Source organism: Paenibacillus tianmuensis, assembly GCF_900100345.1.
In the GTDB taxonomy this organism is placed as follows: Bacteria; Bacillota; Bacilli; order Paenibacillales; family NBRC-103111; genus Paenibacillus_G; species Paenibacillus_G tianmuensis.
Genome location: NZ_FMTT01000002.1, coordinates 57672 through 115342 on the forward strand (window position 1 = coordinate 57672; position 57671 = coordinate 115342).

At 54.7% G+C, this 57671-nt stretch carries 49 protein-coding genes and 3 riboswitches (2 of these 52 cut by a window edge); of the genes, 16 read left to right on the forward strand and 33 right to left on the reverse strand.

The annotated features are described in order from the left end of the window. Window positions 1-3100: the 3' portion of a GNAT family N-acetyltransferase gene (locus BLO51_RS01935; protein WP_090666277.1), read on the forward strand. Its footprint begins 38 nt before the window's first position; 3100 of the gene's 3138 nt are visible here — the last part of the coding sequence; its start codon lies beyond the left edge, outside the window; the stop codon is at window positions 3098-3100. A 6-nt stretch (window positions 3101-3106) separates the two neighbouring features. Beyond that, window positions 3107-3964: an amidohydrolase family protein gene (locus BLO51_RS01940; RefSeq protein WP_090666279.1), complete on the forward strand. Its 858-nt coding sequence runs from the start codon at window positions 3107-3109 to the stop codon at window positions 3962-3964. A 162-nt stretch (window positions 3965-4126) separates the two neighbouring features. Here the strand turns inward: BLO51_RS01940 and BLO51_RS01945 are convergent, their stop codons facing one another. The 4 genes from BLO51_RS01945 to BLO51_RS01960 all read right to left on the reverse strand — a co-directional run bounded on the left by BLO51_RS01945 (window position 4127) and on the right by BLO51_RS01960 (window position 9501). Next, window positions 4127-5353, reverse strand: a complete 1227-nt coding sequence (locus tag BLO51_RS01945) for an RtcB family protein (protein ID WP_090666281.1) — start codon at window positions 5351-5353, stop codon at window positions 4127-4129. After that, complete coding sequence (locus BLO51_RS01950; protein ID WP_167670078.1) at window positions 5335-6939, reverse strand: limonene hydroxylase; 1605 nt, start codon at window positions 6937-6939, stop codon at window positions 5335-5337. Before BLO51_RS01950 ends, BLO51_RS01945 begins: the two co-directional genes overlap by 19 nt. A 6-nt stretch (window positions 6940-6945) precedes the next feature. Then, complete coding sequence (locus tag BLO51_RS01955) at window positions 6946-7734, reverse strand: nucleotidyltransferase domain-containing protein (protein ID WP_090666285.1); 789 nt, start codon at window positions 7732-7734, stop codon at window positions 6946-6948. 258 nt (window positions 7735-7992) lie between these two features. Continuing rightward, window positions 7993-9501 carry a TROVE domain-containing protein gene (locus BLO51_RS01960; RefSeq protein WP_090666287.1) on the reverse strand — a complete coding sequence of 503 codons (1509 nt, stop codon included), beginning with the start codon at window positions 9499-9501 and terminating at the stop codon, window positions 7993-7995. Between the two features lie 483 nt (window positions 9502-9984). Here BLO51_RS01960 and BLO51_RS01970 point away from each other — a divergent pair, with 483 nt between their 5' ends. From BLO51_RS01970 to BLO51_RS01980, 3 genes are read left to right on the forward strand one after another with little or no spacing between them, the layout of a single operon-like run. Beyond that, window positions 9985-11301, forward strand: a complete 1317-nt coding sequence (locus BLO51_RS01970) for a WYL domain-containing protein (protein WP_090666292.1) — start codon at window positions 9985-9987, stop codon at window positions 11299-11301. Next, complete coding sequence (locus tag BLO51_RS01975; RefSeq protein WP_090666294.1) at window positions 11288-12109, forward strand: WYL domain-containing protein; 822 nt, start codon at window positions 11288-11290, stop codon at window positions 12107-12109. The genes BLO51_RS01970 and BLO51_RS01975 overlap by 14 nt, the downstream gene beginning before the upstream one ends. 51 nt (window positions 12110-12160) lie before the next feature. Further along, the gene (locus BLO51_RS01980) at window positions 12161-12358 is read left to right on the forward strand and encodes a hypothetical protein (protein ID WP_090666296.1); all 198 of its coding nucleotides are present in this window, start codon (window positions 12161-12163) and stop codon (window positions 12356-12358) included. 55 nt (window positions 12359-12413) lie between these two features. Here BLO51_RS01980 and BLO51_RS01985 read toward each other — a convergent pair whose 3' ends face one another. The 4 genes from BLO51_RS01985 to BLO51_RS02000 form a co-directional block, all read right to left on the reverse strand. Then, the gene (locus BLO51_RS01985) at window positions 12414-13673 is read right to left on the reverse strand and encodes a Gfo/Idh/MocA family protein (protein ID WP_090666299.1); all 1260 of its coding nucleotides are present in this window, start codon (window positions 13671-13673) and stop codon (window positions 12414-12416) included. A gap of 51 nt (window positions 13674-13724) precedes the next feature. After that, entirely contained in the window at window positions 13725-15293 is a 1569-nt protein-coding gene (locus BLO51_RS01990) for an extracellular solute-binding protein (RefSeq protein ID WP_090666301.1), read from the reverse strand. A 69-nt stretch (window positions 15294-15362) separates the two neighbouring features. Next, window positions 15363-16247 carry a carbohydrate ABC transporter permease gene (locus BLO51_RS01995; protein ID WP_090666304.1) on the reverse strand — a complete coding sequence of 295 codons (885 nt, stop codon included), beginning with the start codon at window positions 16245-16247 and terminating at the stop codon, window positions 15363-15365. A gap of 48 nt (window positions 16248-16295) precedes the next feature. After that, window positions 16296-17285, reverse strand: a complete 990-nt coding sequence (locus tag BLO51_RS02000; RefSeq protein WP_090666306.1) for an ABC transporter permease — start codon at window positions 17283-17285, stop codon at window positions 16296-16298. Between the two features lie 284 nt (window positions 17286-17569). Between BLO51_RS02000 and BLO51_RS02005 the strand changes: the two genes are divergently transcribed. After that, on the forward strand, window positions 17570-19777 hold the full coding sequence (locus BLO51_RS02005; RefSeq protein WP_217266673.1) for a helix-turn-helix domain-containing protein: 2208 nt from the start codon (window positions 17570-17572) through the stop codon (window positions 19775-19777). 71 nt (window positions 19778-19848) lie between these two features. On the opposite strand, the gene BLO51_RS02010 is transcribed toward BLO51_RS02005, so the two are convergent. The 8 genes from BLO51_RS02010 to BLO51_RS02045 form a co-directional block, all read right to left on the reverse strand. Further along, window positions 19849-20013 carry a hypothetical protein gene (locus BLO51_RS02010; protein ID WP_245719493.1) on the reverse strand — a complete coding sequence of 55 codons (165 nt, stop codon included), beginning with the start codon at window positions 20011-20013 and terminating at the stop codon, window positions 19849-19851. 85 nt (window positions 20014-20098) lie between these two features. Continuing rightward, window positions 20099-20452 carry a hypothetical protein gene (locus BLO51_RS02015; protein WP_090666310.1) on the reverse strand — a complete coding sequence of 118 codons (354 nt, stop codon included), beginning with the start codon at window positions 20450-20452 and terminating at the stop codon, window positions 20099-20101. A gap of 21 nt (window positions 20453-20473) precedes the next feature. After that, a complete protein-coding gene (locus tag BLO51_RS02020; RefSeq protein WP_090666312.1) occupies window positions 20474-21586 on the reverse strand; it encodes an SDR family NAD(P)-dependent oxidoreductase in 1113 nt (370 codons plus the stop codon). A gap of 339 nt (window positions 21587-21925) precedes the next feature. Beyond that, window positions 21926-23005 (reverse strand): suppressor of fused domain protein, encoded by a 1080-nt coding sequence (locus tag BLO51_RS02025; RefSeq protein ID WP_090666314.1) that lies wholly within the window; start codon window positions 23003-23005, stop codon window positions 21926-21928. A 149-nt stretch (window positions 23006-23154) separates the two neighbouring features. Further along, entirely contained in the window at window positions 23155-25467 is a 2313-nt protein-coding gene (locus tag BLO51_RS02030) for a M4 family metallopeptidase (RefSeq protein WP_090666316.1), read from the reverse strand. Window positions 25468-25858: 391 nt separating this feature from the next. Beyond that, a complete protein-coding gene (locus BLO51_RS02035) occupies window positions 25859-27514 on the reverse strand; it encodes an AMP-binding protein (RefSeq protein WP_167670079.1) in 1656 nt (551 codons plus the stop codon). A gap of 17 nt (window positions 27515-27531) precedes the next feature. Next, the gene (locus BLO51_RS02040; protein WP_090666322.1) at window positions 27532-29493 is read right to left on the reverse strand and encodes an NADPH-dependent 2,4-dienoyl-CoA reductase; all 1962 of its coding nucleotides are present in this window, start codon (window positions 29491-29493) and stop codon (window positions 27532-27534) included. Window positions 29494-29537: 44 nt separating this feature from the next. Next, window positions 29538-29759 (reverse strand): hypothetical protein, encoded by a 222-nt coding sequence (locus tag BLO51_RS02045; protein ID WP_090666324.1) that lies wholly within the window; start codon window positions 29757-29759, stop codon window positions 29538-29540. Window positions 29760-29970: 211 nt separating this feature from the next. Between BLO51_RS02045 and BLO51_RS02050 the strand changes: the two genes are divergently transcribed. Then, complete coding sequence (locus tag BLO51_RS02050) at window positions 29971-30789, forward strand: alkaline phosphatase family protein (protein WP_090666326.1); 819 nt, start codon at window positions 29971-29973, stop codon at window positions 30787-30789. 131 nt (window positions 30790-30920) lie between these two features. Here the strand turns inward: BLO51_RS02050 and BLO51_RS02055 are convergent, their stop codons facing one another. Both BLO51_RS02055 and tdh read right to left on the reverse strand, forming a co-directional pair. Beyond that, complete coding sequence (locus tag BLO51_RS02055; RefSeq protein ID WP_090666328.1) at window positions 30921-32099, reverse strand: glycine C-acetyltransferase; 1179 nt, start codon at window positions 32097-32099, stop codon at window positions 30921-30923. After that, entirely contained in the window at window positions 32071-33174 is a 1104-nt protein-coding gene (tdh, locus tag BLO51_RS02060) for an L-threonine 3-dehydrogenase (protein ID WP_090666330.1), read from the reverse strand. Before tdh ends, BLO51_RS02055 begins: the two co-directional genes overlap by 29 nt. Before the next feature lie 216 nt (window positions 33175-33390). Here tdh and BLO51_RS02065 point away from each other — a divergent pair, with 216 nt between their 5' ends. Further along, window positions 33391-33951 carry a helix-turn-helix domain-containing protein gene (locus BLO51_RS02065; RefSeq protein ID WP_090666333.1) on the forward strand — a complete coding sequence of 187 codons (561 nt, stop codon included), beginning with the start codon at window positions 33391-33393 and terminating at the stop codon, window positions 33949-33951. A 131-nt stretch (window positions 33952-34082) separates the two neighbouring features. On the opposite strand, the gene BLO51_RS02070 is transcribed toward BLO51_RS02065, so the two are convergent. The 7 genes from BLO51_RS02070 to gcvH form a co-directional block, all read right to left on the reverse strand. Continuing rightward, window positions 34083-35126, reverse strand: a complete 1044-nt coding sequence (locus tag BLO51_RS02070; protein WP_090666335.1) for an NADH:flavin oxidoreductase — start codon at window positions 35124-35126, stop codon at window positions 34083-34085. 205 nt (window positions 35127-35331) lie between these two features. Further along, window positions 35332-35916, reverse strand: a complete 585-nt coding sequence (locus BLO51_RS02075) for a TetR/AcrR family transcriptional regulator (RefSeq protein WP_090666337.1) — start codon at window positions 35914-35916, stop codon at window positions 35332-35334. 192 nt (window positions 35917-36108) lie between these two features. Continuing rightward, window positions 36109-36930, reverse strand: coding sequence for an ABC transporter substrate-binding protein (locus BLO51_RS02080; protein WP_245719494.1), 822 nt, complete (start codon window positions 36928-36930; stop codon window positions 36109-36111). A 7-nt stretch (window positions 36931-36937) separates the two neighbouring features. Continuing rightward, window positions 36938-37108, reverse strand: coding sequence for a hypothetical protein (locus tag BLO51_RS30035; RefSeq protein WP_245719495.1), 171 nt, complete (start codon window positions 37106-37108; stop codon window positions 36938-36940). Between the two features lie 374 nt (window positions 37109-37482). Continuing rightward, window positions 37483-38394 carry an L-serine ammonia-lyase, iron-sulfur-dependent, subunit alpha gene (gene sdaAA / locus BLO51_RS02085; RefSeq protein WP_090666339.1) on the reverse strand — a complete coding sequence of 304 codons (912 nt, stop codon included), beginning with the start codon at window positions 38392-38394 and terminating at the stop codon, window positions 37483-37485. After that, window positions 38391-39074 (reverse strand): L-serine ammonia-lyase, iron-sulfur-dependent subunit beta, encoded by a 684-nt coding sequence (sdaAB, locus tag BLO51_RS02090; RefSeq protein WP_090666341.1) that lies wholly within the window; start codon window positions 39072-39074, stop codon window positions 38391-38393. Before sdaAB ends, sdaAA begins: the two co-directional genes overlap by 4 nt. A gap of 90 nt (window positions 39075-39164) precedes the next feature. After that, window positions 39165-39563, reverse strand: a complete 399-nt coding sequence (gcvH, locus tag BLO51_RS02095; protein ID WP_090666606.1) for a glycine cleavage system protein GcvH — start codon at window positions 39561-39563, stop codon at window positions 39165-39167. Window positions 39564-39911: 348 nt separating this feature from the next. Then, window positions 39912-40031: riboswitch (glycine riboswitch) on the reverse strand. A gap of 149 nt (window positions 40032-40180) precedes the next feature. After that, window positions 40181-40281: riboswitch (glycine riboswitch) on the forward strand. Beyond that, window positions 40282-40407, forward strand: a riboswitch (glycine riboswitch). It abuts the riboswitch before it with no gap. A gap of 102 nt (window positions 40408-40509) precedes the next feature. Here gcvH and gcvT point away from each other — a divergent pair. From gcvT to gcvPB, 3 genes are read left to right on the forward strand one after another with little or no spacing between them, the layout of a single operon-like run. Further along, a complete protein-coding gene (gene gcvT, locus BLO51_RS02100) occupies window positions 40510-41619 on the forward strand; it encodes a glycine cleavage system aminomethyltransferase GcvT (RefSeq protein ID WP_090666343.1) in 1110 nt (369 codons plus the stop codon). 36 nt (window positions 41620-41655) lie between these two features. Continuing rightward, on the forward strand, window positions 41656-43014 hold the full coding sequence (gene gcvPA, locus BLO51_RS02105) for an aminomethyl-transferring glycine dehydrogenase subunit GcvPA (protein ID WP_090666345.1): 1359 nt from the start codon (window positions 41656-41658) through the stop codon (window positions 43012-43014). After that, complete coding sequence (gcvPB, locus tag BLO51_RS02110; protein ID WP_090666347.1) at window positions 43011-44468, forward strand: aminomethyl-transferring glycine dehydrogenase subunit GcvPB; 1458 nt, start codon at window positions 43011-43013, stop codon at window positions 44466-44468. Before gcvPA ends, gcvPB begins: the two co-directional genes overlap by 4 nt. A 195-nt stretch (window positions 44469-44663) precedes the next feature. Here gcvPB and BLO51_RS02115 read toward each other — a convergent pair whose 3' ends face one another. Next, a complete protein-coding gene (locus tag BLO51_RS02115) occupies window positions 44664-45056 on the reverse strand; it encodes a hypothetical protein (protein WP_090666349.1) in 393 nt (130 codons plus the stop codon). 185 nt (window positions 45057-45241) lie between these two features. Between BLO51_RS02115 and BLO51_RS02120 the strand changes: the two genes are divergently transcribed. The 4 genes from BLO51_RS02120 (at window position 45242) to BLO51_RS02135 (ending at window position 50000) form a co-directional block, all read left to right on the forward strand. Continuing rightward, entirely contained in the window at window positions 45242-46846 is a 1605-nt protein-coding gene (locus BLO51_RS02120) for a LytS/YhcK type 5TM receptor domain-containing protein (RefSeq protein ID WP_090666351.1), read from the forward strand. Between the two features lie 5 nt (window positions 46847-46851). Beyond that, window positions 46852-47595: a LytR/AlgR family response regulator transcription factor gene (locus BLO51_RS02125; protein ID WP_090666353.1), complete on the forward strand. Its 744-nt coding sequence runs from the start codon at window positions 46852-46854 to the stop codon at window positions 47593-47595. A 121-nt stretch (window positions 47596-47716) separates the two neighbouring features. Continuing rightward, window positions 47717-49804, forward strand: coding sequence for a carbon starvation CstA family protein (locus tag BLO51_RS02130; RefSeq protein ID WP_090666355.1), 2088 nt, complete (start codon window positions 47717-47719; stop codon window positions 49802-49804). Then, entirely contained in the window at window positions 49797-50000 is a 204-nt protein-coding gene (locus BLO51_RS02135) for a YbdD/YjiX family protein (protein WP_010493609.1), read from the forward strand. The genes BLO51_RS02130 and BLO51_RS02135 overlap by 8 nt, the downstream gene beginning before the upstream one ends. A 145-nt stretch (window positions 50001-50145) precedes the next feature. On the opposite strand, the gene BLO51_RS02140 is transcribed toward BLO51_RS02135, so the two are convergent. The 3 genes from BLO51_RS02140 to BLO51_RS02150 form a co-directional block, all read right to left on the reverse strand. Continuing rightward, window positions 50146-50742: a hypothetical protein gene (locus BLO51_RS02140; RefSeq protein WP_090666358.1), complete on the reverse strand. Its 597-nt coding sequence runs from the start codon at window positions 50740-50742 to the stop codon at window positions 50146-50148. A 345-nt stretch (window positions 50743-51087) separates the two neighbouring features. Then, on the reverse strand, window positions 51088-52221 hold the full coding sequence (locus BLO51_RS02145; RefSeq protein WP_090666360.1) for a glycoside hydrolase family 88 protein: 1134 nt from the start codon (window positions 52219-52221) through the stop codon (window positions 51088-51090). Window positions 52222-52281: 60 nt separating this feature from the next. Continuing rightward, complete coding sequence (locus BLO51_RS02150) at window positions 52282-53346, reverse strand: LacI family DNA-binding transcriptional regulator (protein WP_090666362.1); 1065 nt, start codon at window positions 53344-53346, stop codon at window positions 52282-52284. 249 nt (window positions 53347-53595) lie between these two features. Here BLO51_RS02150 and BLO51_RS02155 point away from each other — a divergent pair, with 249 nt between their 5' ends. After that, entirely contained in the window at window positions 53596-53997 is a 402-nt protein-coding gene (locus BLO51_RS02155; RefSeq protein ID WP_090666364.1) for a LytTR family transcriptional regulator DNA-binding domain-containing protein, read from the forward strand. 4 nt (window positions 53998-54001) lie between these two features. Here BLO51_RS02155 and BLO51_RS02160 read toward each other — a convergent pair whose 3' ends face one another. From BLO51_RS02160 to sdhA, 4 genes are all read right to left on the reverse strand, one after another. Beyond that, window positions 54002-54343, reverse strand: coding sequence for a LytTR family transcriptional regulator DNA-binding domain-containing protein (locus BLO51_RS02160; RefSeq protein ID WP_090666366.1), 342 nt, complete (start codon window positions 54341-54343; stop codon window positions 54002-54004). A gap of 152 nt (window positions 54344-54495) precedes the next feature. After that, window positions 54496-55017, reverse strand: coding sequence for an accessory gene regulator B family protein (locus BLO51_RS02165; protein ID WP_090666368.1), 522 nt, complete (start codon window positions 55015-55017; stop codon window positions 54496-54498). 827 nt (window positions 55018-55844) lie between these two features. Further along, a complete protein-coding gene (sdhB, locus tag BLO51_RS02175; protein WP_090666373.1) occupies window positions 55845-56612 on the reverse strand; it encodes a succinate dehydrogenase iron-sulfur subunit in 768 nt (255 codons plus the stop codon). Window positions 56613-56614: 2 nt separating this feature from the next. Next, window positions 56615-57671: the 3' portion of a succinate dehydrogenase flavoprotein subunit gene (sdhA, locus tag BLO51_RS02180; protein ID WP_090666375.1), read on the reverse strand. The gene runs 704 nt beyond the window's last position; 1057 of the gene's 1761 nt are visible here — the last part of the coding sequence; the start codon falls outside the window, past its right edge — the gene reads right to left on this strand; it ends in the stop codon at window positions 56615-56617.

Here is a 57671-nt window from a genome sequence, read left to right on the forward strand (position 1 = left end):
TTATGCGTCGAGCGTAGCCGAGATGTGGAACCGGAGCCAAGACGAATGGGGCGGAGGATCGGCCGTCCGGACAGCCGAGCAGATTCGCCAGGACGAGGAAAACTCGGACGCCTTGGCCGTCTTTCTCGCCGTCTGCGACGATCAAGTCGTCGGATACTGCAGCCTGGGCGAATACCGCGAGGATACCGGCGCGCTGTATATCCCGCTGTTGAACGTACGCCCAGACTACCATGGCCACAAAATCGGCAAAATGCTCGTGCTGCGGGCGGTGGAGGAAACGATCCGCCTGGGCTGGCCGCGCGTCGATTTGTATACTTGGGAAGCCAATATGAAGGCGGTGCCGCTGTACAAGAAATGCGGCTTTTTCTGGGAAGACCGCGAGGACTCGACGCATTTCATGAATTTCATCCCCCAAGTGGCGGCTTGCGAAGCGCTTGCCCCCTATCTTAAGGATATCGATTGGTACGCCGACTTGACGCGGACGATCGAAGTGAAGCCGGACGGTCATAAAGTGAACGGCTTCGATATATACACTTACGCATGGTCCAAGAACGGACAAACGCTTCGCGTCGATATCGAGCGCAGAGGCCGCGGCATCTGTCTCATCGAAACGGAGGACTACTTGCTGTCCGCAACCGCGGAGCAGGCCGAGCCGGTGTTCGGCAGCGAGTACGTTATCGAATACCACATCGTGAACAAATCGGGCGCCCCGCTGAAACTTGAGCTTCAGGGCGAACCGGACGGCAATGTCGCATTCGATTGGAAAGGCGAGCTGCAGGTGGAAGGCGAGGAACGAATCCCCGCTCGCTTCTTCGTCGGAGCCATCGAGGAAGAGCAGAGTGAATGGCGCACCTGCCCTGCCGTGCAGACGCGGGTTCGAATTAACGGGCTGGAGGCGCTGCTCAAGGTCGGCATCGTGCCGAAATTTCCGGCCGGCCTGACGATGAGGGTGCCGGATGCAAGGCATGCGCTTGGCGGGGATTACGTCCTGTACCTCGATATGCAAAACCATTTCCCGGTAACGGCCTCGTTCTTCTTCGAGCTGCCGGAACAGGCTTGGCTTGCGCTCGGACAGCGGACTTTCGAAACGCGCTTGGAAGCGAAGGAACGGATATCTTTGGCGGTTCCGTATCGCCTGCTCGACTACGGCTTCTATCAAGCCCCGATTCAAGTCCGGGCGGTTCTTGATAACGGGACGGAGGTAACGTTCACCCGCTTTGTTGGCGGAGGCTTCGCCGGCCCCGGGGCGATGTTTACCGGAGAGACGGAAACCAACCGGGTTGCCGTGAACGGCAGCTATGGAATCGAATACGATAAGGATCACAATGAAACGTTCATTAAGGCATGGAACTGGAAGGACGAACAACTCAAGCTGTTGCCGCCGTCCATAGGCAAGCCGTATTCCGCCGAATTTAACCGCAAGAAACCGGTACATGTCGAGCCCAAGGAAGAGCGGGGAGCGGTCGGCTACCGTCAAACGTATCGCTCGGAAACGTTCCCGCAGCTGCTGGTGCATCTCCATACGCTGCTTTACGCCGACGGAACGGTAAAGCTGTGGCAGGAGCTGGAAAACGACTCGAACGCTCCCGCCATCAGCGAAATGTGGGTATCCCAGCGCTTTAGTTCCGACCTGTACGGGCTCGTTCTGCCTTACGACGGTCAAATCGTCGAAACGACCGACTCGCACGGCTTCTATCATGAGTACTGGGACGGCTCCAAGGTTAGCGAGCCTTGGCTCTTCGCCCGCGGCGCCAGAAGCAAATACGGGATTTGCTGGTCCGGTAACCACCGGATGAATATGAGCGAGTGGTATCTGGAGCTGGAAACTTGCTTCGGACAGCTGGAAGCCGGGGAAACGAAAACGTCGGATACGATCTTCCTGTCTATGGGCGGGTTCGACAATTGGACCTCGTTCCGGGAGTTTGCCCTGAAGCGCATCGGACAAGAAACGACGGCGCCGCCAATCCGTCATGTGGAGCTGACGGCCAACGAAGGAAATCCGTTCGTGCCGCCGGATGCGGAAGAAGTGCCGGTCGCGCTTCGGGATGCGAAGCAGACCGTATGGGAAGGCGAGCTCTCCGCCCGCTATATGGATGCGGCCGAAACGGAGCGAGTGCATTTGTCGCCCGACGACGAGGCGACGGAAGCCCGCTTCATACTGCCTCCACCGGCATCCCGCTGCCGCGTGGTCCAGGTAGAAGCGCGGCTCGGCGCGCATGAAGAGGCTTATCATGCCGCATTGTTCCCCGTTTCCAGCGATGAAATCAGCAGCACGACATCGACCGAAGCCGGTTGTTCGGTGCTTGAGGCCGATAATGGAATCATTCGCATGTCAGCTTCGGCCGACTATTCCCCCGGGCTGCGTTCGCTTTCGGTCGATGGCCGGGAATGGCTCGCTTCCGGGTTTCCCGAATACGGGGCGAAGTCGTGGTGGAATCCTTGGACTGGCGGCTTGTCGGGCCACTTCGACGAGATGGGTCCGTTATCCGTGCGCAAAGAAGAGCATTCCTCCGCCTTTGTCCGCCTCTCCGACGAGAAAGGCAACGTGTGGGCAGGCATCCGGGTCCGCCAATCCGTCCGGAACCACGATACGTTCAAAGGAACGATCATGGACAGCTATTATTTGATGCTCCCCGGAGTGCCGGTACTCGCTTATATGACGGACATTCATCAGAACACCGGGACGTATTTGGACAAATCGATGCTCAGCGAGCTGTTCCTTCGTCCCGACGAGACAGGCGGCTATGGGTGGCTGCAAACCTGCGCTCCGAACGGAAAAACGCTGCGTTACCCGCTCGGAAAAGGGGAGCTCAGCGTACACGAAACGAAGGATTACGTATTCGGCCTGGATAGCCGGACCGGGGTCATGCACATCGTGACGGATGAAGAAGCCAACCGCCCTTCGGTCTACACGAACAAGGAGATCAGCTGCCTGTCGCTCTCGCGGAAGGTTCGCCTGCCTCACGGAAGCGTGAACCGATCGGCTCCGGTGTTCCTCGTATTCCCGGACACCGCGCTACCGGCGGACAGCTTGGAGGCTTTACGAAGACTCACCTTCCCTATTATACTTGAAGCCAATGACACGAAAGAAGGGGAGTAATACGGAATGAAAATCATTGATGCGCACATGCACTTGTCTCATATTGCTTCGTTCAAGGAAACCGCAGAAAGCCGTTCGTTCGTCGATTACTCTGTTGACGGGCTGCTGCGCGAATACGCCGAGAACGGTGTTGTGCTCGGCATCGGCATGGGGGTGACGGAGACCGCCGCCGGAGGCTTCCCCGACCGGGAAGCCCCGACGCCGATGGGACTTGATATGGTGGAGTCGTATCCGGGGCAGATCGTGTACTGCCCCGGCGTTAACCCGTTCAAACTGGGCAACGCCGGACTGGATGCCTTGGAACAGGCGCTGCAGCGGCCGGAGGCGGTCGGGATCAAGATTTACCTCGGCTACTACCCGTACTATGCCTATGATGACGTCTACCAGCCGGTCTACGAGCTGGCGAAGCAGTACAAGGTCCCGGTCGTCTATCATACGGGCGATACGTACTCGGAGCGCGGCCTGCTGAAATATTCCCACCCGCTGACGGTGGACGAGGTTGCCGTCGCCCACCGCGACGTCAACTTCATGATCGCCCACTTCGGAGACCCGTGGGTGCTGGACGGAGCCGAGATCGTCTACAAGAACCGCAACGTATTCGCCGATTTGTCCGGCCTGATGGTTGGCGATGCCGCGGAATGCGCGCGGCTCAAGGATTCCCCGCTCTTCTTCGCCCATCTGCGCCATGCGGTTACGTTTTGCGACCATTATGAGAAAATGCTGTTTGGCACCGACTGGCCGCTTGCCCCGGTACAGCCTTATCTGCAATTCGTGCAGGAGCTGATTCCGGAGGCGTATCACGAGCATGTCTTTTACAAAACCGCCCTGCGCGTGTTTCCGAAAATCGCTCCGTTTGTGGAGTAACGCCCCTACGCATAAACGAACAAAAAAAATCCCCGCCTCGTCGATGGCAGCGACGGCGGGGATTCAAATTATATGTTAAGTAACGGGATCTTCTTTAGTATGCCCCGACAAGCTTAAGCGCACCTTAAAAGAAGCTCAAAATTCGATTAAAAATTAACGCGGCTAGTCCTTATACGGATCGAACTCGTCCGCCCCGGCCATGCATACGCCGATCGGCCTCAGCACATGCAACACCTCGATCGTCTCCGCATGGGCGTCCAGCACCTCCTGAAGCTTCCGGTACACGAACGGGCTTTCGTCCGTTCCGGCTCCGCGAAGCTCGACACCGAAGCTCCGCACGGCTTCCTGCATTTGCACCTCCGAGATGAGTCCGCCCATGCGGACGCGCGTCTTCCAGTTCATTTTGCCGGCCGCTTGCGTACGGCTCATAATTCTTCCCGCGCCGTGCACCGTGCTGTAGAAGGCTGCCCGGTTTTCCTCCGTATCCTTTCCCCGGACAATGACCGAGATATCGCCCATGCTCCCGCCGATGAATCCGAGCTGGCCGGGAGCGGACGGCGTCGCCCCTTTGCGCACGACGACCGTTTCGCGGCCGCCGTGAGTTTCTTTCCACGCATAATTGTGGTGATTATGCACCTCGAATTCCACGTCCGCTCCCAGAATCGCCAGCACCTGACGAATGACAGCGTCTCTTCCGGCATAGGCGTACCGCCCGGCCAGCTTCATGGCGCGGTAATACATATCGCCAAGCTCGCTGTCCAGATCGAGCAGCACCGGCGGCTGGTCCATCTTTTCCCCCGGAGCGTTGGCCATAAACTCCCGTCCCGCTGCAAGGTTAATAAACCCGCTGGCCGTCTTATGCCCGAATCCGCGGCTGCCGAAGTGATTGCCGATCCACAGCCGCCCCGTCTTCGCTTCCTCGAACAAATCGACGAAGTGATTCCCGCTGCCTACGGTCCCCAACTGGTCGCGGGCGAGCGCCTTCAGCTTATCGTGCTCCTGACGCCCGATGGCGGCATACACCGACCAGTCCGGATCGTCGAACAGCTCGTGATCCACCTTCTTGTTGCTTACACGCCCGATGCCGAACGAAACGTTCCTTGCGATCTCATCCATGATACGCCCTAGCCGTGGCCGGATATCCGCTGCGAGCAGGTTCGTTCGCACCGCTTTGTTCCCGCATCCGATATCGTACCCGACGCCTGACGGCGAGATTTGACCCTCGTAGACGATCACCCCGCCGATCGGCTGGCTGTAGCCCTTATGGTGGTCCGCCATCAGCAGTGCCTGCACGACATTTCCGTGCTCCACGCACGTTTTGGCTTGCGCCAAGGCGCCTGCCTCCGGGTTCCCCCAGACGCGGACGCCGTCTATAATTTGATAAGCCATGCCGTCAGCTCCTTTTCCTGCAAAAGCTTCGCAATTCGTTCCTTTATTTGTTCATTCGGCTCGGAGGCAACCAGTTCCTGCAAGGCGCCCGTCACTTCCTCTCCCCACACCGGAAGAGGCCATGCCTCCAAGCATCTCAACGCCATGTTGCGGTTCATGGTCGCCGGGCTTCGCAAGCCGGCGGCGACCAACTTCGTCCCGCGCCCCTCGAAAACATCCAGCGCCCGCAGCAGGCTTTGCAGGCATTGATGCGGCTCGTACTGCTCCCCGTAGCCGATTTCGTCCTGCGGACCGCTGGCGATTTCATCCAATGGAAGATGCGCTTCCGCATAACGGACCAAGCGATCCATTCGCTCTGGCTCATCGGTTTGCGCAAGCTGAACATACAGGAGGCTGTCCAGCGGATGCTTCTGCAGCTGCCCGAACAGCTCCTCCCAGATGTCCATGCGAAGCCGGTAGGCCGCATAGATCGCATGCTGCCGTACCGCGCTGTCCTGCGAGCGGATGGCTTCCTCTATTTTGGACGGCCAACCTTCATCGTGGATGACGTTCTCGCACAGCCGCTTGCAGGCTTCACGCAGGTCGTCGGACCAACCCCTGCCATACCGTCGTTCCCAACGCTGCCCGTCTTCGCTTAGAAAATCATAAATATCCGTCACAACCGACAGCTGTACTGCGGTCACGCACATCGTCTGCGAATGCCTTAGAAAATCGCCTACCGCCGACGCTGCATCCTCATAGTCGTCAATATCCTCCATCGCATCCTCTCCGGCCAGCAGCGCCGAGAGGATGACCCCTGCACCGTCATACAGCTCGCGATCCACAGAGGCTTGCGACAGCGCTTCAGCCAGCCCGCCGTTACGCGCGCAATAACAGGCCGGATGTTCGTGCATGATACGGTTGGAGCATCCGTGGCGAAGCAGCCAGTCCCGGATTTCCTGCGTCTGCGGCTCCAGACGCTCAACCAGTTGGATTTTTCCCCTACCGTCTACAACTTTGGCCAACTCGAACAGCGTCTCGTTCGCGTTATTCAGACTTCCCTGAATCGCAACCGCCGAATAGAGCGTAAATTCGACATGCTTGCCCAGCGTAACGACCAGTTCCCGGTGTTTCTCGGTTTCGAACTGGCCCAGCAGCGCAATCCCCAGCTTGACAACATTGCGGTGCGCCCCATGTCTCGCAAACCACTCCGCTTCCTGGTACAGATTCGGAATTACAACTCCGGGGTGTTCCCGCAGCGACTCCAGCAAGAGAAGGTTAATGACGCTCAGCACATCTTCCTGCATCAGCTTGAGGTACGTGGCGCGTCTTTTTTTGTTGCCCGGTCTCCGGCTTTGTTTGACCAGAAGCTGCATCAGTTCTTGCACCTTCGCCGTGTCCGCCTGCCCTTCGACGGGTTCGCTGAACGTCCCATCCATTCCCCCGGCGACCCAGTGTACGGAATGCCCGGCCCAATACTCGTCGTCATCCGGCAGCGTGTCATCGGCGAGGCGGCCCCGGTCATCCAATGCAGACACGATGTATTCATAGATGGAAGGCTTGCCGTCCCATGGATAAAGTGTATTTTGATCAAACTTGGTTATCATCGTCAATCACCTGTTCTCCCACACTTCGCTAAGCACGGCACGGAACAGCCCGTCAAGCTCGCGGGCCTGTGCGCCTTCGGCGCTGTTCAAATGAACGGCCGTACGCTCGAAATGATTCATTTTTTGTTCCAAAAACTCGTTGATAGGGTTGATCCTTGGCTCGTAGTCCATTTCGTCTCCCGCCATTTTGCGCTCCACCAGCTTGAGAATGACCTGTTTCAGCTCGCTGCCCTCCGGCACCAAACGGTCCACCAGCACGTCGAATTCCATCGGCGGCATCGCGTTAAACCGTTCGATCCATTCGCAGGCCAGAACCGGACGAAGCACGTAAAAATATTTTTTGATCTTCACCTGCTCCCCCTGCAAGTATTCGCGGTAATTTCCCTTCGCCATATTGAGATAGTGATACATGCACGATTTCGGGGAAAAGGTCAGAGGCGACATGCTGCGGATACGCTCCGCCGCACAATATTTCTCGTAGTACGGGATCGGCGATTGCAGCCATTCCAGCAGCGGCGGGTTCGACTTGCGGAATAAATTCAGCGCCTTCTTCAAATCCCAGCCGTTGATATCGAGCTTGTCGCTGATCGGCCGCTCGATCACGTCCCGTTGATCAAATATGGATAAGTACCATTCGACAGGCCGGACGTACAGGAAACGGACATCGTAGTCGCTGTCCTTTGACGGGAACCCCCATGCCCGACTGCCCGATTCGCAAGCGTACAGGATGCGCACCTGCTCCTGCCGCTCGATCTGGTAGAGTTCTTCTAATATAGGTTGACGAAAGTCGGTCATCGCGGTTCTCCTCCTTCAAATCGGGAATGCTGCTGTATGTATAAAAGCCATCGACCTCAGCGGTCCATGGCCCGATGCTCTTATAGATGGTTTTACGGCGTGTGCCGGACATGGCCGACTGGCGTAAAATGTCATCTGAATAGGACCGATGAGATGCGGAAGTCAAATCTGTGTTGTTTGTACCTTGGGATAAACTGTAAATTCGTCGTCGTAATCCCTGCCATCTTCATCGGCCTCCTTTTCGTTGGAAATGGATCGTTACTTTTCGCCGCCACCCAGCTCCATGGCGTCGATCTTCCCGGTCATGTCCGAGTAGCCCTGTACCGCTTGCGCAATATAGGACAGCACGGTATCACTCCAGCCGTAAATATAGAACGTGTTTCGGTCGGCGGGTGGCGCCATCGCATAGCGGTACGGCGCAATGTCGACAATGAACGCTTTGACCTGCGGGTTCACCTTGGCGCGGTATTTTGCCAGTTCGGCGTAGAACGAGCTTCCGCTGTTCTGCTGCTCATCCGTGATCATGATGATCTGATCGACCCGCTTGTTTTCATTAAACAGCTTGCGCACAGGCGCGCCGGTATCGGTTCCGCCGCGGGAACGGATGCGGTCCGCTTGTGTTAAGATGCTGTCGTGACGCGAGGGCTTGGCATCCGTCACAACCGTATCGAACAGCAAGAACAACGAGTTTCCTTGCGTTTTCTTGTACAGCGCCAAGGCGAATACGGACCCGATCTGCAAATATTCCCCCTGCATGGAACCGGAAATATCGAGGAAGATCGCCGTGTTCTCGCCGATCTCCGGCAAGTTCGCAAACGTATGCTCCACCGCCGTCCGAAGCGCGTCGCGCAGCTCCGGACGCTCTACCTCCCGGAATGCCTTGGCGAACCGGAACGGCAAAATTTTCGCTTTGCGCAGCGCCTCCGCATTCGTCAGACGCTCCACCGCAAACGTCAGATTGGCTTTCTTCTCAAACACGCCCGCGCGATCCAGCGCGTTCAAATGACGCAGCAGCGCAAACGTAGGCATCTGGCGCAGCAATGCCTTCCAGACGGCCTTAGACGGCTTGATCGCCCCCGTCACCGTTTCGTACGGCAGCTTTCCGCGTTCGATGCAAGCGAGCCGCTCGGCTTCGCTTCTCGCCCTCTTCAATTGCTCAAGCGCCTCCACCTGCGGAAGCATGGCGAGACTTGTCTCCTGCCCGCGCAGGTAACGGAACAGCGCCTGCTGCTTGAGATCGGCCGGCTTCGGATGCGCCGTCGCGATCGCGTCGCCCAAGCTGAACCCGCGTCCCCGGCCGTTGTACTTCAGCGCCCAATATTCGGACACCCCGGACAGGAAGCGGGCAACCTGCCGTTTCACGGCCCGGCCACCCTGCCCGCGGCCAAGTCCCCGCAGGATCGTCAGGAAGTCGGACAAATCCGAAGGAATCCGGACCACCTGGTCGAACACCTTGGCGAATAAATCCGGCCGGTAAGACGACAGGATGGCCAATCCGAACAACGGCTGCAACCGCATAAATCCCTCGTTGCGGGCGAACACCAGCGCTTTGGCCATAAATTGCGGATTTTGCCGCGCCCTTTCGTGGTGCAGCTCCAGCGCGTCCTGCAGCAGCTCGTTTTGATCGGCGTAAAATGTATTTCCTAGCGTATTGGTTAACAGCGTCTGCACGTACTGCTCTTCGGCTGAACGCGCATAAGCAGGAAATCCGTCTTTGTTATATTTCGTCGGCGGCATGGCGCCGAACATTTTTTTAGCGAAACTCATGGTTGGAACCCTCCCCGGCGCCTTGCCGTAATATGAACTTAGTAAGAACGAAGCGAGGAAAAAACGAAAAGGCGCATGGCATCTCTTCTGACGCCCGGCTTTCGCCGTCAATTCTTTTCCATAAAAGTCGAAGGAGCCCTTTCAAGCGCCTCGCTTCGGTATTCCTATTAATGAAGATCCCCGAGGAAGTGGGCGGAAAGGTACATAACCGCTCTATCCCCTGAGCTATTCCGCCATATAGCGGAAGCCGGACTCGAACCGGCGACCTGTCGCTTAAGAGGCGAAGTAACCCTTCCAAGCGCCTCGGTGATCTTTTGGCGTAAAGCTTTTGCCTTTCGGCGTCGGCCTTACGTGTATTATCATCGCTTATTTTCGGCCCCACGAACATGGCGAAAGTATTACGACATGAGAAAAGTTTTCCTTTTTCTCCAATTCCCTTCCCTGTTACAATAAAAGGAACTGCTACGAAAGCGGAGGTTGTCCATGGCCAGAGAAAGCTTCGATAAAGAAATCCAGTTTTTGCGCATGCTGGTGCTGACCAGCGGCGCCTACAGCCGCCAGCAATTCGCTCAGCGGCTCGGCATCTCCGTACATACCTTCGACAAGACGATCCGGCGGCTGAAGGACATCGTGAACACGGTGTACCAACAGCTCCCGCAGGAGCAGGGCAAAGAATTCGCCGAAACGCTCCGCTTCAGCTACTACGAGTCCGCCGACCCGATGCTGCTGTTCTTATACCGCGCCAAATCGCTCAAGGAATCCGAAAGCCACCGGCTGTCGCTGCTGCTCGCCGCCATGCAGGAGGAGGCCCGGACCGTCATGGAGCTGCTCGATGCGTGCTGCAGCGATCTTCCCGAGGAGCTTCCGCTGCCCGACGAGAAAACGATTCGCTCGGACCTGAAATATTTGGAGGAAGTCGGCGTTATCGTAAAAGAGCCTGGGGGACGGCCTTACCGGTACCGGATTCACGACCGGCTCGTCAAGGACCTGACCTACGAGGAGCTTCTCGATCTCTACGATTATGTCGACATTATGGCGAATACGCAGGTGCCGTCCGTTCAAGGCTATCTGCTGCGGGATAGTGTGAAGAAGGCTTTGCAGCAAGCGGGCAACGCGGATAACGCCACAGGAGAGCCTTTTCTGTACAAGTACCATTATTACTCGCGCATTCTGGATGAAGCGCATTTGTTCACCCTGCTTGGAGCCATCCGTCAGCGCCGGAAGGTGCGGTTTCTCTATTTCTCTCCCAAGACGCGCAAAAGCTACGCCTCAAAAAATACGAACCCGCTGTTTGAACGCGAAACCGAGGGAAAAGAGGTGGTGATGCTGCCGCTCAAGGTGATCTACGATCACCAATACGGCCGATGGTATTTGCTTGGCTCGGAGACCCAGCGGGGGATCGTGAAGTTCCGTTTGGAAGGCTTGACGCAACTGAACGAGGACGAGGCCGTACCGGAAGAAACGTTCAACGAGAAGCTGCGACTGTTGGAGGAAAAGACCCGCTACAGCTGGCTTATCGATACGGGAAGGCCGCTTACGGTGCGGGTGCGGTTTTTCAGCCCGGAGGCCCCGCAGCCCAATTTCGTCAAGGAGCGCGTGCTGCTCCAAGGGCAATGGGGTCACATTACGAAGGAAGAAGAAGCTTCCTTTATCTATGAAATTAAGGTGCACGGGACGGGCGAGATCAAGCCTTGGCTGCGGAGCTTCGGCTCCAGCTGCGAGGTACTTGAGCCGGAGCACCTGCGCCGGGAGCTGATTGAGGAGTGGAAGGAGATCGCAGCGTATTATGAATCCGTTTGAGAAAATTTTTAATTACCAAGTCATGTCACGTCTGCACGAAACGGGCACGCTCGCCGTCACCTCCCATGAGCGGACATGGCTTAAGGCAATGCTGGAGCACCCGGCATCCGGGCAAGCTTTTACTCCCGAGACATTGGAGAAGCTGCAAAGCATGCTCGAAGGCGACCTTGCGTTGGATATGAAGGAAGGCTTCGAGGAAAAGGCCAAAAGCAAGGATCAGCAGGTATACCATCCGCTTCTGCGCCCCTTGCGGCGGATCATGCTGCGGAAGAGCGGCATTCTCATGAACCACCGGATCAGAGACGGACGGATATTCGAGGAGCAACCGGGCTTTCCGTTCAAGCTGGAATATTCGATGGTCAAACGGGAATGGTACTTGATCTGGTATCACCTCCAGTATCGGGCACTGATGAATACGAAGCTGCAGCATATCGTGGAGCTTGCGGAACAGCCGGTTTCCGGGGAGGAAGCTACGGCTGTCGAAGCGGACATCAACCGCATGCTGGAGAGCCGGAAGGAATCGGCGGTCATCGAGGTGGTGCGCCGATATAACAGCGAGCTGTCCCGCATCCTTTACGCCTTCTCGTGTTTCGAGAAGCAGATCGGGTACGACGAAGCGGCAGACAGCTACACGATCCGGCTGACGTTCCTTGGGGACGAGAGCGAATATATTTTGTCCAAGCTGCGCTTTCTCGGCATGCGGGTCCGGGTGGTCGAAGGCGACAAGCTCAAACGGCGCATGCGGGAATCGGCAGCCAAGGCGCTAAGCCGATACGGGGTAACGGAGGAGCAGCAGGTTGTTCTGTGAGCGGCGGAAACCTTCGCAAAACCAATAGAGGATACGAAAAGGAGGTGTCCTATGTACGCGGTTCATTGGCCTAATATGATTTTGTTCGCCCTACTTTTCCTGGCCTTTCCGATCTATGTCGTTTACCGGCTGCAAACGATCTCCCGCAAGCTATCCCGTATCGAACAGCAGCTTCTCGACCAGAAGCGGGCGGAGATCAAGGCGGAGAACGCCCGCATCGCCAAATCGCAAGAGCCCCCCACCGCCTAAAGGTCACAGCCCTTAAGCGATGGGGAGCTCAGCGCATCCCGGCAAGGCCGACGACTTAGGTCGCCGATACAACCTGCTTGTAATAATCATCGATGAGAACGGCCTTGCCGCCGTTCAAGCGGGATTCCTCGGCCGCGAACGCCATCAAGTGGCTCCGCACGGAGGCGCTGGCCGAGGTCAGGCTTTCCCTGCCGGCATTGTTCCGCACCTCGCGCAGGAAGCTGCGCACGATGCCACTGTCTCCGCCGCCGTGGCCGCTCACTTGCGGCGGAATTTCGATCTCCGTCTTCTGGTGCGTCAGAAAATCCATCAACGTAATGGTGCTCTCTTCCCCGCGAAGCTCGCCGCGCGTGCCCATAATCTGGATACGGCGCTCCTGCTCCCGCGTAAAGCCGCACATGCTGAACATCGCCGTAGCTCCGCTCGCGAATTCCATGTTGACCACCTGATGATCGACCACGTTGTTGTCGCACTTGTAGACGCAGCGGCCGTACGGCGACTCGCGCAGGCCCTTCACAATATTTTCCCGCGTCAGCTCCTCCGTGTAATGGCGAGCCCAGGCTTTGCCTTCGCCCAAGTAGAACCGGGGGGCGGAGTAAGGGCATTCCGCCTCCACCGCGCACCCGTCGATACAGTAATCCGTCGATCCGGCTGGCGCATTTCCCGAATGAAAATGCATCAGCGAACCGAACGAGCTGACCTTCTCGCACGGCTGGTCCATCAGCCATGACAACGCATCCATATCATGACAGGATTTCGCCAGAATCATTGGACTGGATTTGTCGGAGTTGTTCCAATTGCCGCGGACGAAGCTGTGCGCGATATGCCAATAGCCGACATTTTCGTTCAGTTGAATCGATACAACCTCGCCGATGCGGCCTTCCTCGATGATCTTTTTCAACGTGGCCCAGAACGGCGTGTAGCGCAGCACATGGCAGATCGTCAGCAGCCGGTTGTTCGCCAAGGCCCTCCGTTCCATCTCCACGCATTCGCGCGGGTCCGGCGACATCGGCTTTTCGAGCAGCACGTGGTATTTAAGATCCAGCGCCTGCAGCGTCGGTTCGTAGTGCATCCGGTCTTGGGTGCAGATCATGGCGATATCGGCCATCTGCGGACGGCTGAGCAGTTCCTCCCACGTCTCGAAGCAGTTTTCCCGGGAAATATCGTGCTCGGCTGCGAACTTATCCCGGCGCTCGGCGTTAGGCTCGGCGACGGCTACGAACTTCAATTCATGCGGACAATCGAGCGCATACCGCGCATAGCCGCCGGCCCCTCTCGCTCCGGCTCCGATCAAGACGGCTGTCATTGGTTTCATGCTCTCGGGCTCCTTTTTCCGAATATCGTACTTGCCTGCCGGCCTTAAGCCTTACTGCCAGCCGACCTTGGCGTTGTTGTCCTTCACCAGCTTGTTCACTTCGTCGACGACTTCCTTGCCGCCCTTTGCCATAAACTCGCCTACCATCTTATCCCAATCCGAAAACGGCCGCTGGCCGACGATCATTTTCGTCTTCTCGTCGTTCAGGAACTGGGACAGCTCGGTCCATTTCGTGTTGTACAGCGGCGATTGAACGCCCATCACAGGGCTGAGATAAATTTTGGACGTCTTGAGATAGGCGACCACCGATTCGTTAAACTGCCTTTCGAGCGGCGACTTCGAGCCCTTGATGAACACTTCCAGGTCTTGGTCGTTCGGCGCCCAGCCTTCGGTGTTGATATATGCGCTCGGTGCGACGTTGGAACGGTTTTCCTTAATTGGAATCGAGACGCCGTCTTCCATTTTGTAGCCTTTGCCTTCTTTTCCGTTCAGCCAATCGTACTTCTCATTCTTCGCATTGCGCTGGTCCGCCGGTGTGAATTCGCGGAAATAGTCCATAATTTCGAAAATGCGCTGCACTTTCTCCGGATCGTTCTTCAACTTGGCGCTCAGCAGATACATTTTGTAGTACCCGGCCAGCGAGCGGATGCCCTGCGTGCCGTCCGGCGCTTTGAAGGCGGGCAGCGGCGCAAGCACCGCATTCGGCGCGTTCTCGGCCAGCGTCTTGTAGTTGATCAGATTGCCGCCCGGCTCCTCGTACCAGATCCCGACTTTTCCGGCGTTAAACGCCTTGAACACGTCGTTGTAATTCGTAACGGCCCAGTCTTTCTTAATCGCGCCTTCCTTGTAAAGATCCGCCAGGAACTTGACAACTTCCTTGCTGCCTTCGCCGAAGTCGGGGATGTACTGCCCGTTCTTGTCCTTTTCATACCAAGCGCCGTAATACGGGCTGAACGTTGGGCTGTAGTAGATGTTTTTGGCCAACCCGAGACCGATCGTGTCGTCCTTGCCGTTGCCGTCCGGGTCCTGCTTGGTGAACGCGATGGCGACTTTTTTCAGCTCTTCGTAATTCGTCGGCATCGCCAGCCCCAGCTTATCGAGCCAATCCTTGCGGATGACCGGCTTTTTGCCGCCCTTGGCGTTGAAGAAATAAGGAACCGCGTATACTTTGCCGTTCACCTTGAGCATATCCCAGACATTGGAAGGCACCGGCTTGAACGAGTTGTATTTGTCGAGATAGTCGTTCAGCGGGAGAAAAGCGCCCTGCTTCGCCCATTTCATATAATTGGCGTCCACCAGCTCCATGCCGATGACGTCCGGAATATCGCCGGAGGCCATCGTAACGCTAAGCTTCTCGTCGTACGTATCCCAAGGCACATACTGCGGCTTGAAGTCCACGTTAAACTTCTCGTTAATCGCTTTGACCGCTTCACTGTCCGGCCCCGGCACCGGATTTTCCCATGTGCCGGAGAACCAGGTGATTGTAATCTTTTTATTTTTGGCGTCCGCACTGCCTTTGCCGGCATCCGCCGCACCCGAGTTCGCTCCTCCGGAGCAAGCTGTCATACTGCCCGCTACGGCGAGCGAAAGCAAAACGGAAACAGACCGTTTCATTGTCATGGCTGCATATCCTCCTTAAGGTGTAATGCTATGGTACATCAGTCAAACCGATTCTCCAACCCCCTGCTTCTAGCCTTTGACCGAGCCCAGCATCACCCCTTTCGCAAAATGCTTTTGCAGAAACGGATACAGCACAAGGATCGGTATCGTCGACACCAGAATCGCCGCCATGCCGATCGTTTCCGCGAGCGGAACCTGCAGCCCCCGGGCCGCCTGCACCCCTTCGGACAAAATATTGCCCGCCTGGCTCAGAATCACAATCTGACGCAGCATGACCTGCACCGTCCATTTGGCCGGATCATTCAAATACAGCAGCGCCGAGAAATACGTGTTCCAATGAGCCACGGCGGAGAACAGTCCGAAGGCGGCCAGTGCCGGCTTGGACAGCGGAAGAATGATGCGGGCATAAATTTGCAGGTCGTTGGCCCCGTCGATCAAGGCCGACTCCGTCAGCTCGTTCGGAATATTGAGAAAAAACTGCCGCATGACGATCAGATTGTACGAGTTGATGGCGACGGGGAGAATTAACGCCCAATACGAGTTGATCAGGCCGGTAGCGCTGACGATCATGTACGTCGGGATAATGCCCGCCCCGAAGACGAACGTGAACAGGACGAGGAACAGAAACACCCGTTTGCCGAGAATGTTGCGCGACAAAGCGTAGGCCATCATCGAGGTCAGCAGCAGATTGACGAACGTGCCCACGACGGTGATGAAGACGGTCACGCCAAGCGAACGCACGAACGAATCCGATTGAAAAATATAGGCGTACGCATCGAGCACAAAGCTTGTCGGAACGAGCAGCAGCTCGGTCTTCACGTACTCCGTGTAGGAAGTAAACGACACGATAGTCATATAGTAGAACGGGAACAGCATCAGCAGCGCGATGATCACGAGGAACACCCCGTTGACGGCCCCGAACGCTTTTTCCTGCCATGTGCGATTTCGAATCATAGCGTTTGCACCTCCGTATCTTGCTTTATGCCGCAGCCGCAGGTAAGATTAGAACACGCCTTCTTCGCCGAAGCGTTTAGCCAGACGGTTCGCCCCGATAATAAGGAGCAGACCTACGAGCGATTTGAACAAACCGACCGCGGTAGCGAAGCTGTAATCGGATTCGGTCAGGCCTTTGACGTATACATACGTGTCAAGTACGTCGCCCACCGATTTGTTGAACGGGTTAAGCATCAGGAAAATCTGTTCAAAGCCCGAATCGAGCACGCTGCCGAGCCGCAATATTAGCAAAATCACAATCGTGCTGCGAATCGCAGGCAGCGTAATATGCCAGATTTGCCGCCAGCGGTTGGCTCCGTCGATCACGGCCGCTTCATACTGGCTCGGGTCGACGGCAGCCAGCGCCGCGAGGAAGAGGATCGTGCCCCAGCCGGATTCCTTCCAGATCACCTCAAGCACGACCAGAGGCATGAACGAGCCCGGTTCCTGCAGGAAGGCAACGGGTCCGATGCCGAACAATACGTGCAGCAGCTTGTTCACCAGGCCTTCGGACTGGAGGAACACCGTCACCATGCCGATCACGACGACCCAAGAGATGAAATGCGGCAGGTAGACGATTGATTGAATGAGGCGCTTGAACCATTCTCGGCGCACCTCATTGAGCATCACAGCGAGCACGATCGGGACCGGAAAGGCGAAGGCGATTTGCAGCAAGGACAAGTACAGTGTATTCCAGAGCACCCGCAAAACTTCCTTGTCCTCGAAGATGCGCTCAAAGTGCTTCAGTCCGACCCACTCGCTGTCCCAGAACCCTTGAAATGCGCTATAATCTTGAAAAGCCATCATATTTCCGGCCATGGGCAAGTACTTGTATACGATAAAGTACACCAGGCCCGGGAACAGCAGCAGATACAAGTAACGCTCTTTCCACATCCGGGACAACAGCAGTTGCCGACGTGAGCTGCCGGACACGGACTCCGCTGCAATACGGGAATGGCTCGGATCGGGCGATGCCTTGGTTGTGAATTCCGTTTCCATTAGAAAACTCCTTTCTCGGTTTCATTGGGACTAGCGGCAGGTTCGCACCCGTTATCTTGGAACCGCTTCCAGTCTATTTGAGACTTAAGGGCCTGCCCCCATCCCGGGGCTGCAATGTTATAATATCGTGAGAAATCGTCGCCGAAAACCGTCGCTATTGCCGTTTTATCACGGTTTTCGGGATTTCCGTAAATCCGTGAAGCATTCGAAAAACAGACATATTTGCATCCGAACCGCCGCACGAAGGGAGTAAACCGCCTTTGCCAAGCATCCTCCGCATCAAAATGAAAGCGCGTTCTGTTTTTTTTAAGCTGCTGCTCAGCTTTCTTGGAGTGATCGTTCTTCTGGTCATCTTCGAGCTCCTGACCTATGGAGTTTTCCGGCAAAGCCTCCGCGACGAAATCATCAAATACAATACGGTCAACCTGACAAATACGACGAACGATTACGAGAAGCATTACGAGCTGCTGGAGAAAACGATGCTGAATTTGTACCTGAACCCGCGGCTGCAGGAGCTGAATAGCAAGCCGTATCTCGATTACGTGGCGGCCAACAAGGTGACGGACTATCTCAGCAATATCGTATCGAATCAGGCGCTGTACTTGAACAACTTGTTCATCTATGACGTCAAGCATTCACTGATGCTGGAGAAATCGCGAGGCGCGAGCCCCGAATCCATGTTCACCGAATATTATGTCAATCCCGTTTATACCTACTCGTTCTGGAAAAAGCAATTCGAGGAGGGCGGCCCAATGACGATCTATCCAGCCGCTTCCTACCTGCGAAACGACTCGCCGGGCGATACAACCGGTCCGGTCTGGCCTATGCTGGTCAAAAGCCGGTTTTATCCGGATTTCATGATGCTGGCTTTTGTCGATGCGGACCGCATGTTTCAAGCGTTCCACCGCTCGGTCAACGACAACTTTTACGTCTTGGACGCAAGCGGCCGTCTGCTGTTCGCTTCAGGCTCCGCAGCCGATAAGCCCCTGCCTGCTCTGCCTCCGGGACAAGATTGGGTAAAGGCGGATAACCAGTACTTCTTCTACACCACCGGACCGAAAACCGGATTTACCTATGTGAATCTTGTGCCGGACGGCCATATTTCGTCCCAATTAATCAAGCTGAATCTGACCTTCGTCGCCGTCCTGCTCGTCGCCATCGCCGCAAGCGTCACGGTGTCCGTCTTGTTCACCGTCCGGTTCAACAACCCGGTTCAACGCATCGTCGACTCGATCAAAAGCTTGAACGAGCAGGACACCGTGCCCCGGCACGACAACGAATTCGAGCTCATTCGCGGCAATATCGGATTTTTGCTCCAGCAGCGGCATTTGCGGCATCAGGATCTGGAGGAGAAGCATGCGCTGCTGCGCTATCACAGCTATATGAACAAGCTGAAAAAAATCCGCGGACTGCCGGTCGCCGGGGCGGAGCAGCTAAGCGAGCAGAAGCCGTTCCGGGTCGTTCTGTTCCATCTCTCGTTCAATCACCCGTTTCACACGGAAATTCAAGCGGAAGAGGAGCGCGCCGCCTCGTACATTCGCGAATACATTAACCATGTCGTCACGAAGGAGCTGGAAGGGTCGCTCACGTTCCAAATTGAGCGAAATCAGATTTTATCGATCATCCATCCGGCGCCGGAAGAGGAAGACCGCCTGCGCACGACGCTGGACGGCATCGTCAGCGTGCTGAGCACGGACAAAGCCTACTGCTTCCTCACCATTGCCGTCAGTCCGCTGCATGCGCATACCGCAAGCCTGACCGACGCCTACGAAGAGGCGCTGGGGCTGATCCGTCACCGGCCGTTCGACGACGAGACGGTCGTGCTCGAAGCGCAGAACGTCCCGCAGGAGCCGTTCGTCGTGCCCGATGCGCTGATGCAGGAGATTAAAGCGAATTTACAGGCGGGGAACGCCGCGAACGTGCTGCAGGCGCTGCGGCGACTCATGGCGCAGATGGAGAAAAGAAAGGCCGACGCGCTCGCCTTCCACGAGTTTGCCCGCGAAATCACGCATAAAACGACCCGGCTGCTGCATGGCATAGGGCTGGACAGCGGAAAATTAACGGACCTGGAGCCGGAGCAGCTTCATACTGTCTCCAAGCTGGACCGTTATTTCGAAGCGATGATTGGCGAAGCCTGCCGGCGCATCAACAATAAAAAAGAAGCGGCCGACCCGATTATTACCGGAGCGACCGCTTATGTGACGGAGCGATATACGGAGGATATTACGCTGGACCTTGTCGCCTCTTGGCTCAACATTACGGGAGGCTACTTATCCACTTATTTTAAAGAAAAAACGGGAATCAACTTCCTTGATTTCGTAAACGACGTGCGCATCGGCAAAGCGAAGGAGCTGCTGCGGCAGACCGATCTGCGCATTCAGGATATCGCCGGGCGGGTAGGCTATCAGAACATGAACTCGTTCAATCGGATGTTCAAGAAGATTACCGGCGTTACGCCGAGCGAGTACCGGCGGTCGGGGACGCAGATGTAAGCGAGCCGGGCATTCCAGTCGCCTTCCGGGCAATGGCGCCTGCGAAAGCGACCGGATTCATGCTTTCTTTGTTATATCCGTTTGTCGCGTTTCCAGACGCGGTAGCGTTCCGAAATGACGGGTTCGATCATCCGGTAATTCTCGATCGTATCCTCCACGTGGTAGATCGTCGGCAAGCCGGCTGCCAATATTTCCGCGAAATCCGTGGCCGTATAAATATCGTTATGGATATTCAAGTATTCGCGCGCAAACGCATCCGCTTCGTCCGACAGTTCCTTCGAAGCCCGCCATCCCAGTTTTCCCGATAGGTCTTTCTCTGCTTTATCTCATACGAAGTTCATCTGCATCTATTACAATACCCTTGGCAGCCTTATCGAAGAAAACAAATGGATTACCCGGTACTAAAACACGATGAGGAGCATGCTCGAAAAGAAACTTAATTTGCGTTACAACTTCGCGGCTAGTACGATTTGCAGGTTCAAGCACTTTCAAAACCAAACTCCAAGATTCATCTTGTCCAAGCATATCGAAGTTCACCGGTAGAGAAAACTCAGTTCCTCTTGGCCATTGAGCCTTATTTTTAAGGTCAGGCGGCAACCATCTTACTTTAGCCAACACGGTCGGATTATCCTTATCGCCATTATACTTCTCCCACGTTAAGAAATTATCGTTCATAAAAATGTCCTCGTTTGTTTATTACCAGTCTACTTGTTGATAGTCCTTTAAAAATACACCGGTCAATGGTCTTTCTACGTCTTTTCCTTCATATACTGGATCGCAGATTCTAGCGGCAGCATCATCAAAATCCAAGGGTAACTGAATCTTCCGATCATTTTTCACCTGATCCGGGAACTGGTTCGAGACCCAACCGGGATCTACACTGGTAATGAAAATTCGATGTTTCTTATACTCTTTAGACATGGTCAGGGTCATCATATTGAGGGAAGCTTTTGCCATGTTGGTGTGGACATGGTAGCCGCCCTTTCTTCTCATATTAAATCTGCCTTCTGATGCGGATACATTTACGATAAAGCGATTCTGATGCGGACTTCTCAACATCGCATCTTTCAACTTTGTATTTATCAAAAACGGAGCAGTAACGTTGATTAGCTGTACTTCGAGCATCTCAACAACAGATATTTGATGAGAATGGGCAGTCCATGAATTATGTAACAGCGGATTGTGATTCATAACTGCTTGCTCATGATTCATCTGTTGTAGCTGCTGAAACCCCTTTGTTTCATTCTCTGATTTAACAAAGTGCGAAACAGGTATCTTGTCCGCCATAAGCTGCAGTTGTTGGTTACCGGCGATTTGTCTTTGGAGTTCCGCTTCATTTAAAGCTAACGCCTGATATTCCTCATCCAGCATTCGTACCGTCTGAGCAGCGTTATTAATAATGATATCAATATAGGGAAACTCTTTGTCTATGAATTGCGCAAACATCTCGACTCTTTCAATTTGACGAAAATCTAATCCATAGATGTGAATGCGATCACACCAATTTTCGAAATCAGGTTCTTTAATGTAACGTTGCAAGGCGTCATATGGAAAGCGGGTTGTTAAAATAACTCGTGAGCCATCTCGTAGTAATCGTAATGCGGTATGATATCCTATTTTTGTTCGTCCACCTGTAATCAAAGCGGTGTAAGAATCTAAATCGTGCTTGGCCAGGCGTTTCTGTTCATTGTATTCACCACAAGGTTGGCATAGTTTTACATAATGTTCGTGAGTTACAACAAGCGACTCTTTGCAAACATAGCATCTATTCTTTCTATCATTCTCGTTTGCTGGTTCCTGATTTTTCATTTTACCACCCTGAAATATTTTACAAGCATCATAATCTATGCTATTATACTAAAACACAGTAGCTTAATCAAAGCGCCTGCCTCTCACGCAGGAGATGAAGGTTTCGCTCCTTCCTGTGTAAGGTGATAGTTTAATGAAAATACCTTCCCATCACGAAGGAGATGGAGGTCTCACTCCTCCTCACCTTTATAATCGATTAGATTAGCCTTGATTCTTGCTTTCTCGCGAATCAAGGCTTTTTGACGCCCGAGGCGAGCCCGCCGCTTTGCGAACATTTCACCGCTATTTGCAACGCCCCATCGAGCACAGGCAATCCTGCGTTCGATGGGGCGTTTTCGATTATATAGAGAATTTAACTTTCCCGTCAAAAATCCATTCCTCCGTGGCGGACGCTCGCGCGAACAAGCGCTCCGTGCCTTGCTCCTCAGCATACTTCCGCTCTTCCTCCGTAATCGGAATCATCCAGAGCAGATTGACCGGATCGCCGCCGATCTCCGGCAGGGCTACAGCCGGCGCATGCGGCGGCTGCGCAAGCGCCACCGCGGTGAAGCGCTCATGACTAAGGCCGATCTCGCCGCACGGAATCGTATGTCCATTGGCGAAGAACGTAAGATAGTTCCAGGGCAGATTGGTCTGCCCGCTAATGTACTGCAGCATCGGCTTCCCGTGCTCGGCCAGCCAGTGCGAATCGCAGGCGAAGGCGAACTCGAACCTCCGCAGCCGCTCCGGCGTCTCCGTATATTGCTCCACCTTCGGCTGCGGCAGAATGGATACCCCCAGCGTCACGACATAGGTGACGTCGCCTTGTTCGACCGTCACCATGGCCCGTGGAGGCCACTGGCCGCCGTCAATGGCATAGTATTTCGCAACAGGACCGAGTCCGGATTCGATAGCCTCCAGATACTGCTGCTGCAAGCCTCCCCATGTATGTTCGTCCCAGCTCTGCCAGAACTGCTTGGCGAGCTCGATGCGCCGGAACAATGCGTTGGAATCCGGCATCGGGAAGCACAGGCTCGATTCCCCGATGCAATCCCTCGCATAGCCGGGATAATTGTTCTCACCAGCGGACGATCCGGCCCATCCGGGGATGACGCTCACGATCTCATCCCGGTAGAGCAGGGCGGCGGCATCGCCTTCCTCGAACCAGACGACAACGAGCTGTTCGGGATCGAGCCGCTCGGCCCCTTCGGGATGGGCGCAGCAGTCTCTTGGCAGCATCGACGCCCGGCCATGGTCCATCACTTCCACGTCGATGGCCTCCGGCGCCCGGCCGTAGTTCCTGACCCAACAGGCGCGAATGTTTGCATATTCCTCACCCGGGTGATCCCATAAATAAAAATAAACGCAGTCCTCATCTTCCTCCACAAACGCTTGAATAGGGCAAACGGGCGAGAACTCTTCCAAAATGATATTTTTCATGTCTTCACCTCACAACGGGTATGCCATCCATTTGTTGCTAGCAAGTAGATATAGAGATAGGATAGCATCCGGCCGATGAAGATACAATCTATTCACAAAAAGGCCGCACCTGCAGACAGGTACGGCTCTTTTCACTTCACCCCAAACGCTTAATCCACCAAGCTCCACAGTGCCGGCACGAGCGGCGGCTCCCATCCCGGCAGCGAGGTATGGGCTTGAAGCGCTTTATACGTTTTGCCGCCATAGGATACGAGGTCATTGACCTTATACGCTACATACGTCGCCCATGGCTGTACCGTCGATTCCGTATCTGTCGTAACCGTGACCGGGTTGCTTGCAGCCGATACGTTGCCGGCGGCATCCTTCGCTTTGACCGTGAAGGTGTAGGCCGTTCCCGCGGTCAGTCCGCTTACCGTGGCCGTTGTTCCTGCAACCGATGCGGCTAAGGCAGAGCCATTATACACATCGTACCCGGTAACGCCGATATTATCCGTAGAGGCATCCCATGCCAAGGATACGCTCGTCGAGGTTTTGCCGGTCGAAGTCAATCCGGTCGGCGCGGTCGGCGGCTGCGTATCCGGGTCGGAGGATGTGGACGTCGTGACCGTGACCGGATTGCTTGCGGCCGATACGTTGCCTGCCGCATCCTTCGCTTTGACCGTGAAGGTGTAGGCCGTTCCGGCTGCTAATCCGCTCACTGTGGCCGTTGTTCCAGTCACGGATACAGCCAAGGCAGAGCCGTTATACACATCGTAGCCCGTCACTCCTACGTTGTCCGTGGAGGCGTTCCATGACAAGGTTACGCTCGAATGCGTTTTGCCCGTCGAAGTCAGGCCGGTCGGCGCGGTCGGCGGCTGCGTATCTTGCGCCGGGGGACTGCCTACGCCTACAGCGCCATAGGCAGCTTTCACGGAGTTGACCTGGGTGGAGTTCGCCCCAAACAGATCGGTAGCCACTTGAATCGCCGCAGCGCGAATAGACGCAAAATTGGAGGTTGGCGTTAAATGTTTTATAAGCGCTTTATAAATAATTTTTTCTGAATCTTTGCGACCGATTCCTTTGACCGTCACCCCGTAATGCGTGCCGCCTTCCGCCAGCAAATAAAACGCTTTGTTGTTAATGCCGCTATTAATATGCACGCCTCCGTTATCGTCAGAGCCCCGATACAGCTTGCTGTAATGGTCCGGCTGGTTGTACAGCTCCGGATTTTCCATCGACCGCAACGCGTCGCCCGGCTTATTCGGCGTGTAGATGTCGTCGCCGATCAGCCAGTTTTTGCCTTGAATCGCATTGCCGAAAATATCCGAGATCGACTCGTTGAGTGCTCCGGATTCGTTTTGGTATATCAACTTGGCCGAATGCTCGGTAACGCCATGCGTCAATTCGTGACCGACGACGTCCAAATCCCCGGATAAGGTGCGGAATAAGTTGCCGTCCCCGTCGCCGTAGGCGATCTGTACGCCGTTCCAGAACGCGTTGTTATAGTTCCAGCCGTAGTGAACGCTGGATTTGATCGCGAGCCCGTTGCCATCCAGACTATCCCGGCCAAAGTTGTTTTTGTAATAGTCGTAGACGACTTCGGCGTAAGCATGGGCGTCAACCGCTGCGGGGTCGGTCCATACGTTGTCCGAATCCGTCAGCAGCGTGCCTGGAAGCGACTGGCTATTATTCGCAGAGTACGTATAAATGCCCCGTCCGCGCGTGTTGTCCTGAAGCACATACTGCGACCCGCTTGCCGTAGTCGTAAACGTCTTCGTATCGCCAAGCACTCCCACCCCCGTACCGGTAGCATGATCAAGCATGCTGTACTTGTTGACGATATTCCCGTTGTCCGCGTTAATGAAGTAACGCACACGCTGCGGGGAAGGCTCCAGCACGTTGACTTCAGTAATGTAAACAAGAAGGTTTTGCCCGTTGGACGGGTAAATATTCAGCTCCGCCGTTTGCTCCCTCTGCTGGCTGCCCAGCTTGCCGATCCGCTTCTCGGTGTCTTGATTGGCGATCGCAATCGCCTTCTCTGCGCTAATTCGGGGCGTCGGAGGGGCCACGGATTGCTGTCCCGAATCAGGGACAGTGCTTCCGATATACAAGGAAACATTGCCCTGCTTGTCAAAGTGCAACGTTTGGTCCGCGCCGAATACGGGAATTCCTTGGATATACTGCTTCAACCGGACATGCCGCGTTCCAGTCTCGGCATCGGTCATCTGCTGCGTAATTCGGATGCTTTGCTTCGTATCCCCTGCCAGTCCGAGAACGCTTTTCTTGGATTCCAAATATTCCCAAATCCTATCTTCGTTCGACATGCCCTGCGGGGCAATCCACGTTTCTCCGATTAATCGCGGTGCCATCATTTGCACAAGCCCGCCTTCGGAGCCGTTCGGCGTGTTCGATTCTGCCCCTGCAGGCAATGCAGCCATCGTCATCATGGCCCCTAGGGCAATGACGGTAAACACTTTTTTCATAGCTAATCTCATCTCCCATCGTTCGATTTTACTTGCAGCCTGCAATCGGTCAATCTACGAGTACTCATCCCTCCTTACCGGGTTTTGTGGCAAAAATAAGCTTCTATGCAAGTACAACTAGATGTTCGAATCGGAAAACAACAAAAAAAGGATAGCTGTTCATCATAGCGAAAACGGGCTCACCCCTGGGTGTCTGCACGTATCAGCATATTTTGAAACCGCTTTCCTTTTTTTTAGAATACTGTAATCTTACATTGGTGTCAATTACCCTTAGGTCAATTTTTTATAAAGTTAAGTCTGTCGCAGAGGTCTCGATGACTGCCTGCTCCGGCACGGTCTCGCAAACGAAAAGACCTCTGCGGCACTCTACAAAACCGCTCTCTCCATCCGCCTACGTCTTTTGAATCTGATTCGCCCGTTCGTACAGCACCCTGCGCAGCAGTTTGCCCGATCCGGTCTTGGGCAGCTCGCTCAAAAACTCGACTTTCCGCGGATATTTGTATACGGCCATATGCTCTTTAGCCCACTCGACGATGTCCTGCTCCGACACTCTCCCGACCGCTTCGTCCTTGAGCACGACATACGCTTTCACTTCCTCGCCCCGGTAACCGTGGGCTACGCCAACGACGCACACTTCTTTAATCGCGGCATGCTTGTGCATGATGCTCTCCACCTCGTTAGGGAAGACGGAGAAGCCCGACGATTTGATCAGTTCTTTTTTCCGGCCGGAAATATGGACGTAGCCGTCCTCGTCCACGCAGCCTAAATCTCCGGTTAAAAACCATCCGTCGACGAACGCGTCAGCCGTAGCCTGCGGATTTTTCCAATAGCCCTTCATGACCATCGGTCCTTTGAAAGCGAGCTCTCCCTGCTGTCCGGGCGGAACCTCCACGGTCGGGTCTTCTATGGCAACGACGCGAACATCCGCATCCATCAGCGGGATGCCGGCTGAGCCGATCCTTGCGTTATCCATAAAGTTCATCGTAATCTGGGCCGTTGTCTCGCTCAGCCCATAGCCTTCCAGCAGACGAGTACGGGTAACTTCGTAGAAGCGCTCAAAGATCGGCTTCGGCACCGGAGCGCCCCCCGACAGGCAGCCTGACAGGGAGGACAGATCGTAATTCGCCGCGTTCGGGTGATTAATGACCGCGATATTCATCGTAGCCGTGCTTACCCAATGCTGGATTTGCAGCTTGTGAATCGCTTCCAGAACAACGTCCGGCACAAAACGGTGGAACAGCATGATCGTTCCCCTATTGAAAAGCGGCGACCCCATGCAGTTGATCAGGCCGATAATATGAAACAAAGGCATCGCGGCCAGATGGCGGTCGCCCGGCTTCGTTCCCAACCCGTCCCTGAACGAGAACGCGTTCGCTACAATATTGCGGTGCGTCAGTTCGGCGCCTTTGGGCATGCCTGTCGTTCCCGAAGTGTATTGCAGCACGGCGGTATCGTCCAAGCACGCATTGGCGGGAGGAATCGGATCGTCGTAATGGATCAACTCCAGAATGCGCTCCTCTCCCGGTAGCCTGCTTATCGTTCTCTCCATTGGCGCGAACGACATCGGAAATTCCGGATGATCCGGGGCAAAATCCGTCAACGCCGTCGAGATGATCCGCAGCCCGGGAAACTCCGACAAAATCGGATACAAATGCTCCAGCAAATTTTCCTGAATGAAGATGGCCTTAGGCTCCGCGTCTCCCAGCAGATGGCTCAGCTCCGCCCGCTTGAACATCGGATTCATGGGCACCGCTATCGCACCCAGACGCTGGACGGCCAGAAACGCCATGATAAACTGCGGGCTGTTCTCCATATAGAGGGCGACGGTATCGCCCTTGCCTACGCCTCTTACATGCAGCTGGGAGGCGAGCTGTAAGTACATGTCTGCCAGCTCGCCATACGTGATCCTCTTGCCATAGAAGTAAACCGCCGTATCGTCGGGATTTGTTCGTGCATGTTCCTCCACATAGTTTTCCAAGACCTTGTCTTCAAAGATGAAATGCCGCGGAACATCTTTGGGCCACACCTTGTACCATGCTTTTTCCATGCTACCCCTCCATATCGTTATTCGGTCTTCGCAAGCCTGCCTTCCTCGTAAGCAATACATGCGCCTTCATAGATGGCTCGCTTGGCATCCAGCTCTCCCGGGAATCGGGCTCCGCCGATCTTGACGACAGGAATGCCGGCCCGCTGCACGAGCTGGTCATCCCACACTTCGGATAATTGTCCGGCGGCAAGAATGACGGTGTCGGCGGGAATTTTTTTCGTTTCCGGCCCGCGCTCCGTCTGCAGCTGTATGACAACTCCGTCTTCGTCAATCCGCTCGTAGCTTAAGTCGGTCACAAATTGAACCTTTTTCTGCCGCAGATGCGAAAGGAGCGCCCAACGGGTCGTTTTGCCGAGCGTTTCGCCGGGCTTGCCTTTTCGGCGAAGCAAATAAATCTCACGCTCCGCCTGCTCGGATAAGTAATGCGCCAGATCGCAGCCGATCCCTCCCGCTCCGATGATCACGACCCGCTTCCCAACCTCCGCCTCCCCCCGGAGCACTTGCTGATACGTCAATACATGAGGAAGCGAGGTTCCCGGCAGCTCCGGGATTCGCGGCTTGATGCCGCTGGCCAGCACGACCAGATCCGGAGCAAGAGCGGCGATTTCCTCCGGCGTCGGACGATGGTTTAAGCGGATATCGACGCCTAAGCGGTGTAACTCATGCTGGTAATAGCGCAGCGTTTCGGCAAACTCCTGTTTGCCGGGAATGTGCTTCGCCAGATTCAACTGCCCGCCCAGCCGGTCTTCCTTTTCGTACAGCACGACGCGCTCGCCAATCTCGGCCAATGCCCGCGCCGCTTCCATCCCGGCGGCCCCACCGCCGATGACCGCGATGTGGCGGGGACGGTGTACCCTGAAAGGCTTCCACTTCGATTCCCGGCCCGCCCTCGGATTGACCAGACAAGAGGCAGGCAGGCCGTCAAACACTTGATCGAGACACGCCTGATTGCAAGCAATACAGGTATTGATCCGGTCGAATTGCCCGGCGCGGGCTTTGCGCAGCAGATCAGGGTCCGCCAGGAAGGGACGCGCCATCGATACCAGATCGCACGCTCCGCGCTGCAGCAGCTCGTCGGCCAGCCGGGGGTCGTTAATCCGGTTGCTGCCGATCACCGGAACGTTGACCACCCGTTTGATCGTTTCCGCGATGTGAATATATCCGGCCCGGGGAACCATCATGGAGATGGTCGGCACTTGAGATTCGTGCCAGCCGATGCCCACGTTAATCGCATCCGCTCCTGCATCTGCGACCATACCGGCGAATTGCAGCGTTTCTTCCTCCGTCGTGCTGTCCGGGACCAGATCGGCGCCGGATAGCCGGAAAATGACCGGATAGCCGGGCTCGACCGCTTCGCGGACTGCTTGAACGATACGCAGCGCGAATTTTGTCCGATGCTCGAACGAGCCGCCCCATGCATCGGTGCGTTTATTGGTGGCCGGTGATAAAAATTGATTGATCAGATATCCTTCCGACCCCATAATCTCCACGGCATCGAACCCGAGGTCGGCCGCCTTCTTCGCGCTGACCGCAAAGCGGGCGATAAGCTCTTCAATTTCCTCCGAGCTAAGCTCTCTGGGTGTGTGACGATGGATCGGCGAACGGATGGCGGAAGGCGCTACGGCGGGGATGCTCGTCAAATCCGCGTAGGCGTACCGCCCCGCGTGAAACAATTGGGCCGCAATCCGCCCTCCGGCCGCATGCACTTGAGCCGTCAGGCTTTCCATATGCTTGCCATGCTCATCGTTGTAAAAGCCCAGGAAGTTATGGCCGCCGTCCCCTTCGGGCGAGACGGAAATGCCACCCGTCACGATCAAGCCCGGACCGTCCTGACCAGCTCTTTCCTTATAGAAATCAATCAAGGCTTGACTGCCCGCCTCTTCCCCCTCCAGCCCGGTATGCATAGAGCCCATAATGACACGGTTAGGAAGCTCCAAGCGGCCCAAGCGTATCGGCTGAAACAAATGATCCAGCTTCATTGTCTCCCTCCCTTTCATTGAACAGGACCTGCTATATTCATCATTTATATGCAGTACTTGCCATTTGTAACAACATCAATCCATACGATTCTCTTGAGTTGTGACGATTCATTATCATTCGGCGGAAAGGAAAGCCTTCTTCCATCCCTGCCCCAGATTACCGGCAGCGAGCTGTTTGCTTTTGTAAGCGGTTTCGAAAAATACGGTTCCTTGAAATTCCTCCCTTCTTCTACAACATTGCGTTGCTTTTTCCCTTCTTTAAACATCTTTCGACGTTATTCCTGTAAATTCCTTCTATGTAAATATAATGATTACTTTGTTTGCGAAGTCCATGCTGTAGCAATAGAAGCGTTGTTGTTCAAAGGAGTTCCTCTTTTCTACAGAAAATGTGTGTTTAGTTGTGATTTGTTGTATTTAATTTGACTTTTTCCCCTAACGAGGATTATGATAAACGTAACGAAAGGGGAGAGCTCATCCATGAAACCTATCGCTCGTGTCATTATTATTGGCTGGGACGGAGCAGGCAATTTCGTAACGTCCGCGAATACGCCCAACTTGGACCGGCTCGTCCGGATGGGGACGTTCGACTTCCAAGCCCAGACGGCGTCTCCGACGATCAGCGCGCAATGCTGGGGATCGCTTCTGCATGGCGTCGCGTCGGACAAGCACGGATTGACCAACGAAACCGCAAGCAGCCATACGTACCCGGACGACTCGCCGTATCCATCGATCTTTCGGGTCGTGCGCGAGGCATATCCCGATGCTGTATTGGCCGCATTCAGCGCGTGGTCCCCGATCAACGACGGCATCATCGAATCGTCCATCGGCGTCCATAAAGTATCGATGAAGGACCGCGACCTGTCGCTGGCCGCTGCCGCTTATATCCGGGAGCACCCCGAACTGAAGCTGATGTACGTCCAGCTGGATTTGCCGGATGCAGCCGGTCACCGGTACGGATACAATACGCCCGGACAACTGCGAGCGATCGAAGAAGCGGATGAGCATACCGGATTTATACTCGATGCGCTCAAACAAACGGGACTTCTGGACGACAGCTTGCTGATCCTCGTGTCCGATCATGGCGGCGGCGGAGCCGACCCGCGGGACCATGGCAGCGATCACCCGATGGACAAGACGATCTTTTGGGGCTGCGTCGGTCCGGGCATCGGGCGCGGCGCTTCGCTTCGGGGCACGATGACGATCACTGATACGGCAGCTGTCGTCGTCCGGGCGCTTGGTATCGAAGCTCCCGCAACGTGGGAAGCGAAGCTTCCGGAACGGCTTTTTGCGGAATAATCCGGTCCCGGCTAGTCCCAGACAATATACATGACCGATTAACAAAATGCAGCCAAGTCCCCGTCCGTCCCGTCAACCAAAAACAAGCGGCCGCTTCTCCCCTGAGAGACGGCCGCTTGCTCTTTCCTCTTTTACCCCAGCAATCCCAACTGCTTGCCTGCACGCTCCAGCGCGTTCAACGCAAAATCAAGATCCTCCTGCGTGTGCCCTGCAGTCACGATAAACCGCACCCGGCCTTTGTCCATCGCAACCGTCGGGTATACGATGCCTTGCGCGAAGATGCCTTCTTCCAGCAGTAGGTCGGAGAAGCGCATCGTCTTCGCCGGGTCGCCCACGATGACCGGGACGATCGGCGTCTCGCTCCCGCCCGTATCGAATCCGAGACCCTGTACCTTCGAACGGAAATATGAGGCGTTCGCCCACAGCTTCTTGATCAGCTCGTCGCTTTGCTTGAGCACTTGAATCGCCGCAAGGCAGGTAGCGGCCACCGCAGGCGTCTGCGACGTACTGAACAGAAACGGACGCGCTTTATGAATCAAATAATCCTTCAATACCCGGTCGCACGCGACGTAGCCCCCGACCGCGCCAACGGCTTTGGACAGCGTGCCTACTTGGATGTGCACCCGCCCGTGCAGCCCGAAGTGGTCGGTCGAGCCTTTGCCGTTTTTGCCGAGCACACCGCTCGCATGAGCGTCGTCGACGTAAACGTAGGCGTCGTACTTCTCGGCCAGCTCCACAATGTGCGGCAGCGGGGCAATGTCGCCATCCATGCTGAATACGCCGTCCGTCACGACGACGCGCTTTTTAAACTCTGCGCTTTCCTTGAGCACGGCTTCCAGTTGGTCCATATCTTTGTGCGCGAATATTTTCCGGTGCGCCTTCGTCAGCCGGATGCCGTCGATGATGCTCGCATGGTTTAGCTCGTCGCTGATGACGACATCGTCCGGACCGAGAATGGACGAGAGCACGCCTTGATTCGTCGTAAATCCGGATTGGAACACGAGCGCCGCTTCCGTCCCCTTAAACTGGGCCAGCTCCTGCTCCAGCCGGTCGTGAATGTCGAGCGTGCCCGTAATGGTGCGCACCGAGCCGCTGCCGACGCCGTACTGCTCGGTAGCCCGAATGGCCGCTTCCTTCAGGTCGGGGTGATCGGTAAGCCCCAGATAGTTGTTCGAAGACATCTGAAGCAGCCGGCGGCCGTTCAACGTCATCCAAGTGCCCGAGCGGCTCTCCCAGACTGTAAGCGGACGATACCGTCCTTCCTGCTTCGCTTGCTCCAACTCATCCCGCAGTGAGTTCCAATTGGCCATGAACGAGCTCCCCCTTATTGGTTGTTTGTGTATCCGTGTTGTGGTGAAATACGATTTTGCCGCATTGGCCGGAAGCCGCGAGCGCGAAAGCTTCCTCATACTGATCCAATGTAAAAGTGTGCGTAATGAGCGGCTTCAGATCGATCCGCGCCCGGTCGAGCAAGCCCTTGAGCTGGTACCAGGTCTGGTACATGCGCCGTCCGGTGATGCCTTCCACGCGAATTCCCTTGAAAATGATATGCCGCGACAGGTCGAGCGAGACCTCCCGGGTCGGAATGCCCAATAGCGAGACGCGGGCTGCCGGAGCCGCCGCTTCGAATCCGCCGCGGATCGCGTCCGGGTGACCGGACATTTCCAGCACTACCTCCGCCCCTTCCCCGCCGGTATGCTCCATAATCGCCTGCACCATGGACGTCTCCTTGCTGTTGATCGTCACGTCCGCTCCCATCGTGCGGGCCAGTCCCAAACGGTAAGCGTTTACGTCCACCGCCATCACCGTACCCGCTCCGCATGCTTTGGCCACCGCTACCGCCATCAAGCCGATCGGTCCGGTGCCGATGACAGCCACCGACTTGCCGACGATGTCGCCGGAAAGCACCGTCTGTACGGCGTTGCCCAGCGGGTCCTGCAAGCAAGCGAGCTCAAAGGGCAGCTGCGGATCGTTGTGAATCACGTTGGTCGCTTTGACGACCGCGTAGTCCCCGAAGCAGCCCGGCGCCGTGATGCCGAAGCTTTTCGTGTTCGGGCAGACGTGCGCGTTACCAGTCCGGCAGGCCTTACAGACGCCGCAGACGATATGCCCTTCCGCCGAGATGCGGTCCCCGAGCTTCACGTTCGTAACCCGGCTTCCTACGGCTTCTACGACACCCGCGAATTCATGGCCGAATACGTTAGGCGTAACGACTGTTTGCTCCGCCCAGGCGTCCCATTGGTAAATATGTAAATCCGTGCCGCAGATTGAAGTCGTTTTCACCCGGACCAACACTTCGTCGGGACCACACACCGGAACGGGAACCTCCTTCAATACCGCGCCGAACGCCCGCTTTTCTTTCACAAGCCCTATCATTGTTCCCATCGTGCATCCCTCCGCCGGATGTTGTATAATATAATAAACCATTGTGCGCTATGGTGTACTTATACACTATATTATACATATGTATGTGATATTGTACATAGGTTAAAGCGGCACCTTGTAAAAATTTTTTTTCCTGCCGGCAAGTCCACACGGAAACGTTGTGCGCGACCGCCGTTTGTTTATAATGGAGAGAGTAAAGCAGCAGGGGAGGATATCATGGAGCACGAACAAATTCATAAGAAAATCGGCAAAAGTCTTCAAGCCATCCGCAAAGCCCGCTCGCTCAGCCTCGACCAAGTAGCGGAGCTGACGGGGGTCAGCAAAGCGATGCTCGGACAAATCGAACGCGGCGATTCGAATCCGACGATCTCGATCCTGTGGAAAATCGTGAACGGCCTGCGCATCTCGTTTACATCTCTGATCGAAGAGGAACCGGCCAAGGTTACGCATTTCCGCTTTGAGAATTTGGAGCCTTTTGTGGAGGAGGAGGGCCGGTACCGGGCGTTCCCGCTCGTTCCGTTCGACCAGCAGAAGCGCTTTGAAATTTATTCGGTAGAAATGGAAGCGAACTGCACCCACATTTCGGAGCCGCATAACGAGGGGATCGAAGAGTACATTTTGATGATGCAGGGCGAGCTCGACATCACGATCCAGCAGAAGACGTACACGCTGAAGGTCGGGGACGCGCTTCAGTTTACGGCGGACCAAAGCCATATTTATACGAATAAAACGGATCAGAAAACAATGTACCACAACATCATCCTCTACCCTTCCTGATCCGCAGCAAATGAAAACGGCAATCCGGGAAGCAGCGCCTCCTTCGGATTGCCGTTTTTGCTACGCTATAGCAGGAACTCCTGCTCAGTAACCGCCAAAATGTATCCCGTGTTTGCTAATCAAACGGGAACTTAATGAAGTGTTTTCATTGCCTCAGTCGTAAAGGGAACCATTTCGGCTGTTCGGCCGTCGCGGATATTGTTTGCCCAAAGAGGGTCCACCAATAATGCCCGACCTACGGCTACCAGATCAAATTCTTGACGTTCCAGCCTCTCGATTAACCCGTCGTCGATCTTCGTATTATCGGCTCCCTTTCCTTCGGTAAAGAGGCTCGTAAAAACGCCATCCAGACCAACCGATCCGACCGTAATCGTTGGTTTCCCTGTCAACTTTTTTGTCCATCCAGCAAGATTCAGATCGGAACCTTCGAACTCCGGCTCCCAGAAACGGCGCGTTGAGCAGTGGAAAATATCAACGCCCGCGTCGACCAAGGGCGCCAAGAACTGTTCCAGTTGCTCAGGTGTTTCAGCCAATTTCGCTGTGTAGTCACTCATCTTCCATTGAGAGAAACGAAGCACGATTGGGAATTCCGGTCCGACGGCACGGCGGCATGCTTCGATAACCTCCACTGCGAAGCGGGTGCGCGCAACCATGTCACCGCCATAGCTGTCGGTTCGCGTGTTGGTTTTCTCCCAGAAAAATTGGTCGATTAAATATCCATGCGCGCCGTGAAGCTCGATGCCGTCGAAGCCAAGCCGCTTGGCTTCGGATGCTGCCTGTGCGAAGCCTTGGACGATTGCGGTGATTTCCGATTCCGAATAATCGCCTACATGGCCTTGCGCTCCCATATGCCAAATCTGCGGTATGATCCGTCCGCCCGCCGCGTGTACCTCAGTCACTACGTTTGCCCAACCGTTTAATGCAGCTTCACCATAGAAGTGCGGTACGTTGGCTTGATTGGACGAATCCGGATGATGGATTACCGTACCTTCCGTCACGATAAGTCCGACACCGTTTTCGGCCCTGCGTCGGTAATAGGCGGCCACATCCAAACCTGGCACGCCGTCCGGGGAAAATTGCCGGGTCATCGGTGCCATCACGATACGATTAGGCAGAGTCATACTTCCGCTTGCGAATGGTTTGAACAAGGCCTGAACAGATTGAGAATAGCTCATAGTAACCTCCAAATTAAATTATGTTAATTTTTCGACATGTTGTCATCAGCGTTAAAAGAGTTACAATCAGCATCTTGAATTCGGATTTTTGCTTATGTATTTGGATAATCCCGGAGAACCACCTCCTTCAATCTCACTTTTATTGTCAATTGTTTACCGACTGACCCTTTATTGACTACGCGGTCAAAAACTTCGCAAAAAAAGATCAAGATTCGAGCATCGCAAAAGACGTACGTAAGACCGCATCGATCTGCTCTCGGGAAGCACCTGATCTCTCCATGATTTTCGCGCCGAGAAGAGCGTTGTTCAGGTAAGCAGCAAGCTCTTTGCTGGTATAGCGGGTCATAATGAACCGCTGCTCCTGACCGCTACGGATGATCTTCTCAAGTATTTGTTCGACATTGGCGAACATCATCTCTATTTCGCGGGTTACTTCCTCATCGTTGGTTCCGAATTCCAGCACGGAATTTACCATGAAACATCCTCTACGAATGGTTTCGTTGCCTTGACATAGCGCAGCATCGCGTATGGCCTCCAACTTTTTCAAGGGGGACACTTCCTCCTGAGAGGCCAGTTCTTCCAGCACGGATACACTCTGTTCGCGATACAACGCCAACGCCTTTAAAAACAAGGCCCGCTTATCTTCAAATACGCAATACAAGCTTTGCTTCTTAATCCGCGTCGTACGGGTCAAATCCTCAAAGGAAGTCGACTTAAAGCCTTTCGTCCAGAACACTTCCATGAACTGGTACAGTGCACGATCGACATCAAATTCTCTTGGTCTGCTCATAGGGCAATGATATCAATTCTTGACCATGAAGTCAAAAATCGTTCGCCGGTGTAAGGTGCTTATTCCAAAACAAAAAAACTTGCCTGATCTTTGGCAAGTTTGGCTTTAGTGCTAAGGTAAAAATACAGTGCCAATAAAATGGAGTGCCCCAAATCTATATATTGAGTCTAGGAATATACCGGCTGTGCAAATCTAGAAACTATCAAACCTTTTGCGAATGTCCTCAAGCAGCAGCTTGGCCGCTATAATGCCCCCGGACGTATTCCAGATCGGCTCGTTGACGACGAAGGCCCGTTTCGTTTTGACGACGGTCATGTTTTGAGCGAGCGGGCTGCCCAGCCATTCCTCGGCCGTTTTCTTGGCTCCGGTGTCCCCTTGACGGTCTGAGACGAAATAGAACATCACGTCTCCGTCGAGCACGGTCATTTGCTCCTGCGTAATGTCGGCGGAGAAATCGTCCTTGTTCTGGGCGTCCGGACGGGCAAAGCCGAGCTGGTTCAAAATAATTCCGGCGAAGTTGTTCTTGTAATAGACGCGAACCTTGCCGGGCTGGAAGCGGGCCAACGACACGCGCATTTTGGTCTTGTCGCCCAAGTGCGCTTTGGTCTGCTCGACCGCTTTGTTGTAATCGTCCAGCACAGCCTTGCCTTCGGCTTCTTTGTTCAGCGCCGCGGCATACAGCTTGAAGTTGTCGATCATGCTGTCGCCCAGATTTTCCGTAAAGACCGTAGGCGCGATGGCCGACAGCTGCTGGTAAATTTTCTCCTGGCGCACCTTCGTCCCGAGAATCAGATCTGGCTTCAGCGTCGCGATGACTTCGACATTCGGCTGCGTCTCGTCCCCGATCATCTTCACGTCGGCCATCTGCTCTTTAATATGCTCGAACCACGGATCGCCGATCCAGGATTTCACCGCGGCTACCGGTTTGATACCGAGCGCCAGCAGTGATTCGGTTCCCTGATTCGTCAGAACGACGACCCGCTGCGGAGTGCCCGTGATTTTCGTCTCCCCCATGGCATGCTTAATCGTCCGGGACGCCGTTTCCTGCGAAGGCTGCTGCCCCGCCTCCGGTTTCCCGCTCCCTCCGCCGCAAGCCGCGGCGACCAAAGCGAGAGCGGAAGTTTCTGTGATCCGCCTTCGATTTGAACCCGATGAGCGTGATGCCGCGGACAATCTGCTTTTGGAAGATCATAACAAAAGGGTTCATCCGTGCTAAAAAGGGGATATGGTAATAAAGGACGGGGATTGGACAAAATAGACGCAGCCCGCTCTTGGCGAATGCGTCTATACGTTTTTATTGAAAACCTTTACATTTACATTTTTGATCTGTTTCAGGGTATAATAGGATAGTGTAATGAAAAGAACAATCGAGTAGACTAAGCACAAGCACTACAAGAAGGATATTTGACACCGTATAGCGCCAAGGAATAAATCGCAAGCTGATTCTCTCATTCCAAGGAGGAGCCATTCCATGTCAGACTATCAAATCCGCTTATTGAAAGCGTTCTCCCTGCTGCTGTTTCTATTATTGGTGATGGGCATCGAGTATTACAGCCAGCTTCACGGTTAGACATGCTCCTTCTGCTCGCTCGTCCCGTTCCGCTTACGGTCGCGCAGCTGCTCCGTCAGCTTCCGTCCCGTCGGCGTCTGCGCCAGCCCGCCGAGCGCCGTTTCCCGGTGCTCTCGCGGCATAGCTTGACCAACCGACAGCATAACGCCGATCACTTCGTCCGACGGAATGACGCTGCGTACGCCGGCCAGCGCCATGTCGGCGGCGGCGAGCGCATTGACGGCGCCAAGCCCGTTGCGAACGATGCACGGAATTTCCACGAGTCCGGCAACCGGGTCGCAGATCAGGCCAAGCGTATTTTTCAGCGCCAAGCCGACCGCATGCATCGCCTGCTCTGGACTGCCGCCGCGCATTTCGACCAGCGCGCCCGCCGCCATCCCGATGGCGGAGCCGACTTCGGCCTGACAGCCGCCTTCCGCACCGGAAATGGACGAGTTGTTGGCAATGACATACCCGATCGCCCCGGCGCAAAACAGTCCTTCGACCAGCTTCTCGTCCGACCAGCCGAACCGTTCCTGCGAGCTGACGAATACGCCGGGGATAATGCCGCAGGAGCCCGCCGTCGGCGTCGCCACCACGCGGCCCATCGAAGCGTTCACTTCCGATACGGCAAGCGCATAGGCCATCGCCGTACACGCTTCGCGGCCGGAGGAAGGATCGCCGCTCGCCGCGAAGGAAGCGACCCGGCCGGCGTCGCCGCCCGTCAGTCCGCTCCGTGAAGCCGTCGGCTGTTCGATGCCCCGCCGCACCGCTTCTTTCATCGTTTGATAATACTCCGCCATCTGGCGGATGACCTGCTCCCTCGTCTCGCCGGTTTCTTTCACCTGCTCCTCAATCATGAGGTGCGCGACCGTCGTCGATTCCGAGCGGCATAGTTCGGCCAACTGCCGCAGCGTATGAAATCTCATGCTCTCATGCTCCTTTGTGCCAAATCGATGATCTTCGCGTCCGCCACGTCCGGCAGTAGGCAAATGGAGTCCAGCATGCCCTCCGGTGGAGCCGAATCCATCTCGATAACCGTCATTGCTTCGCCTTGACGACCCTTGCGGTCGACATCCATAAATCCGATATTGATTCCCGCCTCGCTGACAACCTTCGTAATCGAGGCGAGAATTCCCGTACGGTCCGAATGCTTGATCACCAGCATCGGGTACTGCGCTGTGCAGCTGACGTCAAAGCCGTTCAGTGAATGAATCTCAATGTTGCCCCCGCCAATGGAAGCACCCAGTACCTCCGCATAGCGATCGCCCGACCACAGCTCGATTTTGGCCGTGTTTGGATGAGGCGCCGCCCCGGTTCCCGGCTCGAACGTGATCTCTATGCCGAGCGACCGGGCTTCGTCCAGCACATCCGGAATGCGGGGATCGTCCGTATCGTAGTCGAGCAGCCCCCCGGCGATCGCCAGATCGGTGCCGTGACCCCAATAAGTCTCCGCGAACGATTCGTACAGAAGCACGCGGGCTTTCTCCGGCCTGCAGCCGAGCAGTTGTCGCGCCACACGGCCGATGCGGACCGCACCGGCCGTATGGGAGCTGGAGGGACCGACCATCGCCGGCCCAATAATCGTAAACACATGCTTGAAGCGCATTGGACATACCTTCTTTCAACGGTTCGTCCGTTTTGACCGCCGGTTTTTGTTCTAAACGATACTGTCCGATTTGCCCGGTTTGCCGGACGGTTAGTCCTGGCTTGCGACGAACTCGCCGTAGGCTTCGGCGGTAAGCAAGCTCTCCAGCGCTTGGCTGATTTCCCCGTCGATTTCCACTTCCACGATCCAACCGGCTCCGTACGGCTCGCTGTTGACCAGCTCCGGCGAATCGAGCAGCGCTTCGTTCACCTTCGTCACCGTCCCCGCAACCGGGCTGAACAGATCGGATACCGTCTTGACGGATTCGATCGTTCCCATCGGCGCATGCGCCTCCAGCTTGGCGCCAAGCTTCGGCAGCTCGACGAACACGATGTCTCCAAGCTGATGCTGGGCAAAATCCGTAATGCCGATCCGCACAGTCGTCGCCCCGCTCTTTTCCGCCCATTCATGCTCTTCCGTATAACGCAATCCCGCTTTCACTTCACTCATCGTCAGCACCCTTTTCTCCTGAAATGAATAAATCCCAATCGCTTTGAAAACGCGGGCAGCAGCATGACGGCGGCTCTGCCCCTATCGTGTTTCCGCTCCGCCTTGCTTGCCGTCGGCAAAACGGTCTGCTTCCTCTTAGCGTATCCGCCAATACCGGCGCTTTATCCGCGTCATCACCAGATTGAAGCGCTTCCACTCAAATTGCCCGGCTGTACCTGCTCGCTCGCAAACACCAAAAAAGGACAGGAAAAGGCATCTCGCCTTGTTCTCTGTCCCGGGTACCTGAGAGTTTAGGGCCGCTCGTCGCGCCGTTACCCCTTTGGTGGCTTACGCTCTCTCCAGAGGCGCGTCGGATGGCGGTACATTTACCTGAGAGATTAATCGCCATTCGGCAGGTTTGGCGACTTGCTCCTTCGGTGCCTTATGCGGGCTTATCGCGGCCGCTCCGGTCTCTCCCAACCATCGTCATTCGCTGTATTCACATCTCCTTCAAGAGTAATTCAACCGGGTGGGGATGTCAAGAATTCACACCAAAATCTTGCCTGACGTTTGCGGTTGACACAGGCCTGCTCTTTAGAGTATTAATGAATATAGAGCTATACAACCGAATACCGCGGATGAACGTAAAGGGAGAGACTACCGGAACGCACGGTAGCGCCGAAGGAGTAAGCCCGCCAAGCCGGGTGAATCTCTCAGGCAAAAGGACCTCTACCGGACGCAACTCTGGAGAGCGCCCTGCTTGCTTTATGCAAGGTTAGGGTCACCCAAGGGGAAACTTGTACGGCCGCTTCCATCCCGGAAGACTACAAGGTAACTCTCAGGTACAAAGGACAGAGCGGAAGGACAGCACAGGCATGTGTTTTTGGCATGCTTACCTGCCTTTTCGTTCTGTCCTTTTTTCGCTTGAACCCTGTCGCAATCCCATACTACGATTGAGGTGATCCGATTGAATCCGTCATTGAAAAGAACGCCGCTTTTTCCTTTGTATGCCGAGTACCCCGGCGTCCGCTGTATCGACTTCGGCGGCTGGGAGCTACCGGTCCAATTTTCCGGCATTGGGCGCGAACACGAAGCTGTCAGGCAGCAGGCCGGCTTGTTCGACGTATCGCACATGGGCGAATTTCTCGTAACCGGAACCTTCGCGGAGACGTTCCTCCAGCGGGTAACAACGAATGACGTCTCGAAGCTCGCCGACGGCCAGGCGCAGTATACGCTGATGTGTTACGAAGACGGGGGCGTCGTCGACGATCTGCTCGTCTACCGGCTGTCGGCCGATCAATTTATGCTCGTCGTCAACGCCTCCAATATCGACAAAGACTTCCGCTGGCTGGAATCGCATCTGCTTGGCGATGTCTCTCTGGAGAACAAGTCGGATACGACGGCCCTCCTCGCGCTGCAAGGTCCGAACGCTCAAGCGATTGCCGCCCGCGTCACGGACGCCGAATTGAATGCGCTGTCACAGTTCCATTTTATTCCTGATGTCAAGGTATGCGGCGTGCCCGCGCTTGTCTCCCGCACCGGCTACACCGGCGAAGACGGCTTCGAGTTTTATGTTTCCGCGGACGACGCCCCCGCGCTATGGAAAGGGCTGATGGAAGCGGGCGAGCCGCTCGGTCTGACGCCGACTGGACTAGGTGCGCGGGATACGCTGCGGTTCGAGGCCAAGCTGCCGCTGTACGGGCAGGAGCTTTCCGATAAGATTACGCCGCTGGAGGCGGGCCTCGGCTTCTTCGTCAAGCTGGCGAAGGACGACTTTATCGGTCGGGACGCGCTGCTCCGCCAGAAGGAAGAAGGCGTGCCGCGCAAGCTCGTCGGCATCGAGATGATTGACCGCGGCATTCCCCGTTCCCATTATCCCGTCTATGCCGGCGACCGGCAGATCGGCGAGGTGACCACCGGGACGCAGTCCCCTACGCTCAAGCGGAATCTCGGTCTGGCGCTGGTTCAAGCGGAATATGGCGAGCCGGGCACCGAAGTGGACGTGGAAATCCGGGGCAGCCGGTTGAAGGCTGTTGTTGTCAAAGCGCCGTTTTATCGGCGAAACGGGAAATCCTAACAGAAGCGAGAAACGACAAGGAGTGAAACCCATCCAATGAGCGTCAAACACCGCTATTTGCCTATGACCGACCGTGATCGCGCCGACATGCTGCGCACGATCGGCGTCGACTCGGTCGATGAGCTGTTTCGAGACATACCCGATCCGATCCGCTACCGCGGCACACTGCCGATGTCCGGCGCGCTGGACGAAATCTCGCTGCTGAAGCATATGAAGCAGTTGGCTTCGCGCAATGCGGATACGAGTCAATACACCAGCTTTCTGGGCGCGGGTCTGTACGATCACCACGTGCCCGTCGTCATCAATCATATCATTTCCCGTTCGGAGTTTTATACGGCCTACACGCCATATCAGCCGGAAATCAGCCAAGGGGAGCTGCAGGCGATTTTCGAATTTCAATCGTACATTTGCGAGCTGACCGGCATGAAGGTTGCCAACGCCAGCATGTACGACGGCGCGACGGCGCTGGCCGAAGCGGGCGCTCTCGCCAGCGGCGCCACGCAGCGGAAGCAGATCGTCATCTCGCGGACCGTCCACCCCGAGGCGCGCGAAATTATGCGCACGACGGCGCGCGGCCTGAACCTGAACGTGGTGGAGGTTGACTATGCGGACGGCGTGACCGATCTGGAGCAGCTGAAAGCTGCGGTAACCGACGATACCGCCGCCGTCATCGTGCAGTCGCCGAACTTCTTCGGCTGCATCGAGGATCTGGCGGGGATCGAACCGATCGCTCACAGCCGCAAAGCGCTATTCGTCGTCAGCACGAATCCGATATCGCTCGGACTGCTGGAAGCGCCCGGTAAGCTGGGCGCGGACATCGTCGTGGGCGATGCTCAGCCGCTCGGCATTCATCCGGCGTTCGGCGGCCCGACCTGCGGATTCTTCGCCGTCTCCGAGCCGCTGATGCGCCGCATGCCCGGCCGGATCGTCGGCCAAACGGTCGACCGCGACGGTAAGCGCGGCTTCGTGCTGACGCTGCAAGCCCGGGAGCAGCACATCCGACGCGAAAAAGCGACCTCGAACATTTGTTCGAACCAAGCGCTGCTGGCGTTGTGCGCCTCCGTCTACCTGTCCACGATGGGCAAGGAAGGAATGCGCGAGGTGGGAAGCCTGAATCTGCAGAAATCCCACTATGCCGCACGCGAGCTGGCGAAGCTCGAAGGTCCGTCGCTGCCGTTCACGGCGCCTTTCTTCAACGAATTCGTCGTGAGCCTTCCGGCGAACGCCAATATCGCGGACTTGAACGAACGGCTGTTGGAAGCCGGGTTTATCGGCGGGCTCGATCTGGGCCGATATTATCCCGAGCTTCAGAACCATATGCTTGTCGCCGTTACCGAAAAACGGACCAAAGCCGAAATTGACGAATTTGCAGCACGATTGGGGGAACTCGTATGAAACCGGAAAAAGCGCTCATTTTCGAGCTGAGCCAGCCGGGGCGCGTCGCGTACTCGCTGCCCGCCTGCGACGTCCCGGAGACGGAAGCCGCCGAGCTGGTTCCGTCCCACATGCTTCGCAGCGAGCCAGCCGCCCTGCCGGAAGTGTACGAGGTCGACGTGATCCGGCATTACACCGAGCTGTCGCGCCTCAACTTCGGCGTAGACAACGGCTTTTATCCGCTCGGCTCGTGCACGATGAAATACAATCCGAAAATTAACGAAGATACCGCGCGTTTCCCCGGGTTCGCCGGAATTCACCCGTATCAGCCGGAATCCAGCGTTCAAGGGGCACTGGAGCTGCTGTACACGCTCCAGAACGATCTCGCCGCGCTCACCGGCATGGATCAGGTGACGCTGCAGCCGGCTGCGGGAGCGCACGGCGAATGGACGGGGCTCATGATGATTCGCGCTTACCACGAAAGCCGGGGCGAGACGCGGACCAAGGTCATCGTACCGGACTCCTCCCACGGGACGAACCCTGCCAGCGCGACGACGGCCGGATTCGAGACACTGACGATCAAATCGAACGAACAGGGATTCGTCGATCTGGACGCGCTGCGCGCGGCGGTCGGGCCCGACACGGCCGCGCTCATGCTGACAAATCCGAGCACGCTCGGCTTGTTCGAGGAGCATATCGTGGAGATCGCGGAGATCGTCCACGCCGCAGGCGGCTTGCTCTACTATGACGGAGCCAACTCCAACGCCATCATGGGCATTACGCGCCCCGGCGACATGGGCTTCGACGTCGTGCATCTCAACCTGCACAAGACGATGAGCACCCCGCACGGCGGCGGCGGTCCAGGCGCAGGGCCGGTCGGGGTGAAAGGCAAGCTCATTCCGTTCCTGCCGAAGCCGATCGTGGCCCGTCGTGAGGATGGCACGTTCTATCTCGACTCCAACCGTCCGGACTCGATCGGCCGGGTGAAGGCTTTCAACGGCAACTTCGGCATTCTCGTCCGGGCGTATACGTACATCCGTACTTACGGTCCGGAAGGGCTCCGCGAAGTATCGGAATACGCGGTGCTGAACGCCAACTACATGATGCACCGGCTTGCTCCGTATTTCGAAATGCCATATCCGGGCGTCTGCAAGCACGAGTTCGTCATGTCCGGACGCGGCCTCAAAAAGTACGGCGTGCGGACGCTCGACGTCGCCAAGCGCCTGCTCGATTTCGGCTATCATCCGCCGACCATCTACTTCCCGCTCAACGTCGAGGAATGCATCATGATTGAGCCGACGGAGACGGAAAGCAAGGAAACGCTCGACGCGTTTATCGATACGATGATCCGGATTGTGAAGGAAGCCGAGGAGCAGCCGGACCTGCTGTTAAACGCCCCGTACACGACCGTCGTCCGACGGCTCGATGAAACGCTGGCTGCCCGCAAGCCCGTACTGAACTGCACCTGCGAGTAAAGGCTGCCCGCGCTTAAACTATACCGCGGTCAGATCATCCGGCTCAGCCGGAAAGTCTGACACTCGCATTGCGCCAAAAAACTAAAACCCTGGCCGTCTGCGGAAGTCCGTTGTTACAGGACCTTCGGCGAAGCAGCCGGGGTTTTGGCGTGGAGCGGCAAATTCGGGCGTGAAATTAAGGCGGGCACGCCGTACTTAATCCCAGTCCATATAAAAGGTCGCCGTCAGCTTACCGCTTGCGCACTCGGGACAATCCAGCTGAACCGCTCCCGGATCGCCGGGCACGGGATGCATCGCTTCCATGCATTTCCCACAGGAATAGGTGGTGACAAAATAATCGCTATCCGACTTCATCTCCAGGTAAAGCTCATTCCGGAGCGAACGGCATGCCCTACACCGGTACAAAGCATTGTAAGCCTCGTATCGGGTGCTTGGTTCCTTCTCAAACTCGGCAATTCGCTGCTTAAGCGCCGTGTCCTGCACGAATGAAGCGATGGAATGCAGATCAACGTACATGAATCCGATTCCTACAAAAACGTTCGTATGATAGCCGCAATGACCGCATTCCAGTTTATACGCTTCGCCCATATTTACTCCCCTCTCCGGAAAACGAAACGACTCTATTATAATAGCACGAGATTCGTTTCGATTTTTCATAAATACATTATTTTCAAATTAACCCCATTTTTTCATTCTTTCGACGTTCACAGCGCAGCAAATACGATATAATAGACAACAAAGTACCGAGATTCCTCTAAAACGGATGTGTAAGGATGCTGCATCTTTTTGTCGATATGCTGGAGCGGGTCGGCTTCCTGATTGCGCTGGCGTTCGTCTTCTCGCGGAGCCGGTGGATGCGAAGCTATATGAGCTACCAAGGGGAGCTAGCTCATCAGTGGCGCTTCGTCGTCTTTTTCAGCCTGTATGCGATTCTCGGTACGTATTCCGGGGTAACCGTGACCCCGCATTCGTACCAACCGGCGCCATGGATCGGCGATGTCTCCCCCACAGCCGCCATCGCCAACTCCCGGTCGATCGGGGTCGTCATTGCCGGCCTGCTCGGCGGGGTGAAGAGCGGGCTGATCGTCGGCGTCATTGCCGGCCTGCACCGCTACAGCCTCGGCGGCTTCGTCGCCGTCGCCTGCATGCTGGCGCCTGTCGCCCAAGGCATCATGGCGGGATTATGCCGCAATGCCGTCAAACGACGGTTCCGGCACGCGGCTTCGGCCAAGCCTGCGTTTGTCGTCGGCCTGCTCGCGGAAGCAGTGCAGATGGGTTTGATTTTGCTGCTTGCGAAGCCTTGGAACGAGGCGCTCGGTTTGGTTTCGCTGATCGGGATTCCGCAAGTAGTTGCCAACGGGATCGGAGTATCGCTGTTTTTCATCGTGTATCATACGATGGAAAGCGAGGAGGACCGGATCGGGACAGAGCACGCGCGCAAAGCGCTGCATATCGCCGATTTAACGATGCCGCTGTGGCGCTTGGATTTTGACCGGGCGGTCCGGGAAGTTGCGAGAACGCTGCATGAGGAGACGAAAGCCGTCGGCGCGTATTTTTACAAAAACGATATGGAATGGGTCAAGGAAGGCCGCCAGACGCCGTATTGGGTCGATTTGCCGATGGAAATGCAAAATAAGAAGCAGATCGGCCGCTTCCGTTTGTTTTACGAGCGGAAGCAGGAGGATACCCCGTCCCGGCGGCGGATGATGACAACGCTAGCACGGCTTATTTCTCAGCAGTATGCTTTCGTGGAAGCGGAGCGGCAGGGACAGCTGTTGGCCGATGCCGAAATCCGCTCGCTGCAGGCGCAGATGAGCCCGCACTTTTTATTCAACGTATTGAATACGGTCAAATCGTTCATCCGCACGAAACCGGAGGAAGCGCGGCAGCTCGTTATGCACCTGTCCAAATTTCTCCGCAAAAATATAAACGGCAGCAGCAAAACGCTGGTCACGGTCCGCGACGAGCTTGAGCTTGTTATGTCCTACCTGAGCTTGACCAAGGCACGGCTTGGCAACCAACTGGAGTTTGTAACGGATATTGACGAAGCGACGCTGGACTGCCGCATTCCGCCGTTTACGATTCAGCCGCTGGTGGAAAACGCGATTGTGCACGGGCTCCAAAACATCGGCAGGCCCGGCATGATCCGTCTCGGCGTGAAGCAGGAAGCGTACGGCGGACAATACCGCGCCCGGATCACGGTGGAGGACAACGGCACAGGTATGTGCCAAGGCGTGGCGGGCGCGGTGGACGAGCATGCGGGCGTGGCGCTGCACAACATCGGCCAGCGGCTGAGCTATCATTACGGCACGGAGCAGCCGCTGCAGATCGATAGCACGCCGGGGAAAGGCACAAAAGTTAGCTTTTGGGTGAGGTGATAGAAATGGGCTGGAATGTGGTGATTGCCGATGATGAAGCGCCTTCTCGGGAGGAGCTGGCTTATTTGCTGGAGCAGATTGCCGACGTGTCGCAGGTGACGCAAGCGGTTGGCGGAATGGACGCGATCCGCAAGGTGAAGGAGCAGACGCCTGACGTGCTGTTTCTCGATATGGAGATGCCGGACCTCAGCGGATTGCAGGTGGCGCAAATCGTAGGCGAGCTCGACCCGGGGGTTAAAATCGTCTTTTCCACCGCTTACGATCATTATGCGGTCGACGCCTTCAAGCTGCGCGCGTTTCATTACGTCTTGAAGCCGTATGACGAGGACGATCTCGATGCGGTCTTTCGGGAATTGCGGCTGGCCGCGGAGAAGAGCCTTGCATCGAATTCGCGCAAGCCTGTGGCAGGAGACGCCTGCGTGAAGCTGGCGCTGGAATTGGACGATGGCATCAAGTACGTATCGCCGAAACATATCGTTTATATCAGCAAGGAAGGCAAGCGGGTTCAAGTCCATACGATCGACAAAGCTTACGAGGTCTCCTATACCTTGCAAGAGCTGGAGCAGAAGCTCGCGCCGTTCGGTTTTTTCCGCTGTCATAAAAGCTATCTGGTCCGGCTGGAAGCGATCTCGGAATTGAAGTCGTGGGTCAACGGGGCTTACGACGTACGGATGGACGATACAGCGCGGAGCCGAGTTCCCGTCAGCCGGAATTACGTGAAGGAGCTGCGTTTGAAGCTGGAAATCTGACATCTTGAACCGGGTTCCGGACATCATGCGATCCAAGCGGTTTCCTTCGGGCAAAAGAGCGTTTATACTTGTTTGCAAACGCTGCCAATATGGAAGCAATTCACAGGTGGAGGGAACCGCTATGGCTAAAAGCTTGAAATCCATAGGTTTGTGGGGACTCGTATCGGTACTCGGCGCCCTCGGATTCGCGGCGATTGCGCTGAACCGCGGAGAATCGGTCAACGCCGTTTGGCTGATTGTCGCCGCCGTCTCGTGCTATGCCGTCGCTTACCGCTTTTACAGTAAATTTCTGGCCCGTAAAGTGCTCGGTTTGGACGATAACCGCAAGACGCCGGCCGAAATCAACAATGACGGCAAAGATTACGTGCCAACAAACAAATGGGTCTTGTTCGGGCATCACTTCGCCGCGATCGCTGGCGCGGGGCCGCTCGTCGGTCCGGTGCTTGCGGCACAGATGGGCTACTTGCCCGGCACGCTCTGGATTGTGATCGGCGTTATTCTCGGCGGAGCCGTACAGGACTTCGTCATTTTATTCGCTTCGACGAGACGAGGCGGCAAATCGCTCGGTGAAATGATCAAGGACGAAATCGGCCCGACCGCCGGTGTGATCGCCATGGTCGGCATTCTCGCCATTATGGTCATTCTGCTCGCCGTATTGGCGCTTGTTGTCGTCAAAGCGCTGGTCGGCAGCCCTTGGGGGATGTTCACCATCGCAGCCACCATCCCCATCGCCGTCGTGATGGGAATCTACATGCGGTTTATTCGTCCGGGCCGAGTCGCCGAAGCTTCGCTGATCGGGCTGGTGCTACTCTTGGGCTCTCTCGTAGGGGGCAAGTACGTGGCGGAAAGCCCGGTGCTCTCTGGCCTGTTTACGTTCAGCGGTGAAACGATTGCGCTCATGCTGATTGCTTACGGCTTCATCGCTTCCGCGCTGCCGGTCTGGCTGCTGCTGGCTCCGCGCGATTACTTGAGCACGTTTCTGAAAATCGGCACGATCGTTGGACTGGCGCTCGGCATCCTGTTCGTCATGCCGGATCTGGCGATGCCGTCCACGACGAAGTTTATCGACGGCACGGGCCCGGTGTTTGCCGGCAATCTGTTCCCGTTCCTGTTCATTACGATTGCGTGCGGCGCCGTCTCCGGTTTCCATTCGCTGATTTCGTCCGGCACGACGCCGAAAATGCTGGAGCGGGAGACGCACGCCCGGCCGATCGGCTACGGCGCGATGCTGATGGAATCGTTCGTCGCCATTATGGCGCTGATCGCCGCCTGCGTCATTACGCCGGGCGCCTACTTCGCCATTAACTCCCCGGCTTCCGCCATCGGCACCGATGCGGTGCAAGCGGCGGCCACGCTAACGTCATGGGGCTTTACGATCACACCCGACGATCTGACGAATTTAGCCAAAGACGTCGGCGAATCGACGATTCTCTCACGGACCGGCGGCGCACCGACGTTCGCGATCGGCATGGCGCATATTTTGTCCGGGGTCATTGGCGGCAAGGCGCTGATGGCGTTCTGGTATCATTTTGCCATCTTGTTCGAGGCCTTGTTTATTTTGACGACGATCGATGCGGGAACCCGGGTAGGCCGGTTTATGATTCAAGAAATTCTCGGCAGCGTCGTCAAGCCACTCGGCAATACCGAATCGACGCTTGGCAACGTCGTGGCTACGGCGCTTTGCGTGGCCGGTTGGGGCTATTTCTTGTATCAAGGCGTCATCGACCCGCTAGGCGGCATCAACTCGCTCTGGGCGCTGTTCGGTATCGCCAATCAGATGCTGGCGGGCATGGCGCTCATTCTCGGCTCGACCATCCTGCTAAAAATGGGCAAGAAAGCGTACGCCTGGGTGACGCTGGTGCCGACGGTCTGGCTGCTCACCATTACGATGACGGCTGGTTGGCAAAAGCTGTTTCATCCCGACGCCAAGATCGGGTTTCTGACCCATGCGCAGCAGTATCAGGACGCTTTGAACGCCGGGAAGCTGGTGGCTCCGGCCAAAACGGCCGCGCAAATGCAGCAGATCATCACGAACGATTATGTGGATGCGATCTTATGCGGCGTGTTTATGATCATCGTGCTGGCTGTGCTCCTCGTATCGCTGCGGACATGGTACCGCGTGCTGAAGGGCCTGCCTGTCGGGCTGAGCGAAGCGCCTTACGTAGCGCGCGGCGCAGACGGCGCCCGGGAGGTGCCGAAGTATGTTTGAGGCGGTCAAGGATGTGCTCAAGTACCGCAGACAGTTCCTCGACTTGCTCGTCGGGGTTCCGAACTATGAGCGGTACGTCGAGCATCGAAAGGAATGCCATCCGGGGGAGCCGATCCAGACACGGGAGGAGTTTTTCCGCGAGGCGCAGGAAGCCCGATACAACGCCAAAGGTGGCAAAGTTTCGCGCTGCTGCTGAGAGCGAGTTAAGGCCGGTCCGATAGGAGAGACTTTGCTTGTTGAGATTTTGCAGCTGATTGACTTATTCATTAAATAAATGTGTAACTACTCAGGTTTCCTCAGAGTAGTTACCAAATGCTTATTTTCAACGTTTATGACCGAATTCATTTTTTAGGCTTGTAACTAATCATTTCAATTTGATTTTCTTTAAAAGACCAACTTTGTTCTAAGTCCGTTGCAACATTTTGACTAATGCGAATCGGAAAACTTTTTACTTTATCATTTATTTTTATTCGCATTGGCTTTGATATACCTTTGATATAATCCTCAATCTCCTTATAAATAGGATATCCTTTTGGATAATGTAGATTAATATCTTCATATGTGAAATATTCTCCTGTTTCGTCGTTAATTGCAACAGCCTTTTGATAAGATAATTCAAGATAAAGGTCATCAATCCAAAACCTTTTGACCTCATCCGAATATTGAAACTTATTACTTACAAGGTGAAACCCTAAAGTATCTGGAATTACAACAGAATATACGAATCCGATTCTGTTATTGATTTTTTCCATAGATGTAACATGATTATAATATTTTTTGTATTCAACAAGAACGTTTTCTTTGCTATGCTTGGGGCGCTCAAATGTTGTTACTTCAAAAGTTATCCCATATTTATCGCATATTTCAAGAATGTTTTCAAATTCATTTGGTGTAATAAGGAATTTTGTCATCCAAAAACCGCATTTAATCGTACCCATTCCTCAACCTCTTTATCGTATAATATAATTTTTTACAAATCCTTATCCCATGATGGTCACGTTTCTTCAAAAAAAGAGACCCGCCAACGGGGCGAGTCTTCAAAGGTTTATATATTAAAAAGGGGGTCTTGCTTATTATATTACACCCCCAACATGTTAAATACATAACAGGAACATTTCATTTCTGTAACAAAATTGTAACCGCTGTCATTTCGCGAAAAATCTTGCTCTCTTCTCCCCAGCACTACTGCAATATTGACATGATGGGCCTCCCGCTTTCATGCCAAAATACTCCCTTACGCCATCCTACGCGGATCGAATCGTAAGGGAGCTTTCCCATTCATTCTAGCTTCTTTCGTGCCAATAGCCCGTGATGCCTTTTTCCATACGAAGCAGCGCTTCGAGGTAGTAATAATCGCCCCAAATCATATAATCGTCCGGCGCCGATCCGCCGCGCACGCTGTATGAGCCGTGCTCCAGCAGCCCTTCCGCATCCGGCTGTCCGATCGTGGAATAATTCTCGACCAGCGATTTCATCGAGCGGTGCAGCCCGTCCTCCAGGAAGGCCCGGTCGGCATCCTCGGCGTTCAAATGAGACAGAAGCTCAACAAGTCCGGCTGATGCGATCGCGGACGCGGAGCTGTCGCGTTTCGTCTCCGGGGTGACTGGCGCATCAAAGTCCCAGTACACCACATCGTCTTCCGGAAGCCGCTCAAGGAAATAACGCGCCATGCGGCGGGACGTTTCCAGATACAGCGGATTTTTCGTATACCGGTAAGACAAAGCGAACCCGTAAATGCCCCAAGCTTGTCCCCGGGTCCATGTAGAGGCATCGCGGTAGCCTTGATGCGTTCCCCCACGAAGCGACTCGCCCGTTTCTTGGTCGAAGTAGAACGTATGGAAAGACGAATCGTCCCCACGGACTAAGAAACGCCGCGATTTGTCGGCGTGCGTAACCGCTACGTCCAAGTACTCCTTGTTGCCCGTCTGCTCGTAAGCCCAGTACAGTAAAGGCAGGTTCATCATGCAGTCGATGATGATGCGACCACCGTTCTCCGGATCGCCTTCCAGTCCCCACGCTTGAATGTAACGGCCTTTCGGACGCCAACGCCGCATCATGACATCGGCCGCTTCCAGCGCCAGCTGCTTGGCAGCCGGGTCCCGCTCGATAATCCACTGTGCTTTGGCGGAAAGCGAGTACAAGAACCCGATATCGTGATGGTCCAGCACCCGATGGGCTTCAAGCCGTTTCTTGAAACTTTCGACCGTCCACACGGCCGCTTCACGGAACGCTTCGTCCTTGGTATGCTCATAGCAAAGCCACAGCATCCCGGACCAGAAGCCTTCCGTCCAATCGCAATTATCGTTTAAAATATATTTTCCGTTCTCGCTGACATGAGGAAACAAGCCGCTGAATTTACCGATGTTGGCTTTTGTTTTTTGAACCGCGTCTTCAATCGCCTTTTGCCACAAATTCATAAGGATCAAGCTCCTTTTCTGGTTGTCGTTTATGTAGGGCCCGAAGGCCAATGCTGCTTGTCAGACGGACTGGGTGGACATGCGCGGGACAAGCTGCATCGGAACGCGAACCTCGTGCGCATCGGTAATCTCGACACGATCGGAAATTCCATCGATCCGCACCATCGTATCGATCTCCCCTAACTGCTCCAGCATTAAACGAATGGCCAGCCGGGCCTGCTTGTCGTAAGGAATGTTCATCGTCGTCATCGACGGATAGCAGACGGATGTGAACGGATCGTTATTGACCCCGACAATCTGCACGTCCTGCGGAACCTTGTATCCATGGCGCAGCACGGCAAACATGAACGCCAACGCCACATTATCGTCAAATCCCATAACTCCGATGGGCCGTACCCCGTCCGAAAAAGCGAGAACCTGTTCCACTGCTTCATCCATCATGAACCCGTCATCCAGCTCCACAATCGTGGACGGGATCGATTCTGGAAGCCGGTCCAGCCCATTGCGGAAACCGATCCGGCGCTGCAGGTCCGTTCCAAGCGATTTTGCTTTCGCTAAGTAAATCATCTTCCGGCTGCCGTGCTCGTACAAATGCCGTACGATCGTATCACAGCCTCCCAGAAAATCGAGATTGACCGCGCCGACCGCGATGTCGCTCGGCCACCCCCAAGCGTTAAACAGGACCAGTGGGGTACCGTCGGATACGATCTGTCTGGTGGCTTCCTGAGACATAGCCAACCCGTGGCAAAACAACCCGTCTACCCTGCGCTGCAGCAGCACGTCCAAGTGACGCTTCTCGATCTCCGGATCGAAGCCCGCCGCCGAAAATACCGACAGATGGTACCCGTACTGGTGAGCGGTACGCTGCATCTCTTCGGCAAAACGCCCATAATACCCGCCGAAGCTCGGTACAAGCATCCCTAGCTCGTAGGACTTTTTGCTGCTGAGGCTGGCCGCCATCACATTGCGGCGGTAACCGAGAAGCTCCGCCGCCGCTTCCACCTTCCGAATTGTCTCGGCCGACATCGGGACATTCCGTCGGTTCAGCACATTCGACACCGTAGCAATCGATACGCCGGCCGCCTCTGCCAGATCCACGATCGTGATTTGGCGCTTTTTGCTCATAACCGGCACTCCAATTCTTCAACATAATTTAAACGTTTAAATTAATGTCTATTTTACCTTCTATCCTACCGATTCGTCAACGGAATTTTATAGATAGCTTTGGCTTATTTTGTCAATAGACGATTTAAATTTTAAACCAATATAAAAAAAGTACTAAATATATGTTATCCTTTTTAGTAAACAATTCCATGGTCAACCATTATTTAGTATTCATAATTTTGTTAAAAAGTACACAAAAGGAGAGCCTCCATGAAATCGCCCATGTCGGTTATTCAAACTTTGCCAACAGGAGAAAACAGACTCGCCGTTATCGATCTCCACAGCGATGTTCTTTATACCGAAAAGGATAAGTCCGGAAGACTTATTTTCCATACCTTGCATGGAGAATACCGGGCTATCGCGGATTTGGACGATCTGGAAAATCATATCGAAGACTTCTGGCAGCTCGATGGCTCCAATGTCGTGAACATGTCCAAGGTCAAGGGAGTAGGACACCATTTGAAGGCCTACTTTGACGATTTCCCGACAGAGCAAAGCAAGTTCGCTTCCATCAGTTGGATGTTCATGCATCTGCTGCAAGACCTCGTTCACCAGCGCATCAACCATAACCGATGTCAATCGATCCCCGGAGCGCTGCCGAAGAAAGACTAGCCTTTCAAGGTTGGTCTTTTTTCTTGTTCAAATGCTTTAACACTTTTTTCATATTGGGCTCAGAAACGGGAGCGAATTTTGTGTTCTCCGTCGTTTCTTCCTCAAAAAAAACCGCCTTACGAACGGCATGATAACCTTCGATCCGGTCCATTCTTACGCTATAAGATCGATCCACCTTATCGAACGACAAATCTTGATACGCTTTGCTCAGTTGGTCGAGCGTCGTCGGAACGATATATCGTTCAGTGCGGGTATGTACGCTGATGACATTATTATGAGTGGTGAAAAAAATGATCTCATCGTCGTCAAGTTCGTAACCCGAACCGTCCTCCCGAAGCACTCGCATTGTAAATCCAACTCCAAACTAATCCTTATTTTTGTCCATCAATTCTTTTGGGACTTTGGGACTGAAAAAAACAGGCTTCAAAGTAACGGCGAAAAGCATAGCACAAGCGGATAATATAATGGAAACCCATTTGGCTATCAGTTTCTTCATACTTATTTATCTCCTTTTAAAGGAATGAGGGTCAAACACTGTATTAGAAAAGCGACCGCGGTAATCGAGGAGCATAATATTAAATTCGAGCTCACAATGCATATCGATATGATTTTAAATAAAGGTTTCAATTTAGGTTTGAAACCGGCCTCACTATCCACTTGAGGTGCAAACAACAACAACAATAAAATACAAATGAAAGTAAATATCAACATTTCTGACTTACTCAATACTGGAAGGTGCGGAATTGTTGAACACAATACAACGGTTGTCGTTATACATCCTAAACTGGATCGGAGGTGGATACCTCCTGAAAAAAATCTTAACAAAATAAAAGTAAATAAAGCCAAAGCCGTTTCACCGTATTTCCCCGCGCTATGTCCGATACCTAACGAGATAATAATAATCAATGAAATATTAATTAGAATACTTAAAGCGTACTCCATGACTTCAATGCTTGCGGTTTCCTCCGGATTGGCATTTTTTAGCCAAGCTGCGATGGCTCGTGACGGCCGTTTAATCATCGGAGCGATCCTTTTTGTATGCAAAATATAATATGAAGTACATGATAGAAACTAAAGCAAAAGGCAAATAAAAAAGATGAATAATTTGATTCGTTAGATATAGGAGAGACATCACGGAAACAGATAATAAACTTAAGCCAAGAAACGCAATATTAATTTTATTCATCTTAACTACTTCATATTGGGAGTGGGGAACAAAGTCGAATCCCTTGCGGTTTCTCTTGATCCACAAACCCAATAAGAAAGCGGTAGATGCCGTGATAATTTGCAGCAAGTACGTTCCGATGGCGCTGGGGATCGGTATACGCGAGTCAAAAAGACCGATTCCATTTAAAAGAAAATAATATGTAATTTGCAATATAACATAGCCGACATAAACCGTACATGTCATAATGGCCGCATAGAAAAAATGCGTTTTAAATAACAGCCAGACAAACATAAACATAAGAAAAATTTGCACGAGAACATCTATAGATTGAATCTCATATACATTTCGATTTGTATACGAAATAAACGAGGCGACCGTGCTCGCAAATATAATCGAAACCGGGTACATATCGAACTTAAACAAACGGAACATCAAATAATACATCACCGAGGTTTCCAATATCGAAAAGACCATGAATAATATAAAATCGACCAATGCAACCGCACTCCCACAATCGCTATCTTAACATATTTTCCCGATTATACCTTGTCTTAATATACTTCCATTTACAAATTTCGACAAGGTCATAAATTGGAAGAGGTGATCTAAAATGCCTATTCCCAAACAAAAAAATTCTCCCCTGCGATCACAGCAAGGGAGAATTTTACGATTAGTATGATTACACGCTTAACCATTTCTTGAACAAATGCTTCGTCGTATCGAGGTTCATCGCCGCGATCGATGTCGTGAGCGGGATGCCTTTCGGGCAGGAACGCACGCAGTTCTGCGAGTTGCCGCAGCCTTCGATGCCGCCGTCTTCCATCAAAGCTTCCAGACGCTCGTGAGCGTTCATCTCGCCCGTCGGATGCGCGTTAAACAAACGCACCTGCGAGACGGCCGCCGGACCGATAAACGTCGTTTTATCGTTCACGTTCGGACAGGACTCGAGACACACGCCGCAGGTCATGCATTTGGACAGCTCATAGGCCCATTGGCGCTTGGATTCGGCCATCCGTGGTCCCGGACCGAGATCATACGTGCCATCGATCGGAATCCATGCTTTAACCTTCTTCAGAGCAGCAAACATGCGCTCGCGGTTAATGACCAAGTCGCGGACAACCGGGAATGTCGACATCGGCGCGATGCGAATCGGCTGCTCCAACTTGTCGACGAGCGCGGAGCAAGCTTGCCGCGGCTTGCCGTTAATGACCATCGAGCAAGCGCCGCACACTTCTTCCAGACAGTTCGATTCCCAGCAGACCGGTGTTGTCTTATTGCCGCTGGCGTTCACAGGGTTCCGCTGAATCTCCATCAACGCGCTGATCACGTTCATATTCGGACGGTAAGGAACCTCGAACTCTTCCGTGTACGATTTGCCTTCTGCCGAATCCTGACGCGTTACGATGAACTTGACCTTTTTGTTCGCTGCTGCAGTTGCTTCGGCCATGATTAATGACCTCCCTTCTTCTTGTCGGTCGTGTAGTCACGTTTTCTCGGTTCGATCAGCGATACGTCGACTTCTTCCCATTCGATTTTCGGACCGTCCGGCGTCCATTTGGCCTTCGTCGTCTTCAGGAACTTCTCGTCGTTACGGTCCGGGAACTCCGGCTTGTAGTGCGCGCCGCGGCTTTCGTCGCGAAGCAAAGCGCCAAGCGTCATCGCGTGGGACAGCTCAAGCATGTTCCACAGCTGGCGGGTGAATGCCACACCCGGGTTGTTGAAACGGGCCGAGTCGTTGATATTGATGTTTTTGTAGCGCTGCTTCAGCTCGTTGATTTTGTCGAGCGTTTGTTGGAGCTGTTTGTTGTAGCGGACGACGGTCATATTGTTCGTCATCCACTCGCCCAGCTCTTTGTGGAGCACGTAAGCATTCTCGGTGCCGTTCATTTTCAAGATGCTTTCGTATTGGTCCGTGTGCTGTTTTTGAGAACGATCGTAAACCGTCGACGAAACGTCTTCGGCATGCTTATCCAAGCCTTTGATATATTCAATGGCCTTCGGACCGGTGATCATGCCGCCGTAGATCGCGGAAAGCAGCGAGTTCGCACCCAAACGGTTGGCGCCATGGTACTGGTACTCGCTCTCGCCACAGGCGAACAGCCCCGGAATATTCGTCATTTGGTTATAGTCGACCCACATGCCGCCCATCGAGTAATGCACGGCAGGGAAAATCTTCATCGGAATTTTGCGCGGATCGTCGCCCATGAATTTCTCATAGATTTCAATGATCCCGCCGAGCTTCACGTCGAGCTCCTTTGGATCTTTGTGCGACAGGTCGAGATACACCATGTTCTCGCCGTTCACGCCGAGCTTCATATCGACGCAGACAGAGAAAATTTCCCGTGTCGCGATATCGCGCGGTACCAAGTTTCCATAAGCCGGATATTTTTCTTCAAGGAAGTACCACGGCTTGCCGTCTTTATATGTCCATACGCGTCCGCCTTCGCCCCGCGCGGATTCGGACATGAGACGAAGCTTGTCGTCGCCCGGAATCGCCGTCGGGTGA

What these genes read in the sequence shown, in the direction of transcription:
- sdaAA (WP_090666339.1), bottom strand. Translation starts at nt 38,394, where the DNA reads ATGAGATTTCATACGCTGCGGCAGTTGGCCGAACTATGCCGCTCGGAA.
- BLO51_RS02075 (WP_090666337.1), bottom strand. Translation starts at nt 35,916, where the DNA reads ATGAGCAGACCAAGAGAATTTGATGTCGATCGTGCACTGTACCAGTTC.
- tdh (WP_090666330.1), bottom strand. Translation starts at nt 33,174, where the DNA reads ATGGGAACAATGATAGGGCTTGTGAAAGAAAAGCGGGCGTTCGGCGCG.
- sdhB (WP_090666373.1), bottom strand. Translation starts at nt 56,612, where the DNA reads ATGGCCGAAGCAACTGCAGCAGCGAACAAAAAGGTCAAGTTCATCGTA.
- BLO51_RS02155 (WP_090666364.1), top strand. Translation starts at nt 53,596, where the DNA reads ATGAAATCGCCCATGTCGGTTATTCAAACTTTGCCAACAGGAGAAAAC.
- BLO51_RS01945 (WP_090666281.1), bottom strand. Translation starts at nt 5,353, where the DNA reads ATGGCTTATCAAATTATAGACGGCGTCCGCGTCTGGGGGAACCCGGAG.
- BLO51_RS02025 (WP_090666314.1), bottom strand. Translation starts at nt 23,005, where the DNA reads ATGAAAAATATCATTTTGGAAGAGTTCTCGCCCGTTTGCCCTATTCAA.
- BLO51_RS02005 (WP_217266673.1), top strand. Translation starts at nt 17,570, where the DNA reads ATGAAAGCGCGTTCTGTTTTTTTTAAGCTGCTGCTCAGCTTTCTTGGA.
- BLO51_RS01990 (WP_090666301.1), bottom strand. Translation starts at nt 15,293, where the DNA reads ATGACAATGAAACGGTCTGTTTCCGTTTTGCTTTCGCTCGCCGTAGCG.
- BLO51_RS02000 (WP_090666306.1), bottom strand. Translation starts at nt 17,285, where the DNA reads ATGGAAACGGAATTCACAACCAAGGCATCGCCCGATCCGAGCCATTCC.
- BLO51_RS02050 (WP_090666326.1), top strand. Translation starts at nt 29,971, where the DNA reads ATGAAACCTATCGCTCGTGTCATTATTATTGGCTGGGACGGAGCAGGC.
- gcvPB (WP_090666347.1), top strand. Translation starts at nt 43,011, where the DNA reads ATGAAACCGGAAAAAGCGCTCATTTTCGAGCTGAGCCAGCCGGGGCGC.
- BLO51_RS01985 (WP_090666299.1), bottom strand. Translation starts at nt 13,673, where the DNA reads ATGAAACCAATGACAGCCGTCTTGATCGGAGCCGGAGCGAGAGGGGCC.
- BLO51_RS02020 (WP_090666312.1), bottom strand. Translation starts at nt 21,586, where the DNA reads ATGAAAAATCAGGAACCAGCAAACGAGAATGATAGAAAGAATAGATGC.
- sdaAB (WP_090666341.1), bottom strand. Translation starts at nt 39,074, where the DNA reads ATGCGCTTCAAGCATGTGTTTACGATTATTGGGCCGGCGATGGTCGGT.
- BLO51_RS01970 (WP_090666292.1), top strand. Translation starts at nt 9,985, where the DNA reads ATGGCCAGAGAAAGCTTCGATAAAGAAATCCAGTTTTTGCGCATGCTG.
- BLO51_RS02120 (WP_090666351.1), top strand. Translation starts at nt 45,242, where the DNA reads ATGCTGCATCTTTTTGTCGATATGCTGGAGCGGGTCGGCTTCCTGATT.
- BLO51_RS01995 (WP_090666304.1), bottom strand. Translation starts at nt 16,247, where the DNA reads ATGATTCGAAATCGCACATGGCAGGAAAAAGCGTTCGGGGCCGTCAAC.
- BLO51_RS01950 (WP_167670078.1), bottom strand. Translation starts at nt 6,939, where the DNA reads ATGATAACCAAGTTTGATCAAAATACACTTTATCCATGGGACGGCAAG.
- BLO51_RS02125 (WP_090666353.1), top strand. Translation starts at nt 46,852, where the DNA reads ATGGGCTGGAATGTGGTGATTGCCGATGATGAAGCGCCTTCTCGGGAG.
- BLO51_RS02140 (WP_090666358.1), bottom strand. Translation starts at nt 50,742, where the DNA reads ATGGGTACGATTAAATGCGGTTTTTGGATGACAAAATTCCTTATTACA.
- BLO51_RS02055 (WP_090666328.1), bottom strand. Translation starts at nt 32,099, where the DNA reads ATGGCCAATTGGAACTCACTGCGGGATGAGTTGGAGCAAGCGAAGCAG.
- BLO51_RS02045 (WP_090666324.1), bottom strand. Translation starts at nt 29,759, where the DNA reads ATGTTTAAAGAAGGGAAAAAGCAACGCAATGTTGTAGAAGAAGGGAGG.
- BLO51_RS02080 (WP_245719494.1), bottom strand. Translation starts at nt 36,930, where the DNA reads ATGGGGGAGACGAAAATCACGGGCACTCCGCAGCGGGTCGTCGTTCTG.
- BLO51_RS01975 (WP_090666294.1), top strand. Translation starts at nt 11,288, where the DNA reads ATGAATCCGTTTGAGAAAATTTTTAATTACCAAGTCATGTCACGTCTG.
- BLO51_RS02065 (WP_090666333.1), top strand. Translation starts at nt 33,391, where the DNA reads ATGGAGCACGAACAAATTCATAAGAAAATCGGCAAAAGTCTTCAAGCC.
- BLO51_RS02030 (WP_090666316.1), bottom strand. Translation starts at nt 25,467, where the DNA reads ATGAAAAAAGTGTTTACCGTCATTGCCCTAGGGGCCATGATGACGATG.
- BLO51_RS02160 (WP_090666366.1), bottom strand. Translation starts at nt 54,343, where the DNA reads ATGCGAGTGCTTCGGGAGGACGGTTCGGGTTACGAACTTGACGACGAT.
- BLO51_RS02165 (WP_090666368.1), bottom strand. Translation starts at nt 55,017, where the DNA reads ATGATTAAACGGCCGTCACGAGCCATCGCAGCTTGGCTAAAAAATGCC.
- BLO51_RS02015 (WP_090666310.1), bottom strand. Translation starts at nt 20,452, where the DNA reads ATGAACGATAATTTCTTAACGTGGGAGAAGTATAATGGCGATAAGGAT.
- BLO51_RS02135 (WP_010493609.1), top strand. Translation starts at nt 49,797, where the DNA reads ATGTTTGAGGCGGTCAAGGATGTGCTCAAGTACCGCAGACAGTTCCTC.
- BLO51_RS02040 (WP_090666322.1), bottom strand. Translation starts at nt 29,493, where the DNA reads ATGAAGCTGGATCATTTGTTTCAGCCGATACGCTTGGGCCGCTTGGAG.
- BLO51_RS02070 (WP_090666335.1), bottom strand. Translation starts at nt 35,126, where the DNA reads ATGAGCTATTCTCAATCTGTTCAGGCCTTGTTCAAACCATTCGCAAGC.
- BLO51_RS01960 (WP_090666287.1), bottom strand. Translation starts at nt 9,501, where the DNA reads ATGAGTTTCGCTAAAAAAATGTTCGGCGCCATGCCGCCGACGAAATAT.
- gcvPA (WP_090666345.1), top strand. Translation starts at nt 41,656, where the DNA reads ATGAGCGTCAAACACCGCTATTTGCCTATGACCGACCGTGATCGCGCC.
- BLO51_RS02150 (WP_090666362.1), bottom strand. Translation starts at nt 53,346, where the DNA reads ATGAGCAAAAAGCGCCAAATCACGATCGTGGATCTGGCAGAGGCGGCC.
- BLO51_RS30035 (WP_245719495.1), bottom strand. Translation starts at nt 37,108, where the DNA reads ATGATCTTCCAAAAGCAGATTGTCCGCGGCATCACGCTCATCGGGTTC.
- gcvH (WP_090666606.1), bottom strand. Translation starts at nt 39,563, where the DNA reads ATGAGTGAAGTGAAAGCGGGATTGCGTTATACGGAAGAGCATGAATGG.
- BLO51_RS02115 (WP_090666349.1), bottom strand. Translation starts at nt 45,056, where the DNA reads ATGGGCGAAGCGTATAAACTGGAATGCGGTCATTGCGGCTATCATACG.
- BLO51_RS02130 (WP_090666355.1), top strand. Translation starts at nt 47,717, where the DNA reads ATGGCTAAAAGCTTGAAATCCATAGGTTTGTGGGGACTCGTATCGGTA.
- BLO51_RS02035 (WP_167670079.1), bottom strand. Translation starts at nt 27,514, where the DNA reads ATGGAAAAAGCATGGTACAAGGTGTGGCCCAAAGATGTTCCGCGGCAT.
- BLO51_RS01980 (WP_090666296.1), top strand. Translation starts at nt 12,161, where the DNA reads ATGTACGCGGTTCATTGGCCTAATATGATTTTGTTCGCCCTACTTTTC.
- BLO51_RS01940 (WP_090666279.1), top strand. Translation starts at nt 3,107, where the DNA reads ATGAAAATCATTGATGCGCACATGCACTTGTCTCATATTGCTTCGTTC.
- BLO51_RS01955 (WP_090666285.1), bottom strand. Translation starts at nt 7,734, where the DNA reads ATGACCGACTTTCGTCAACCTATATTAGAAGAACTCTACCAGATCGAG.
- BLO51_RS02145 (WP_090666360.1), bottom strand. Translation starts at nt 52,221, where the DNA reads ATGAATTTGTGGCAAAAGGCGATTGAAGACGCGGTTCAAAAAACAAAA.